Genomic DNA, 56,747 nt, shown 5'->3' with positions numbered 1-56,747 from the left:
GTGAGCGGGCGAAGGACGAAGGGCCGCCTGTGTACTTCCCTGAAGGGGCGCTTCCGAAGGCCCCCGAAGGACCGCCTCCGTACGCCCCCGGGGGGCCGCCCGCGAACACCGGCTCGGCCGGGCAGCGCGGCACCGGGTACTCGCCCATCGTGAGCGCCCGGCGCAGCCGGTACTCGTCCAAGGGCCCGGAGAACGCCATGCCCTGCCCGTGCGTGCAGCCCATCGCGCGCAGGGCGACCACCTGCTCGGGCAGGTCGACGCCGTCGGCCACGGAGAGCAGCCCCAGGTCGTTGGCGATGCGCAGCAGCCCTGAGGTGATCTTGTGCAACCGCGCGGACTCGACGACGCCCTCGATGAGGCTGCGGTCCAGTTTCAGTACGTCCACGGGGAGCCGACGCAGGGCCGTGATCGCCGCGTAACCACTGCCGAAGCCGTCGAGCGCGATGCGTACGCCGAGTCGGCGCAGGCCCGTCAGACGGCGCTCCAGCTCGTCCAGGGACACCCGGGGGTCGCTGTCGGCGAGCTCGATGACGAGCGCGCCGGAGGGCAGGCCGTGCCGGGTCAGGAGCGCCTCGATGGAGCCGAGCGGCATGGACCGGTCCAGCAGGCGGCGCGCGCTCATCCGCACCGCGACAGGCACCGCGTGGCCGGTGCGGCCGCGCTCGGCGGCCTGCTCGACGGCCTCTTCGAGCATCCAGCGGCCGAGCTCGGTGGCGCGGTCGCCGTCCTGGCCCTCGCCGCCCTCGGACACCCGCAGGAACTCGGCGGGCGTGAAGAGGATGCCCTGCGCCGAGCGCCAGCGGGCCTGTGCCGCGACCGACGTGATCCGGCCGTCGTCGAGGCAGACAACGGGCTGGTGGAGCAGCGCGAACTCGCCGTCGTGCAGGGCTGCGCGCAGCCGCGTGGCGAGCTCCGCCTTGCGGACGACGTCGGCCTGCATCTGGGGGGCGTACAGCTCGACGCGGCCCTTGCCCGCGGCCTTGGCGCGGTACATCGCGAGGTCGGCGTTGCGCAGCAACTCCCCGGCGCCGATGCCCGGTTCGGCGAAGGACACGCCGATGGACGCCGCGACGCGTACGTCGTTGCCGTCGATGGCGTAAGGCTGGGACAGGGTGATTCTCAGCCGGTCGGCGAGCTCGAAGATGTGCTGTTCTCTCGCGGCTTGGTCTCTGGTCCCGTCGCCGACGATGAGGGCCGCGAACTCATCGCCGCCGAGCCGGGAGGCGGTGTCGCCCGAACGCACCGCCTCCTGAAGTCTGCGCGCGGCCTGGATGAGCAGTTCGTCACCGGCCTGGTGTCCGATGGTGTCGTTGACGGCCTTGAAGCCGTCGAGGTCGATGAAGAGCACGGCCGTGCCGCGGTCGGTCACTCGGCGGCCGGTCAGCGCCTGGCCCACGCGCCGGGTGAACAGGGCGCGGTTGGGCAGGTCGGTGAGCGGGTCGTGCTCGGCGTTGTGCTGCAACTGCGCCTGGAGGCGGACCCGTTCGGTGACATCCCTGCTGTTGAAGATCAGGCCGCCCTGGTGGCGGTTGACGGTGGACTCCACGTTCAGCCAGTCGCCGTCACCGGACTTGAAGCGGCACTCGATGCGAGTGGTCGGCTCCTCGACGGGGTTGGCCGCGAGGAACCTGCGGACCTCGTGGACGACCCGGCCGAGGTCTTCCGGGTGCATCAGCGAGGCCAGTTCGGAGCCGACGAGCTCTTCGGCGTCGCGGCCGTAGACCCCTGCGGCGGCCGGGCTGACGTACCGGAGGATGCCGTTCGGCGCCGCGATCATGATGACGTCGCTGGAGCCCTGCACCAGGGACCGGAAGTGGTTCTCCTTCTGGGCCAGCTCCTGGGTGAGCGTGATGTTGTCCAGGAGCATGATTCCCTGGCGCACCACGAGCGCGAGCACGACGGTGCCCGCGGTGAAGAGCACGACGCGGTCGACGCTGCGGCCGCTCAGTACGTTGTAGAGGATCCCCAACGTGCAGACGGCGGCGGCCAGATACGGCGTGAGGGCGGCCAGCGATCCGGCGATCGGACGGGTCGCGGCGGCCCGCTGCTGCTCCTCGGGCACGCTGTCGTACTGCACGCGTGCGTGGGCCTGGCCGTACGCCCCGCGCGCGTGCCAGGGGGCGGCCCAGGGGGCGTACGCGAGGAGGAGCGAGCCCGCGAACCAGCCGGCGTCCAGCATCTGGCCCGAGCGGTAGCTGGCGTGCAGCAGCGGCGAGGTGAACAGCGCGTCGCACATGACGGTCAGGGCCAGCGCGCCGATCGCGGTGTTCACCGCGGTGCGGTTGGCCGACGACCGTCTGAAGTGCAGCGCGAGGACCATGCTGACCAGCGCGATGTCGAGGAGCGGATAGGCGAGCGAGAGCGCGGCGTGCGCGACGCTCTGACCCTCGAACTGCGCGGTGTGCGCGAGGGCCAGGCTCCAGGAGAGCGTGAGGAGCGAGCCCCCGATCAGCCAGGAGTCGAGGGCGAGGCAGACCCAACCCGCCTTCGTCACCGGGCGCTTGGCGAGCACGAGCAGACCGATGATGGCGGGCGGGGCGAAGCACAGGAAGAAGAGATCGGCGAGGCCGGGGCTCGGCACGGGGCGTTCGAGGACGACCTCGTACCAACCCCATACCGCGTTGCCGATCGCTGCCATCGCGGAGGAGAGCGCGAACAGCAGCCATGCGGGTCGAAACCGGCTGCGGCGTGTGCGGGAGTAGCGGAAACAGGAGATCGCGGCGGCCGCGGCGGCGACGCTCAGCCCGAAGTCGCCCATGATCAGGGCGAGTCGGTCCGATCCCCAGCCGAGCGCCGAGCCTGTGGCGTACGCACCACAGATCAGCAGCAGCACCAGCTGGGAGACGAGGCCTCGGCCACCGGGCAGGGGACGCCTGGTCAGCGGCGCCCCGGGCGGCAGCGGTGCCGTCGCCAGGCCCCCTTCGAGGACGGCGGTGGAGGACGGGCGGGCGCTCACCGGGCCGCCCTGCTCCGCGCCGCCCCCGTGTCCGTCCGGCCCCCGCGCCGGCCTGGCCGGCACTGGCGCTGATGCGTCCGGCGCCGACCGCTCGTGCGGCTCCCGCCGTGCCTGCGTCTGCGGGCCGGTGCGCGTGAGAGTCGCCGGCGGCGGTCCCGCCGCGTCGGATCGTTCGCCCATAGGCCGTGCATCGCCCGTCGCCCCCCTCGCAGTCTGATGTCTCATCCCCTGCGCCGAACGGGTCCACGGCGCATCCCCTGTCGGGACGATACACCAGTCTCGTCACTCAGGGACATAGCTTCTCTACGCTGCGTGACTGTCCGACGAGAAGCGGACACGGGGCGCACGCATGCGAGTGCGGAGCGTGCACAAAGCGACTCCGGTTGATCAACTGCCCGTGGTCAGCACGACGTTGTCCAGTGGCCGTCCGGCGACGTACTCGGTCAGCTGCGCCGCCAGCAGGCGCTTGGCGCGGGGCAGGAACGCGGACGATGATCCGCCCACGTGCGGACTGATGAGCACTCCGGGAGCGTGCCACAGCGGGTGACCTGCGGGCAGCGGTTCCGGATCGGTCACGTCCAGGGCGGCGGTGATGCGCCCCGACTCCAGTTCGGCGACGAGCGCCTTGGTGTCGACGACGGGGCCGCGGGCGACGTTCACGAGCAGCGCGCCGTCCTTCATGCGGGCCAGGAAGTCCGCTCCCACCAGGCCGCGCGTGGTCTCGGTGAGCGGCGTGGAGAGGATGACGACGTCCGCGTCGGGCAGCAGGGAGGGCAGCTCGGCGAGCGGGTGCACGGGACCGCGCTCCGTGGCACGGCCGGAGCGCGCGACGCGCGCCACCCGCGCGCATTCGAAAGGGGTGAGCCTGTCCTCGATGGCGGAACCGATCGATCCGTAACCGATGATGAGCACGGACTTGTCGGCGAGCGCCGGGTAGAAACCGGACCGCCACTCCTCCTGCCGCTGCCCCTCCACGAAGCGCGGGATGCCCCGCAGGGACGCGAGGACCAGGGCGAGCGCGAGCTCGGCGGTGCTGGTCTCGTGCACCCCGCGCGCGTTGCACAACTGCACACCGGGCGCCAGGAACTTGAGCCCGGGTTCCACGTGGTCGATGCCCGCGGTCAGTGTCTGTACGACGCGCACGGACGTCATCGCGGACAGGGGGCGTACGGCGATCTCCGTGCTCTTCATGTAGGGCACCACGTAGAAGGCGCAGTCGGCGGGGTCCGCGGGGAAGTCCGGGCCACCGTCCCAGAAGCGGTAGTCGAGCCCCGCTTCCGACGCGTCGGGGAGCCCTTGGATGTCATGCGCTTCGAACGGAAGCCATACGTCTGTCGTCATGGCCAGGAGGCTAGTGCGGACCAGCGGCACACCGCCGTCGGGGAGGCAGCGCTCGGGGCCGCGGCGGCAGCGGTTAGTTTGGATGATCTCCGGACGAGGAGTGGGGAGGGCACGGCCAGGTGGACCGCAGGACGATCGGCGCGGGGGCGCTCGAAGTGGGCGCCGTCGGACTCGGGTGCATGCCGATGAGCTGGGCTTACACCGGCTCGCGGCAGCGGGGCGACGCGTCCTTGCGCACCGTGCACGCCGCGTTGGACGCCGCCGGTGGCGACGGTCGGACGCTGCTGGACACGGCGGACATGTACGGGCCCTTCACCAATGAGCTGTTGATCGGCAGGGTGCTGAAGGAGCGGCGTGCCGAGGCGTTCGTCTCGACGAAGTGCGGACTGCTCGTGGGCGAGCAGCACATCGTCGCCAACGGCCGCCCCGGCTATGTGAAGCGGGCCTGCGACGCGTCGCTGCGGCGGCTGCAGACGGAGACCATCGACCTGTACCAGCTGCACCGCGCCGACCCCGAGGTGCCCATCGAGGAGACCTGGGGCGCGATGGCCGAGCTCGTGGCCGCCGGGAAGGTGCGGGCGCTGGGGCTGTGCGCGGTGGGGGCGCGCGCTCATCGGCGTACCGTGCCGGGGCGGCCCGTGGCGGGGCTGCACGACCTGACGATCCGGCAGTTGGAGCGGGTGCAGCAGGTCTTTCCGGTGAGCGCGGTGGAGGCCGAGCTGTCGGTGTGGTCGCCCGAGGCGCTGGACTCGCTGCTTCCGTGGTGTGTGGCGCGCGGGGTCGGCCTCCTCGCGGCGATGCCGTTGGGGAATGGTTTCCTCACCGGCACGCTGACGCCCGGGCAGGGCTTCGAGCCGGACGACCTGCGGGCCCGGCACCCTCGCTTCACCGCCGAGATGATGGCAGCCAACCAGCCGCTGGTGGTGGGGCTGCGCCGGGTGGCGGAGCGGCACGGGGCGACTCCGGCGCAGGTCGCGCTGGCGTGGGTGCTGGCGCAGGGGCGGTATGTGGTGCCGATTCCCGGGGCGAAGCGGGAGCGCTGGGCGGTGGAGAACGCCGGGGCGGCGGCGGTGCGGCTGACGGCGCAGGACCTGGCGGAGATCGCGGCACTGCCGGCGGCGCTGGGGTCGTGGGACTGAGCGGGGCCTGGGACTGAGTGGGGCCGGGGACTTAGCGAGGCCGGGAGCTGAGCGGGGCCGGGGGTGAGCGGGGCCGGGGGTGAGCGGGGCTGGGGGGGTGAGCGGGGCCGGGGCCGAGGGGGCTGCTTCCCGCGAGCTGCGGGGCGCGATCTCGTGGCGGAGGATTGGGAACCTGCGGGGCGCGAGCGGTGTATGAACTGTAGAAGCGCTGCGTCGAAGGGATCCTGATCGTGCAACGACCTGCTGTTACGGCCGTGTTGACCGCTGCCGCCCTTGTCTTCGCGGCCGGATGTTCGTCCGGGGGCGGGGACGAACCGGACAACGGCAAGAGCCCGACGAAGCCCGAGAAGTCGACCCAGTCCCCCACCGGGAAGCCGGGCGCCGATGCCCCACCGGAGAAGGGTTCCGCAAAGGTCACGCGCACGCTCACGACGGACCTGAAGTCCCCGTGGGGCCTCGCCGCCCTGCCCGACGGCGACCTCCTGGTCTCCTCGCGCGACGAGGGGACGATCACCCGGGTGGACGGCCGGACGGGCGAGAAGACGGAGCTCGGCTCGGTCCCCGGCGTCTCCCCCGGCGGCGAGGGCGGCCTGATGGGCCTCGCGCTCTCCCCTTCGTACGCATCGGACCACATGGTGTACGCGTACTTCACGACGGAGTCCGACAACCGCATCGCCCGCATGCTCTACGACGAGAAGAAGCCCTCCGGCGAGCAACTGGGCGCGCCCGACACGGTCTTCAAGGGCATCCCCAAGGGCGTGATCCACAACGGCGGCCGGATCGCCTTCGGCCCGGACAAGATGCTGTACGCGGGCACGGGCGAGACGGGCGACACGGGCCTCGCGCAGGACAAGGAGTCCCTGGGCGGCAAGATCCTCCGCCTCACCCCCGACGGCGAGCCGGCCCCCGACAACCCCTTCGGCGACTCCCCCGTGTATTCGTACGGCCACCGCAATGTCCAGGGCCTCGCCTGGGACGAGGAGAAGCGGCTGTGGGCCTCGGAGTTCGGCCAGAACACCTGGGACGAGCTGAACGAGATCAAGGCCGGCGACAACTACGGCTGGCCGGAGGTCGAAGGCAAGGGCGACGGCGACGAGGGTTTCCACGCCCCGGTCGCCGTGTGGAAGACCTCCGAGGCATCACCGAGTGGCGTCGCCCATGCCAAGGGCTCGGTGTGGATGGCGGCCCTCGGCGGCAAACGGTTGTGGCGCATCCCGGTGCGCGGCGTGGACGGCGAGCCGAAGCCGCAGGACTTCCTGACCGACGAGCACGGCCGCCTGCGCACGGTGCTCGCCGCGGGCGGCGACAAGCTCTGGCTGGTCACGAGCGAGACGGATTCGCGGGGGACGCCGGAGAAGGGCGACGACAAGATCCTGGAGGTGGAGGTGAAGTAACTCAGCGGCCGGACGCGGTGGAGGGCTGTGCGCCATCGGAAGGCGGGGCGTCGCCGGAGGGCTGGGCACCACCGGAGAGCCGGGTGTCGCCGGGAGGCCGTGCGTCGCCGGAAGCGGGGACCGCCGAAAGGCGGGGCGTCGCCAGAGAGCCGCGCGTCAGCGGGGCCGGGCTTCGCCGGAAGGCCGGGCATCACCGGAAGGCCGGGGGTCGCCGGAAGGCCGGGTGTCACCGGAACGCCGCGTGAGCTGCCGGAGGGCTATGCCTCGCCGGAAGATCGGGCGCCCTCGGAGGGCTCCGCGTCGCCGGTGTCGTCGGGGCTCGATGTCTCGTCGGTGCGCGGGGACGGGACAGGTGGGCGTACGACCACCTTGCCCGACGTCAGATCGATCGGCCCCCGGCCGGGATCGCCGTCGGCGAGGTCGACGCGGGTCATCTCCAGGCGCTTCTGCTCGTCGTCGGTGTGCTTGCGCCCCGGCGAGAACAGGGCCTCGATCGCGTTGAACACTCCGCCTCCCAAGAGCCGAGATCCTGCCGTCAAGCGTAAGCGAGGTCGCCGGAAACCGGCCGGGGTCGCAAGAGCGCAGGTCAACCGGCCACCGGCTGGTCTCCCGCGGGGAACAGCCGCAGGCGGTGGGCGAGGGCAGCGGCCTCGCCACGGCCGGTGACGGACAGCTTGGCGAGGATGTTGGAGACGTGGACGCTCGCCGTCTTCGGGGAGATGAAGAGTTCCTCGGCGATCTGGCGGTTGCTGCGGCCCACCGCGACCAGCCTCAGGACGTCCCGCTCCCGGCTGGTCAGGCCGAGCGCCTCCGCCGGGTCGGCGGGGGCGGCGGGTGCGGGCGCGGCCTCGGTGGGGTTCAGGGTGAGGCGGGCCCGCTGGGCGAGTCCGGTGATGGAGTCGGCGAGCGGCCGGGCGCCGAGCCGCTGTGCCACCTCGCCTGCCTGGCGCAGCAGTTGGGCGGCGCGGTCGCGGTCGGTGGTGTCCGGGGCGAGCAGGGACTCGGCCAGGCGCAAGCGGGCCTGGGCGAGGTCGAAGGGGCGGTCGAGGGGTTCGAGGGCGGCGACCACGGCGGACCACTCGGCGGGGCCGTCGCGGCCTTCGGAGCGCAGGAGTTCGGCGCGCGTCCACTCGTCGTAGGCGCGCCAGAGAGGGATGGGGGTGGCGAGGGCCTTGGCGGCCTTGCGGATCTGTTCGACGGCGGCGGGGCGTCCGGGCTCGGCGACGGGCAGGCCGCGGGCGTCGGCCTCCATCGTGGCGGCGGCGAGCACCAGCGGCCAGCCGTACTTGTAGGTGCCGACGGGGAGGCCGGTGGCGAGGCCGCGTTCGAGCTCGGCGCGGCCGTCCAGGACGCGGCCCTCCCCGGCGGCGATGCCGAGGGCGATGCGGAAGAGCAGAAGGAGGTACTGAGGTTGTGGATCATGGGTGCCGAGGTGCTGGTGGGCGACCTGCATCTGGCGGGTGGCGGCGGCGAGGTCGCCGCGGAAGAGTGCCATGCGCGCGGTGCGTTCGGCGGCCGAGACCCGGGGCTTCGAGCTGGTCACGCAGCGCTGGGTGTGGGCGACGGCTTCGGCCGCCTCGTCCCAGCGGCCCAGGGAGATCAGCGACTCGGCGGCGTTGGCCCAGACCCAGCCCTCGGTGTCCACCAGGCCGTACTTCCGGCAGAACTCGATGCCCTCCATCGCGACCCGCACGGCCTCGGCGGAGCGGCCGACGCCCTCCAGGGAGGAGGGGAGGTTGATGTGGGCCCGGCTCAGGTTCGAGACCAGGGCTTCTCGGACGACGCGATCCCTGACCTCGTACATCTCGGCGAGGCCCTCCTCGGGGGCGCCCGCTTCGATGAGGAGGGCGCCGCGGGTGAGGCGGGCGTTGAGCTCGATGGTGTCGGCCTTGACCATGCGGGCGTACTCGACGGCGCGTTCGGCGGCGGCCAGGGTCTCCGCGCCCGGGTCGTGCAGCATCCCCCAGGACGCGGCGTGCACGAGGACGTCCGCGTGCACCTCGGAGGGCGGCAGACCGCGCATCAGCTCCTGGGCCTTGGCGATCTCCTCCCAGCCGTCGCCGCGGCCGAGGAAGGAGACGAGACGGGAGCGGGCCACCCAGAACCAGGCGGAGCGGAGGGGGTCGTTCTCGCCGTCGAGGAGGCGCAGGGCGCGCTTGGTGATCTTCAGTGCGCGGTCGCGTTCGCCGCAGAGCCGTCCGGCGACGGTGGCCTCGGCCATCAGGTCGAGATAGCGCAGCGGCGCGGTGGCGGGGTCGCAGCCGCAAGCGGGGTAGCCCTCGACGTAGTCGGCGGGGCGGAGCTGTTCGCGGACGGCCTCGGGGGCGGCGTCCCAGAGCTCCATGGCCCGTTCCAGCAGCCTCAGTTGCTCGGCGTAGGCGTGCCGGCGGCGGGCCTCGACGGAGGCGCCGAGGACGGCGGGCAGGGCCTTGGCGGCGTCGTGCGCGTAGTACCAGTAGGTGGCGAGGCGGGTGGCGCGCTGGTCGGCGGCGACGAGCGAGGGGTCGGCCTCCAGGGCCTCGGCGAAGCGGCGGTTGATGCGGGAGCGCTCGCCGGGCAGCAGGTCGTCGCTGACCGCCTCGCGGACCAGGGAGTGCCGGAAGCGGTAGCCGTCGCCGTCCGGCGAGGCGAGCAGGATGTTGGCGCCGACGGCCGCCCGCAGCGCTTCGATCAGGTCGTCCTCGGAGAGCCCCGCCGCCGCGGCGAGCAGTTCGTACTCGACGGTGGAGCCGCCCTCGGCGACGATCCGCGCGACCCGCTGGGTGTCCTCGGGCAGTTCCTCGACGCGGACCAGGAGCAGATCGCGCAGGGAGTCCGTCAGGCCCGCGCAGCTGCCGCCGTGGGAGGCGACGGCGAGCTCCTCGACGAAGAAGGCGTTGCCGTCGGAGCGGTCGAATATGTCGTCCACCAGGGACGGTTCGGGCTCGGCCGCGAGTATCCCGGCCATCTGGCGGGCGACCTCGTGCTTGCTGAAGCGGCCGAGTTCGATGCGGCGCACGGTGCGCAGCCGGTCCAGCTCGGCGAGCAGGGGGCGCAGCGGGTGGCGGCGGTGGATGTCGTCGGCGCGGTAGGTGGCGAGGAGGACGAGGCGGCCGCCGCGCAGCGTGCGGAAGAGATAGGCGAGGAGGTTGCGGGTCGAGGCGTCGGCCCAGTGCAGGTCCTCCAGGGCGACGACGACCGTGCGGTCGCGGGAGAGGCGCTCCAGGAGGCGGGCGGTGAGTTCGAAGAGACGGGCCATGCCCTGCTCGTCGGACCTGCCCGCGGTGCCGTGGCCGTGCGGGGCGGGGGCCGCCAGCTCGGGAAGGAGCCGACCGAGCTCCTCCTCCTGGCCCTCCGCCGCGGCGGCAAGCTCGTCGGGCAGCTGCCGGCGCAGCGCGCGCAGAGCGGTGGCGAACGGGGCGAACGGCAGGCCGTCGGCGCCGATCTCGACGCAGCCGCCGACCGCGACGACGGCGCCCTGCCGCTGCGCGGCCTCGGTGAACTCCTCGACGAGGCGCGTCTTGCCGACACCCGCCTCGCCGCCGAGCAGCAACGCCTGCGGCTCGCCCGGACCGGGGCCCTCTGCCTCGGCGAGGCCGAGAGGGGTTCCCGTGGCACGGGCGAGCGCTTCGTTCAGTACGCCCAGTTCGTCGGCTCGGCCGACGAACACCGGGCTGACGGACCTGGTCTCCACAGCCGCGAGCATCGCACAGTGCGCGGGCCGCGCGGCACCCGATATCCGCGGAGCGGTCACCGGCGCCAGCCCCTTCACCTCAGGCGGCCCGTGTGAAGCGGGTCTTCCCGAAGGTCTTTCCAAGGGTCTTGCCGATGACCTTCCCGAGGGGCTTGCTCACCTGCCCCTCGGCTTCGTGGCCGGCCGAGCGGCGGGCGGCGGCGCGGACCGTGCGGGCCTCGCGGAGCAGTCGGCCGTCGGCGGCCTCCCGGCCCAGGTCGGCGGCGCGGAGCTGGTGCATCTCGTACTCGAACATCTCGTACCCCTTGGGTTGTTGTGGTTCTCGGTGGTTCCCATCGCTCTCTGCGATGTCTCCACTCTCGTCTCCCAGGGGGGTCGTCCACATCGGGCGAGTGCCGCATCTGAAGGGGGGTGGGGGCCTTAGGTGCGACGAAGGGCGGGGCAGGGGCCTTAGCCCCTGCCCCGCCCTTGCCTTAGGCGTGTGAACGGGTCGGCTCAGGACGGCGCCGAGGGCAGCGTGATCAGCAGGTTCGAGTACTTGGCGACGGCAAGGATCAGTCCGATCACACCGAGCGCGACACCCGCCCAGGCCACGGACTTGATCCAGGTCGCCTGCTCCTGGCCGGGGGCGCCGAACAGGGGCTTGACCAGAACCAGGAAGCCGCTGACCAGGGCCGCGAGGGCGAAGACGCCCGCGACCAGCGCAGTGGCCTTCCAGGCATCGCCGTACACGGCCTGGATCGTCGTGGCGAGACTGGCAGAGCCCTGCTGGCTCTCCATGTTCCCGACGAGGGTCTCTTTGGCCGACGCGATCGTGCCGAGCCACCCCCCGGAAAGCCCGATCACGCCGAGCGCGACGGAGACGACGGCCGCGGCGCCCTGGCCGACTCCGGTGGACTTGGCGGGCGCGGCGGGCGCGGCGTCGAGCTCCGCGTCGCCCTCGCCCTCGACGTCGGCTTCGGCTTCGGCTTCGGCTTCGGCTTCGTTTGAAGCCTCGGTCTCGGCCTCCGCGGCCGCACCGGACGTGGCGTCCTTGGCAAGGTCCGCGCCCTTGTCCGTCCCGGTACCGACGGCGTCCTCGGGGCCGCCCTCCTCGGTCGCTTCCTCGGTCTCGGCCGCGCCCTTGGCCCCGGCCGCGTCATCAGTCTTAGTACCCATGGCTCCGCACCGTACGGACGGAGTCTGAGAGCCGTCTTAACGCGCGTCGCGTGCGTCCCGCGCCGCCCGCCACTCCGGGGCGAGGACGGCCCAGACCTCCATGTCGTGCCGCGTCCCCTGCCAGGGGAAACTCTCCCGCAGCACGGCGTCCCTGGTGAATCCGAGCCGCTTGGCCGCCGCCTTGCTGCGCTCGTTCAGAGAGGAGACAACCCACTCCACGCGGTGCATGCCGCGCTGGTCCACGGCCCAGTCGACGAGGATGCGCGAGGCCTTGTTCACCAGGCCGCGCCCGGCGGCCGACGGCTCCAGCCAGACGCCGAGCTCGCATCCTTCGACCCTGGTGTCGAAGATCCGGAAGAGGACGCCGCCGACGAGCTTGTCGTCCAGCCAGATGCCGTAGAAGCGCCCGGTGTCGGACGCCTGCTTGTCGGCGTACGTCTGGAGGTGCGCCCGTGCGGAGTCCAGGTCCGTCACGGTCGCGGTGAAGGGCACCCACGGCCCCGCGTACTCCCGCGCCCGCTCGACGTGCTCCAGGAACTCCTGCGCCTGCCACGGCTCCAATGGCCGCAGCTCAGCGCCCTCGCCCAGCGATATCGCGAACATCCTGCTCCTTCAGCCCGCCTGGGACGTCTTCATGTACGTCCCGCTGTCCCGGGATCTTCGCACGGTCGCCGCGCGCGTTCGAACGACATTCGGGCGGCTCGATGCTGATGCGCGGCAGGAGGCGGTCCAGGCGGCGCGGCAGCCACCAGTTGGCGCCGCCCAGCATGTGCATGAGCGCCGGTACGAGCAGGGTGCGCAGGACGAACGCGTCGAGCGCGACGGCCGCCGCGAGCGCGATGCCGAACATCGCGATGACCCGGTCGCCGCTGAGGACGAAGGCGAGGAAGACCGAAATCATGATCACGGCCGCGGAGTTGATCACGCGGCTCGTCTCGGCGAGGCCGACGCGGACGGCCCGCCGGTTGTCGCCGGTCTCCAGCCACTCCTCGTACATCCGGCTGACCAGAAAGACCTGGTAGTCCATGGAGAGCCCGAAGAGGACCGAGACCATGATCACCGGCAGGAAGGGCTCGATCGGCCCCGCCCTGCCGAGCCCGAGCAGCTCGCTCCCCCAGCCCCACTGGAAGATCGCGACGACGATCCCGAAGGCGGAGGCGACGGCGGCGACGTTCATCGCGGCGGCCTTGAGCGGTATGCCGATCGAGCGGAAGGCCAGGAGCAGCAGGACGCAGCCGAGCCCGATGACCACGCCCACGAAGAGCGGCAGCTTGCCGACGATGATCTCCGCAAAGTCGTCGTAGCTCGCGGTGACGCCGCCGACCTGGACGTCCAGGGAGCTGTCCGCCTCGGCCTTCGGCAGGACGTCGCCGCGCAGCCGGTCGACGAGTTCGCTGGTCGCCTCGGACTGCGGGGCCGAGTCGGGGACGACCGTGAGGAAGGCGGTGCGGCCGCTCTCGTCGTACGTCACCGGGCTCACGGAGGCGACGCCCTCGGTCGACTTCAGCGTGCCGGCGAGGTCGTCGAGGGCGGTGTGGTCGCCCGCGCCGTAGACCTCGCTGACCAGGGTGAGGGGGCCGTTGACGCCCGGCCCGAAGCCGTCGCCCAGGAGGTCGTACGCCTGCCGCGTCGTGCTGGACGCCGGGTTGTTGCCCTGGTCGGAGGTGCCCAGGTGCAGGGCGAAGGTGGGCAGCGCGAGCACGGCCATGACGAGGACCGCGATGCCGCCGAGCAGCTTGGGGTGGCGCTCCACGAAGGCGGCCCAGCGGGCGGCGAGCCCGGTCGGCACCTCCGGTTCGGGCCCGTGCTCGGCGAGCCTTCGGCGCTCGCGGCGGCCGAGCGCGCGCGACCCGATCCAGGAGAGCAGCGCGGGCAGCAGGGTCACGGACGCGGCGACGGTGAAGGCGACGGTCAGCGAGGCGGCGATGGCGACGCCGCCCAGGAAACTGAGCCGCAGGATGAGCATCCCGAGCAGGGCGATGCAGACGGTGGCGCCCGCGAAGACGACGGCGCGCCCGGTGGTGGCGACGGCGCGCTCGGCGGCGACGGCCACGGACAGGCCGCGTTTGAGGCCCCTTCTGTGCCGGGTCACGATGAACAGGGCGTAATCGATGCCGACGCCGAGGCCGATCAGGGTGCCGAGCATCGGCGCGAAGTCGGCGACGGTCATCACGTGGCCGAGCAGCACGATGCCCGCGTACGCGGTGCCGACCGACACCAGCGCGGTGGCGATGGGCAGGGCGGACGCGGCGAGCGAGCCGAAGGCGAGGAAGAGCACGACGGCGGCGACGGCGACCCCGACGATCTCGGCGACCTCGGCGCTCTTGGACTCGGTGAGGCCGATGGCGGTGCCGCCGAGCTCGACCTGGAGGTCGGTGGACTCGGCGGCCTTGGCGGTGTCGACCACGGCCTGTGCGTCCGCCTCGGCGATGTCGTCGGCCTGCTCGTGGAAGGTGACGGTGGCGTAGGCCGTGCGGCCGTCCGCGCTGACCTGGCCCGCGCCCTTGGCGTCGTACGGACTGGTCACGGAGGCGACGGCCGGCATCTCGGCGATCTTGTCGAGGGCGTCGGTCATCGTCTGTTCGACGTCGGCCGCGCGGACGGAGGTGCCGGACCCGGTGTGCCAGACGACGGTGTCGCTGTCACCGCCGAGGCCATGGAAGCCCTCGTTCAGGAGCTGGGTCGCGCGACCGGACTCGGTGCCGGGGACCTCGTAGTCGTTCGAGTACGCGGATCCCGCGACGGCGGCCGCGGTGGTGGCGCCGCCGAGCGCGACGAGCCAGAGCAGGACGGCGAGGAGGCGGTGCCTGACGCACCACCGTGCGAGTGCTGCCACGGGCTGGCTCCCTGGATGGTTCGTGGATCTTTACCGGGAACAGCCGTGATGCGACGAACAGCCCGCAAAGAACGCATGAGTGGCGACTTAAGGGGTGACTTGAGCGCCGCAGACACCTTGACAGCCCTTGGAGATCCTTAGTCCCTTTCGTGGCCTTACTCACAAGGGCACAAGGAGTGTGCCGGGGCCGCACAAGTGGTGCGCGGAGGACCTTGGGGAACCTCCGCGCACCCGCGCGCGCCGGGCGTCAGCCCGAGACGCTCGCGCGCCCGTTCTCGATGTGGCCCATGAGCCGACGACGGAAGGCGGCGTCCCGGTCGGCGGTGACCTCGACGTCGTACCAGCCGTGCTCGTCGGCGGTGTACCAGGCGACGGTGCGGCTGCTGCCGCCCTTGACGCGGACAGTCCGGGTCCGCCGCCCGATGTCCGCTTCATCCACATATCCGAGCGGCTTGACCGTGAAGACGAGCTCGCCGCGGCCGCGGTTGGCCAGTGTGAGGTGGATCTCACGACGGGTGATCGCGGAGGAGAGCCGCGCGCCGCCGCCCTGTCCGCCGTTGCCACCCCTTCCACCCTGTCCGCCCTTGCCGTCCGCGCCCTCCTTGGCGCCCGCGAACTCGCGCCGGAAGCCGTTCGGCCCCGTGACGGTGAAGGCGTACGTGTCCCCCGGCACCGGCACGGTCCAGGAGCCCTTGCGCGTGACGTCCTGGTGCTGCGGGACCGTGAACTCGCCGGCGTACGGATAGAGCGCGAAGTGCGCGCTGGAGCTGCCACCGTTGCGCAGCCGCACCGTGAGCGCGCCGTCCTCGCCGGGCCGCACGTCCGCGTCGGGCTGGTACGGCAGCGGACGGGCGCGGCGGGTGCCGGGCTCCTGGACCGGCATGGTCTGGTTCAGGGGCGGCTGCGGGGACCAGCGGCCGCTGAACTCCGGGATGGCGCCCGGCCGTTCGACGTCGGGCTGCCGGTGACCGCGGTGGAAGTCGAAGGCGCCGGTGAGGTCGCCGGTGACCTTGCGGCGCCAGGCGCTGATGTTGGGCTCCCGCACGCCGGTCCACTTCTCCAGGAAGCGCACCACGGAGGTGTGGTCGAAGACTTCGGAGCAGACGTAGCCGCCGACGGTCCACGGCGAGACGACGAGCATCGGCACGCGCGCGCCGAGCCCGGTCGGCTTCCCCTCCCAGCGCTCCGCCTTCTCCTCCTCCGAGTCGCCGCCGGGCACGGGCGGCGGCACGTGGTCGAAGAAGCCGTCGTTCTCGTCGTAGTTGATGAAGACGGCGGTGCGCCGCCACACCTCGGGGTGCGAGGCGAGCGCGTCGAGGACCTTGTAGACGATGGTCGCGCTGTGGATGGGCGAGGAGACGCTGGGGTGCTCGGAGTCCAGGGCGGAGGGGACCAGGTAGGACACCTTCGAGAGCTTGCCGGCGGCGACGTCGGCGGCGAACGTCTCGGCGAGCTTCCCGGTCGGCACGCGCCGCAGACCGCGCTCGAAGAGGGAGCGCTCGCGCCTGGTCAGCGTGGCGACGCCCGCGTCCAGGGCGGCGAGCAGCTTCGTGCGCTCGGCTTCGTCCCTGGCGTCGCGCACCTTGGCGTAGAAGGCCTCCATGAAGGTGAGGCCGGTCTTGGCGAGGACCTTCTTGGCAATGGCCTTGAAGGTGGTGAAGAACTCGATCTGGTTGTCGGTGAAGTTCTCCCACTCCGTGTACGTCTGCCAGCTCACGCCCGCCTTCTCCAGGCGCTCGGCGTACGTGCCCCAGTCGTAGCCGGGGTGCGTGCCCTCGTCGTAGGCGTCGTTGCCGACGGCCCGCTTGCCGTTCGCCTCGTACCCCGTCCTGCCGCTCCACAGGTGGTTGCGGTTGGGGCTGGTGGAGGTGTGGATGGAGGAGTGGTAGGCGTCGCAGACGGTGAACGTGTCGGCGAGTTCGTAGTGCAGCGGGATGTCCTCGCGCGTGTAGTACGCCATGGTGGCCGCCGTCTTGGCGGTGATCCAGCCGTCCATCCAGCCGTCGTGCCAGGCCTTGGCGCCGCCGCTCCAGGAGTGGTCGAGCGCGCCGATGTACTGGAGGTCCTTCTTCTGCGCCTCTGCGGCCTGCCGGACCGGGAAGGGCAGGACGGTGCGCAGGGCGGCGGGCTGCTCGAACACCGACTTCCCGCCGGGCAGTCGGATGGCGTTGCGGTCGCCGAAGCCGCGCACGCCCCGCAGGGAACCGAAGTAGTGGTCGAAGGAGCGGTTCTCCTGCATCAGGATCACGACGTGCTCGATCGAGTCGAGGCCGCCGTACTTCGGCTGCCCCTTCGCCAGCGCCTCCTGCAGCGAGGGCGGCAGGAAGGAACCGACGGCGGCGGCGCCGATGGCGCCGCCGCCGATCGCCATCAGGCGTCTGCGCGAAATCTCCTGAGTCACGTACGACCTCCCAGTGCTCCTGGCCGACATCCAATGGTTCTCTGATGATCCATTGACCTGTTCGGCGGGGACGCTAGTGACGTCCGGTTTCGCTGTGAAGACCGTGGAACGAAGTCGCGGTGAACGTCCAAAAGGTGCCGGTCTCCGAAGTGTTGACGGGGGCGCCCGCGGAAGAGCCCCCGCGGGGCCCGCCGCCACCCGTGCCCGGAGCGCGACCAGTTCTCGGCCGATCCCCGCCCAGCCCTTGCGCTTTCATTGACCGGGGTGACCGCCGACGGCACAGTGATCCCCCGTCAACTCCTGTTGCTTGGGGGGAACTTGAACAGTGCAGGGCACTTCATCGGACCGGACGCGGCGCCGGACAGATACCGGCTCCTGAACTCCATCGGGCGGGGCGGCGAGGCAGTCCTCTACCGCGCGGAGCTCCAGCTCGACGGGGCGCCGGAGACCGTCGTCGTCAAGATCCTCGACTCCTCGGACGCACCGCTGACGCCGGACCAGTTCGAGCGCCTGAGCGCCAAGTGGAACGAGCAGGCGGAGCTCCTTCGCTTCGTGGGCCGCCCCGGGGTCGTCGGGGTGCGCGAGCACTTCGAGGGGCCGCCGATCCACCCGCCGGGCCAGGCGGCCGCCACACCGGGACGGCGCGCTCTCGTCCTCGTCATGAACCACGTCGACGGGCTCTCCCTGCGCGACTGGCGCGACGAACGCACGCTCACCACGCACCGGGAGCGGCGCGAGGTGGGCAACGCCCTGGAGCAGCTCGCCGACGTCCTCGACTGGCTGCACTCCGGCCACGCCACACCGTCCGGACGGCCCGTCGTCCACGGAGACCTCTCGCCCGGCAACGTCATGGTGGACGCGCACGGCCAGGCCACGCTCGTGGACTTCGGCCTGAGCAAGCTGTCCGCCGACCACAGCACGTCGGACATCTGGTTCACGCCCGGCTACGCGGCCCCCGAGGTCTTCGAGGGCAGACGCACCCCGAACACCGACCGGTACGCCTTCGGGGCGATCGCCTACTACCTCCTGAGCAGGCAGCAGCCGCCGAGCACGCCGGAGCAACTGCGGGCCGCGCTCGGGGCGTTGCCGCAGGTGTCGTCCCTCTCGCAGGACCGCAGGCAGCGGGTGCTCGCGGCCTGCGCGACGGAGCCCGGGCAGCGGCCGGAGAGCCTGCGGGCGTGGGTGAGGGACATCCGGGATGTGGTGGTGTCGACGACGGGCCCGGAGCCGGTGCCGCCAGGACTTCCCGTGCCCCCGCCCCTGGCCCCGCCCGCAACGCCGCCCGTGACGCCGACGCCGCCGAAGCCCGCGGTGGAGCCGACGCCGGACGTCACGACGTGGAGCGCGCCCCTGAAGCCCCCGCCCGCGGCGCCACCGACGCCCGCCCCGGCTCCTGCCCCGACTCCATGCCCAGCCCCAGCCCATGCCCCTGCCTCGACTCCGCCGAAGGCGACGCCCACCCCGGCGCCGGCTCCGCCCGAAGCCCGGGGGCCCGAGCCCGAGGACGCCGTCCCCAAGCGCTTCGTCCCGGAAGGGCCCCGTGTGACGCCGCTGTTCACGCCCCCGAGAAGGCGCCGCCGCGTCCTGGTCCCCGCCCTCGTGGTGATCATCGCGGCCCTGCTCGGCGTGGTCGGCGTCCAGGCCCTCACGGGCGACGACTCCGCGGAGGCCAAGAAGCCCGAGGTGACGGCGGAGCCGACCGAGACGGAGCCGACACCCTCCGAGAGCGAGGAGGACCCGTCCGCCGACGAAGAGGACCCGTCCGCCGAGGAGAGCGCGAGTGAATCGGCTGACCCGGGCGACGTGGCGGCCGCGGACACGGCGTCCCTGACCGGGTTCAGCTCGGTCGACGGCGACGACACCATCGAGGTCAAGGCGGCGCCGGTCGACAGCATCGAGTACGACGACGCCCTGGTCGCGGACAGCGGCTGCGGTGGCTACGTCGAGTACAACCTCGACCGGGCGTGGTCGAAGCTGGACCTGGTCGCGGGCGTCGACGACAACTCGGCCCAGTACTCCGCACGTCTGGACATCAAGGTCGACGGCAAGGCGCTCCACGGCGGCAAGGTCAGCCTCGGTGAGCCGAAGAAGCTGTCCCTGGACGTCAAGAACGGCCTGCGCCTGTCCATCAGTTACAACGACCCGGCCGACGACTGCAGCATGGGCACCCTCGTCCTCGGCGACCCCACCCTCAAGAAATAGGCCCGGCCCCGAGAACAGCGGCCCGAAACGCGACGGGGCGCCGCTCCCTCAGGAACGGCGCCCACATCCACGTACAGCCGGGGGCTAGCCCTCGCTGACGCCCAGCTTCTGGAGGATCAGCTCCTTGACGCGGGCCGCGTCCGCCTGGCCGCGCGTGGCCTTCATGACCGCGCCGACCAGCGCGCCCGCCGCCGCGACCTTTCCGCCGCGGATCTTGTCCGCGACGCCGGGGTTGCCGGCGATGGCCTCGTCGACGGCGGCCGTCAGCGCGCCCTCGTCCGAGACGACCTTCAGGCCGCGCTTCTCGACGACCTCGTCCGGCGTGCCCTCGCCCTTCAGGACGCCCTCGATGACCTGGCGGGCCAGCTTGTCGTTGAGGTCACCGGCGGACACGAGCGCGGTCACCCGGGCGACGTGCTCCGGGGTGATCGGGAGCGAACCGAGCTCCACGCCCTGCTCGTTGGCGTTCCTCGCCAGCTCACCCATCCACCACTTGCGGGCCGAAGCGGCGTCCGCGCCGGCGTTGATGGTGGCGACGATCGGGCCGATGGCGTCGGCGTTGAGGATCGACTGCATGTCGTGCTCGGAGATGCCCCACTCCTCGCGGAGGCGGTTGCGGCGCACCCGCGGCAGCTCCGGGAGTCCGGCGCGCAGCTCCTCGACCCACTCGCGGGACGGCGCGACCGGCACCAGGTCCGGCTCCGGGAAGTAGCGGTAATCCTCCGCCTCTTCCTTCACACGGCCCGAGGTCGTGGAGCCGTCGTCCTCGTGGAAGTGACGGGTCTCCTGGATGATCGTGCCGCCCGAGGACAGCACGGCCGCGTGACGCTGGATCTCGAAACGCGCCGCGCGCTCCACGGAGCGCAGGGAGTTGACGTTCTTCGTCTCGCTGCGCGTGCCGAACTTCTCCTGGCCCTTGGGGCGCAGCGAGAGGTTCACGTCGCAGCGCATCTGGCCCTGCTCCATACGGGCCTCGGAGACGCCCAGCGCCTTGATGAGCTCGCGCAGCTCGGCGACGTACGCCTTGGCGACCTCGGGGGCCCGCTCGCCCGCGCCCTCGATCGGCTTGGTGACGATCTCGATGAGCGGGATGCCCGCGCGGTTGTAGTCGAGCAGGGAGTGGGACGCGCCGTGGATACGGCCCGTGGCACCGCCGACGTGCGTCGACTTGCCGGTGTCCTCCTCCATGTGGGCGCGCTCGATCTCCACGCGGAAGACCTCGCCGTCCTCCAGCTGGACGTCCAGATAGCCGTTGAAGGCGATCGGCTCGTCGTACTGCGAGGTCTGGAAGTTCTTCGGCATGTCCGGATAGAAGTAGTTCTTCCGGGCGAAGCGGCACCACTCGGCGATCTCGCAGTTGAGCGCGAGGCCGATCTTGATGGCCGACTCGACGCCGATCTCGTTCACGACCGGCAGCGCGCCGGGCAGGCCGAGGCAGGTCGGGCAGGTCTGGCTGTTCGCGTCCTGCTTCAGCGCGGTCGAGCAGCCGCAGAACATCTTGGTCTTGGTGCCGAGCTCGACATGGACCTCGAGGCCCATGACGGGGTCGTACGTCGCGAGGGCTTCCTCGTACGACACCAGGTCAGTAGTGGCAGTCACGGTGAAACTTTCCCTCTCAGCCCAGCAGGACGTCGTCGTCGCCGAGGCGCTTGAGCTCACGGAAGAGCAGCGCGACGCCGGTGGCGATGGCGGCAGCGGAGACGACGGCGTCCACGAGGCGGAGCGTGTCGTGCTCGTGGCGGGCCTTCTTGGCCTGCTTGAGCACGGAGATCGCGCCGAACGCGGTGGTGCCGATCGACAGATACGTACCGGTCTTGGACTTCTTGAAGCCCTTGGCCTTGTTCAGTGCGCTCACAGCGACGGTGCCTCCTCCAGCAGCGGGTGCCCCCACTTTTCCACGAAGGCGGCCTCGACGGCCGCGCCCACCTTGTAGAGGCGCTCGTCCTTCATGGCGGGGGCGATGATCTGCAGTCCGACGGGCAGGCCGTCCTCCGGCGCGAGGCCGCAGGGCAGCGACATGGCGGCGTTGCCCGCCAGGTTGGTCGGGATGGTGCACAGGTCGGCCAGGTACATGGCCATGGGGTCGTCGGCGCGCTCGCCGATCGGGAAGGCGGTGGTCGGCGTCGTCGGCGAGACGATGACGTCGACCTGCTCGAAGGCCTTCTCGAAGTCCTGCGTGATGAGCGTGCGGACCTTCTGGGCGGAGCCGTAGTACGCGTCGTAGTAGCCGGAGCTGAGCGCGTACGTGCCGAGCATGATGCGGCGCTTGACCTCGTCGCCGAAGCCGGCCTCGCGGGTGAGCGCGGTGACGTCCTCGGCGGACTTCGTGCCGTCGTCGCCGACGCGCAGGCCGTAGCGCATGGCGTCGAAGCGGGCGAGGTTCGAGGAGCACTCGGACGGCGCGATCAGGTAGTACGCCGACAGGCCCAGGTCGAAGGACGGGCAGTCCAGCTCGACGATCGTGGCGCCGAGCGACTTGAGCAGCTCGACGGACTCGTTGAAGCGCTGGACGACACCGGCCTGGTAGCCCTCGCCCGCGAACTGCTTCACGACGCCGACGCGCATGCCCTCGACGCTGCCGTTGCGCGCGGCCTCGACGACCGGCGGGACCGGGGCGTCGATGGACGTCGAGTCGAACTCGTCGTGGCCCGCGATGGCCTCGTGCAGCAGGGCCGCGTCGAGGACGGTGCGGGCGCAGGGGCCGCCCTGGTCCAGGGAGGAGGAGAAGGCGACCATGCCGTAGCGGGAGACGCCGCCGTACGTCGGCTTGACGCCGACCGTGCCGGTGACGGCCGCGGGCTGACGGATGGAGCCGCCGGTGTCGGTGCCGAGGGTGAGGGGGGCCTCGTACGCGGCGAGGGCCGCGGCGGAGCCGCCGCCGGAGCCGCCGGGGATGCGGGTGAGGTCCCAGGGGTTGCCTGTCGGCCCGTACGCGCTGTTCTCGGTGGAGGACCCCATGGCGAACTCGTCCATGTTGGTCTTGCCGAGGATGACGAGGTCGGCGGCCTTCAGCCGCTTGGTGACGGTCGCGTCGTACGGCGGGATCCAGCCCTCGAGGATCTTGGAGCCGACCGTGGTCGGGATGCCCTCGGTGGTGAAGATGTCCTTGAGCGCGACGGGGACGCCGGCCAGCGGGCCGAGCTTCTCCCCCTTGGCGCGCTTCTCGTCGACGGCGCGGGCCTGCGCGAGGGCGCCCTCGCGGTCGACGTACAGGAAGGCGTGGACCTTCTCGTCGACGGCCTCGATGCGGGCCAGGTGGGCCTCGGTGACCTCGACGGCGGTGAACTCGCCGGAGGCGATCCCCGACGCGATCTCGGCGGCGGTGAGCTTGGTGATGTCCGTCATGTTCTTTAGTCCTCCCCCAGGATCTGCGGCACCTTGAAACGCTGCTGCTCCTGGGCCGGGGCGCCCGAGAGCGCCTGCTCGGGGGTGAGCGACGGACGGACCTCGTCCGCGCGCATGACGTTCGTCAGCGGCAGCGGGTGCGAGGTCGGCGGTACGTCTTGGTCGGCGACCTCCGAGACGCGGGCGACCGCGCCGATGATGTCGTCGAGCTGTCCGGCGAAGTGGTCGAGCTCCTCGGCCTTCAGCTCCAGACGTGCAAGGCGGGCGAGGTGGGCGACCTCCTCGCGCGTGATGCCAGGCATGCGGCGATCCTCAGGGGTGAGTGTGTGGGTTGTGACCCCAATCCTATGGGGCGGTGCGGTGTGCCCGTTAAACGGTTTCCCCACCACCGCTCCTCAGGGGCCTCACCACCGCCCCGTGACGGCCTCGGGCCGCCCGCCGCACCACGTGTCCCGCTACTGCACCACGTGTCCCGGAGAGCGCCCCACGTCGGAGCCGTCGGCGGCTTCCGCCTCCGCCGCGACGTCCGCAGGGCGGCGCCAGCCGCGGGAGCCGCGCGCCCGCAGCCACGCGGTCGTCTCCTCGGCGGGCATCGCGGCGGCGACCAGCCAGCCCTGCACCGCGTCGCAGCCGAGGTCCCGCAGCCGCTCCCACGTCTCGTCGTCCTCGACGCCCTCGGCGACGACGAGCAGCCCGAGCGAGTGCGCGAGGTCGACGGTACAGCGGACGATCTCCGCGTCCTCGTTGTCGACGGCGAGGCGGGCCACGAAGGAGCGGTCGATCTTCAGCTCGCTGACCGGGAGGCGGCGCAGGTGGACCAGCGAGGAGTAGCCGGTGCCGAAGTCGTCGAGCGACATCTTGACGCCGTGTCCGGTGAGCCCGGCCAGGGTGTCCGCGGCACGCTGCGGGTCCTCCAGGAGGACGTGCTCGGTTATCTCCAACTGAAGCGCGCCCGCGGGGACTCCGTGCCGGGCGAGGCGCGCCGCGACCGCTCCGGCGAAGCCGGGCGTGTGGACGTCACGCGGTGAGACATTGACGGCGACGGGGACCTTCAGGCCCTGCGCCTGCCACTTGGCGACCTGGCCGAGGGCGGTCTCCAGGACGTACTCCGTCAGGTGCGGCATGAGGCCGGACGACTCGGCGATGGCGATGAACTCGTCGGGCGGCACCTTCCCGCGCTCGGGGTGCACCCAGCGCACCAGCGCCTCCAGGCCCGCGACCTTGCCGTCGAAGCGGACCTTGGGCTGGTAGTGGAGCTCGACGTCGCCCGCGTCGAGCGCCCGCCGCAGGTCCCCCAACAGGCCGAGCCGGTCAGGGGTGTTGGAGTCGCGCTTGGACTCGTACACCTCGACGCCCGTGCGGTCCCGCTTGGCCTGGTACATCGCGACGTCCGCCCGCCGCAGCAGGCCTTCCGCGTCGAGCGCGTGGTCGGGGAAGACGGCGAGGCCCGCGCTGGCCTCCAGGACGAGGGTCAGACCGTCCAGGTCGAGCGGGGAGCCGAGCGCGGCGACCAGCTGGCGGGCCACCCGAGTGGCCGACGTGGTGGAGTCGGCGATGGGGAGGAGCACGGCGAACTCGTCGCCGCCCAGGCGCGCGGCCTCCGCACCGCGCGGCAGCGCGAGCCGCAGCCGGTCCGCTATCTGGAGCAGCAGCCGGTCGCCCGCGAGGTGGCCGAGGGTGTCGTTGACCGACCGGAAGCGGTCCATGTCGATCAGCATCAGGGCGGACCGTGCCCCGATGCGCTCGGCGTCGTCGAGGGCCGTCCAGGTCCGCTCCAGGAGCCACTGCCGGTTGGGCAGTCCGGTGAGCGGGTCGCGCAGCTGCTCCTCCGCCCTGGCGCGGGCGATCCACAGCGTGGAGTCGAGCGCGACCAGCGGGATCGCGAAGAGCGGCAGCAGGATCGGCAGGGAGATCGCGACCACGCAGATCAGCGGGGCGATGCCGAGCAGCGCGATGCCGAGGAGGCCCTGTCTGACCAGGGCGGTGCGGGTGACCGTCGGCAGGGCTCCGGTGCGGGGCGCATGGACGTACCAGAGCAGGATGCGGGTGACGGCGAGGTAGGCGACGGCGACCAGGGCCACTTCGGGCGCGGTGTACAGATCCCAGGTCTCGGGCAGCCAGGGCGACTCGGCGCTCGGGGCGGTGCCGAAGGCGGCCAGGGTGAGCGCGCCCGCGCCGATGCCGAGGATGTCGACCGCGCCGTGCAGCACTCCCTGGCGCCAGCGGTGTCTGCGGGCGACGCCGACCAGGACGACGGTGGTGAGGCTGACCATGCCGGCGGGCACCCAGCCGTAGAGCAGGAGGACGGCGACGGTCAACGCGCCGCCTGAGCCCGTGCCGCCCCACCAGCGGTCGCGGCCGAGGGCGACCAGATGGCCGACGATGAGGCCGGTGAGGACCGCGAGGGACCAGCCGGCCGCGCCGGCGGGGAACAGCGCGTGTCTGCCCGTGAAGGCCTGGAAGAAGCCCGTGCCGAGCAGGACCGCGGCCGCCGCGACGACCGCGAAGGGCAGCAGCGGCCAGGGGGCGCGGTTGTCGTGCGGGACGGTGCCGCCCGCGCCCGCCAGTGCGGCGGTGTTGTCGGCGCCGGCTCCCGCGGGGGCGCTCCAGGCGCGCTCGCGGGGTTCGACGGCGGTGCTCAGCGCGGCGGATCCGGAGGCCTGTGCGGGTCCGCCCGCCGGGCCGGGGTCGGTGGTCGTCGCTGCCCGGCGGCCGCGCAGCCAGACGCTCGGCGCACGCCACAGGCGCGCGCGCAGCCGTGAGTCCGGGGCGACGCTCTCGGTCGGTTCCATTCCCGTCCCTCTCACAGCCGGCGGTGCCCACGCCATACGGACTCGGCCCGGAGTCGGCCGTGTCCGAACAACCGTCCCCGAACTCTTCACGAGCCAGGGGACGCCGTACTCCCGAACTCGCGCCGAGTAGGGGATGCCCCCTTTCCAAGCTCTTGATGAGCAGGAGATACCCCGTTCGCAGCGGGGCACGGCAGGCGCACACCTCAACAGTAGGCCGCAGAAGGCTTCCACGGGCAGCGGTCGACTACGGTTGCCCGAATGCGACCCGGCCACCCGTATGCATCTGGTATGCGCTGAACGGGTGGCCTTCAACCGCTACTCCTCGGTCGGAAGCGCGACTTCCTTCGCCGCGTCCGGTCCTTGTTCGAGCAGCACAGCGAACCCTTCCTCGTTGAGAACCGGAACCTTCAGCTGCATGGCCTTGTCGTACTTCGATCCGGGGTTGTCGCCCACGACGACGAATGCCGTCTTCTTGGAAACGGAACCCGTCACTTTGGCTCCCCGGCTCTGCAGGGCCTCTTTCGCGCCATCCCGGGTGTGGTGCTCAAGGGTTCCGGTGACCACGACGGTGAGGCCTTCGAGGGGGCGCGGGCCCTCGTCCTCGCCGCTCGCCTCCTCCTCCATCCGCACCCCGGCAGCCCGCCACTTGCGCAGGATCTCCCGGTGCCACTCCTCGGCGAACCACTGTTTGAGGGAGGCCGCGATGGTGGGGCCGACACCCTCCACGACGGCCAGCTCCTCCTCGGTGGCCTGATCGATGCGGTCGATGGAGCGGAACTCGCGGGCCAGCGCCTCGGCGGCCACCGGGCCGACGTGCCGGATCGAGAGGCCCGTGAGGACGCGGGCGAGCGGGCGCTCCTTGGCCGCGGCGATGTTCTCCAGCATGGCGAGGGAGTTCTTCTTCGCCTCGCCCTTCTGGTTGGCGAAGAAGGTGACCACCTTCTCCTCGCCGGTCTTGGGGTCGCGCTTGGGCAGGCCGGAGTCCTGGTCGAGGACGTACGACTTGATGGGGAGCAGTTCCTCGATCTTCAGGTCGAAGATGTCGCCCTCGTCGAGGATCGGCGGCTGTGCGGGCTCCAGGGGCTTGGTGAGCGCGGCCGCGGCGACGTACCCGAAGTTCTCGATGTCCAGGCTCTTGCGGCCCGCGAGGTAGAAGAGACGTTCACGCAACTGGGCGGGGCAGGACTGGGCGTTGGGGCAGCGGAGGTCGATGTCGCCCTCCTTCATGGGCCGCAGCGCGGTGCCGCACTCGGGGCACTCGGCGGGCATCACGAACTCCCGCTCGCTGCCGTCCCGCAGGTCCACGACGGGGCCGAGGATCTCCGGGATGACGTCACCCGCCTTGCGGATCACGACCGTGTCGCCGATGAAGACGCCCTTCTTCTTCACCACGTCCTGGTTGTGCAGGGTCGCGAACTCGACCTCGGAGCCCGCGACGGTGACGGGCTCCACCTGGGCGTACGGAGTGACGCGGCCCGTGCGGCCCACGCCCACGCGGATGTTGATCAGCTTGGTGTTGACCTCTTCGGGCGGGTACTTCCACGCGATCGCCCAGCGCGGGGCGCGCGAGGTGGAGCCGAGGCGGCCCTGCAGCGGGATCTCGTCGAGCTTGACGACGACGCCGTCGATCTCGTGCTCCACGGAGTGTCGGTTCTCTCCGAAGTACGCGATGAAGTCCCGCACGCCCTGGAGGTCGTCGACGACCTTGTTGTGCTGGGCGGTGGGCAGGCCCCACTCGTGCAGCAGCTCATAGGCGTGGCTGAGGCAGTCGATGTCGAAGCCCTCACGGGCGCCGATGCCGTGCACGACCATGTGGAGCGGGCGGGTCGCGGTGATGCGCGGGTCCTTCTGGCGCAGCGAACCCGCCGCGGCGTTGCGGGGGTTGGCGAAGGGCTTGTCGCCCGCCTCCACCAGGCGGGCGTTGAGCTCCTCGAACTTCTCCATCGGGAAGAAGACCTCGCCGCGGATCTCGACGAGAGCGGGGATGCGGTCGCCCTTGAGGCGGTCGGGGATGTCCGTGATCGTGCGGACGTTCGGCGTGATGTCCTCGCCGGTGCGGCCGTCGCCGCGGGTGGCGGCGCGGGTCAGCTTCCCGTCCTCGTACGTGAGGTTGACCGCGAGGCCGTCGACCTTCAGTTCGCACAGGAAGTGGTAGCCCGGGGAGCCGACGTCCTTGGCGACGCGGTCGGCCCAGGCCGCCAGCTCCTCGTCGTCGAAGGCGTTGTCGAGGGAGAGCATGCGCTCGCGGTGCTCGACCGCGGTGAACTCCGTCTCGTACGAACCGGCGACCTTCTGAGTGGGCGAATCCGGGGTGCGCAGCTCCGGATGCTTCTCCTCCAGGGCTTCGAGGGAACGCAGGAGCTTGTCGAACTCGGCGTCGCTGACGACCGGTTGGTCCTTCACGTAGTACCGGAAGCGGTGCTCCTCGATCTGTTCGGCCAGCTGGGCATGGTGATCCCGTGCCTCGGCGGGCACATTGCCTTGCTGTTCGACAGCCACCGTTTCGTCCTCCCGTTACGTCATACCCAATTACTCAGGGTTGTCTGCGAGCGATCTCGCCGCCCGGACGCAGTGGGCGAGCACCTCGCGCGCATACGCGGGAGACGCTCCCGCGAGTCCGCACGACGGAGTGAGAACGACCGACTCCGCGAGTGATCCCGGATTCAGTCCCAGCCTGCGCCACAGCGACCTGACACCCATGACGCTACCGGCAGGGTCTGACAATCGGCCGTCCACGCCGGGCACGACACCGGCGAAGAGCTTCGTGCCCCCCTCGACCGCTTCACCGATCGCCTCGTCGTCACGCTCGGTGAGGAGCGAGAAGTCGAACGAGATCGCGTCGGCGCCGGCGCGGCGCAGCAGCGCGAACGGCACGTCGGGCGCGCAGGAGTGCACGGCCGTGGGTCCGTCGTGGACGCCGAGGACGTCCCGCAGCGTGCTCTCCACGAGCTGGCGGTCCACGGCGCGGTGCGTGCGGTACTCGCTGGCCGTCTTGATCTGTCCGCGCAGCACGGCGATGAGCGAGGGCTCGTCGAGCTGCAGGACCACCTGGGCGCCGGGCACCCTGCGGCGTACGTCCGCGAGATGCGTACGCAGCCCTTCGGCGAGCGATCCCGCGAGGTCGCGACAGGCGCCGGGGTCGGAGAGGGCGGCCTCGCCGTTCCTGAGCTCCAGGGCGGCCGCGAGCGTCCAGGGGCCGACGGCCTGGACCTTGAGCGGACCCTCGTACCCCTGGGTGAACTCCTCAAGAGCGTCGAGGTCTTCGCCGAGCCAGGCCTTCGCGCGCCTGGTGTCGCGCCCTGGGCGGTCGCCGATGCGCCAGCCGCTGGGCTCCACGCGCGCGTAGAGGTCGACGAGCAGCCCAGCGGTGCGGCCGATCATGTCGGCGCCGGGTCCGCGCGCGGGAAGTTCGGCGAGGTACGGGATGCCCTGCTCGGGCCCCTCGAAGCTGCCGGTGACGGTCTTGGCGGCCTCGCGGGCGTCGCCGCCCGGCATGGACCCGACGCCGGTCGCCGGGCCCCAACGGAAGTCGCTCATCGTCCCGGCCGCACCGTCAGGTCGTTGACCTCCGCGTCGCGCGGCAGGTCCAGGGCCATGACGATCGTCGTGGCGACGGACTCGGGGTCGATCCAGCGGGAGGGGTCGTACTCCTTGCCCTCCTGCTGGTGGACCTTGACCTGCATGGCGCTCGCCGTGCGGCCCGGGTAGACGGAGGTGACGCGGACGCCGCCCGCGTGCTCCTCGTGGCGCAGCGAGTCGGCGAGGGCCTTCAGGCCGTGCTTGGAGGCGGCGTACGCGGACCATTCGGGGCTCGCCTTGAGACCGGCGCCGGAGTTGACGAAGACCACGTGCCCCTGGGCGAGCCGCAGTTGGGGCAGGAAGTGGCGGGTCAGCTCGGCGGGGGCGATCAGGTTGACGTTGAGCTGGTGGCGCCAGGTCTTGGGGGTGAGCTCGCCGACCGGGCCGAGGTCGACGACGCCCGCGATGTGGAGGAGGGAGTCCACGCGCGGGGGCAGCGACTGGTGGCCGAAGGCCCAGGACAGCTTGTCGGGGTCGGAGAGGTCGCCGACGAGCGTGCTCGCGCCGGGGAACTGGGCGGCGAGCTCCTTGGCGCGGCCCGCGTCGCGCGCGTGCAGGACGAGGTCGTCGCCGCGTGCGTGGAGGCGGCGGGCGACGGCCGCGCCGATGCCGGAGCCCGCCCCGGTGATCACATGTGTTGCCATACCCGCCATGCTCGCATCACTGGGTGCCCTGCGATTCCTCCAGGTACGCCAGGGCGCCCACCGGCTCCTCGGCGAAGAAGACGAGGTCGGTCAGGGGGACGGGCAGGAAGCCCTCGTCCTCCATGCGGCGGAACTGCTGCTTGAGGCCGTCGTAGAACCCCTCGGAGTTCAGCAGGACCACCGGCTTGGTGTGCTTGCCGTGCTTCTTCAGTTCCAGGATCTCGGTGGCCTCGTCGAGCGTGCCGGTGCCGCCGACCATGATCACGACGGCGTCGGCCTTCTCCAGGAGCAGCGCCTTGCGCTCGGCGAGGTCGCGGGCGATCACCATTTCGTCGGGCGCGGTGACCTGCCTGGCCCTGTCCGCCAGGAAGTCGACGGAGACGCCGACGAGCCGGCCGCCCGCCTCCTCGACGCCGTCCGCCACGACCTTCATCAGGCCGCTCTCGGAGCCGCCCCACACCAGGGTGTGGCCGCCCTTGCCGAGCAGCTCGGCGAACTCGCGGGCGGGGCGGGTGTAGCGGTCGTCGAGGTCGGCGGCGGAGAGGAAGACGCAGATGTTCATGCGCCCACGGTACGTTCCGCCTCCGACACCGGCGCCTGCCGCCTGATGCGGATCTTGGACTGGCCGTGCGGCCTGTCCTCCCAGTCGTCCATGAAGACCGCGGACAGGCCGTGCTTCTCGGCGAGTCGGAGGAGGGTCTCGGAGCGGTAGTAGAAGTCCTCGCGCAGGACGTGGTGTTCCTTGCCCTCGGTCCTGTCGAAGGTGAAGTCGAAGAAGCCCTCGGGGGTCAGGACGCGGCCGACGTGCGCGAAGCACTCCTCGATGACGTGCAGCGGCGAGTGCGAGAACACGCTGTGCGCGTGCACCACGTCGAAGTGCGCGTCGGGCAGGAAGTCGAAGGTGAGGTCGTCGGCGATGGTCAGGTAGGGCAGCTTCTCGCGCAGGCCGTGGCGTACGAGGGTGTGCTTGGCGGCGATGAGGATGTCGGGCGAGATGTCGATGCCGTAGTAGTGCCCGGTGTCGAGGTGGTCGATGAACAGGCGTCCCGCGCGCAGGTTCCCGCAGCCGATCTCCAGCATCCTGTGGTGCGGCTGGAGGCCGTGGCCGACCAGGTAGTCGAACTGCATCCTGCCGATCCAGGTCCAGCGGTCCACGGAGGGCCCGCCGCCGACCGCGGCCTCGGCGCTGCGGGCCGCGTCGGACGCCATCACGGCCCGGTAGTAGGCGACGTGGTCGCGGTGCCTCAGGCGCAGCACGGCATCGCGCAGGGCGCGGCGTGCGTACGCGGGGACGCGGCCGGGGTGCCGCAGGGCGTAACGGACCTTGTGGAGAAGGGCCTTGCGGTTTCTGGCCATGCTCTTGTCGGCGCTTTTGGGCATGCCCTCGTCGGGGCTTGTGGTCGTGCCCTTGTCGGGGCTTGTGGTCGTGCCCTTGTCGGGGCTTTTGGGCATGCTCTCGTCCGGGCCGTCGGCTGCCATGGAGCACTCCATCACGGTGGGTCACTGGCGATTACGGAGCGTGATTGTGCCATGGCTGCCGCGGGAAGAAGACGGCCCTTCACGACGCTGAAGAGAGCGGTCGCAGGGACCAGTTGTCGCCGATCCAGAAGGGCACGGCCATGGCCGAAGGACACCGGATCACCGTCGAGCAGGGCACGGACCACGTACGCGTGGTGCGTGACGGGCAGGTCGTGGCGGACAGTCGCCGCCCCCTGGTGCTGCGCGAGACGGGATATCCCCCGCGCTATTACCTCCCTCCGGAGGACGTGCGCACCGATCTGCTGACGCCGTCGCGGACCCGCACGTACTGCCCGTTCAAGGGGACGGCCTCCTACTGGTCGCTGCCGGACGCCGCCGACCTGGTCTGGGCGTACCCGGAACCGAAGCCGGACGTGGCCGCGATCAAGGACCACTTCTGCTTCTACGACGCGGACATCTCTACGACGCGGACGTGAACGTCCTGCGGTAGGCGACCGGCGAGACGCCGAGGACGGAACGCATGTGCTGGCGCAGGGAGTTGCCGGTGCCGAACCCCGCGCGGTGGGCCACCACGTCCACCGGCAGGTCGCTGGACTCCAGGAGCTGCCGGGCCAGTTCGATGCGCTGAGCCGTCAGCCAGCGCCCGGGAGGCATGCCCACCTCCTCCTGGAAGCGCCGCGTGAAGGTGCGCAGGCTCATGCGCGCGTGGGCGGCGAGATCGCCCAGGGACAGCGGCTCCTGGAGCCGTTCGAGGGCCCACGCGCGCGTGGCGGCCGTCGTGGCGAGGGTGGGCTCGGGGACGGGCCGCTCGATGAACTGCGCCTGGCCGCCGTCACGCCAGGGCGGCACCACACAGAAGCGGGCGACGCGGTGGGCGACGGCGGTGCCGTGGTCGCGGCGCAGCAGATGCAGGCAGAGGTCGATGCCCGCGCCGACACCGGCCGCCGTCAGGATGTCGCCGTCGTCCACGAAGAGGACGTCCTCGTCGACCGCGACCCGGGGGAAGGTCCGCCGGAAGTGGGCGGCCTCCTTCCAGTGCGTGGTCGCGGGGCGCCCGTCGAGCAGCCCCGCGGCGGCCAGGACGTACGAACCGGTGCACAGGGACACCCAGCGCGTGCCCGGCCTCACCCGGCCGAGGGCGGCGGCGAGATCGTCGGGCAGGACGCCGTCCAGCGTGCCGCCGCAGAGGCGGTTCGTCGGCGGGATCACCACCGTGTCCGCCTCCGCGAGCGCCTCGGGGCCGTGCTCCACGGCCACCTCGAACCCGGCGTCGGTCCGCACCGGGCGCCCGTCCACCGTGCAGACGACGACGTCGTAGAGCGGGCGCCCCTCGGCGTCCTCCGCTGCGCCGAAGATCCGCGGCGGGATGCCCATCTCGAAGGCGTACGCGCCGTCCAGCGCGAGGACCGCCACACGGTGCCGCCCGCCGCCGGAAGTCATGACCGAATCCATGGCCGAGTCCATGGCCGAATCCTGTCACATCATGGCCAAACTGCCAGCACCGTGATCGTCCATGCCGACGCACTCTGGGTCCTCAAGCCGTTCCGAAAGAGGAAGACCATGAAGATGCGCGCCGTCAGCCCCCGTACCTGGGGTGCCCCCGAAGTCCTCGTCCCCGTGGAGGTGGACCGCCCCGAGCCCGGCCTCACCGAGATCCTGGTCCGGGTGCACGCGGCGGGCGTCAACCCCGTCGACTGGAAGACCCGCGCCGAGGGCGCCTTCGGCACCTGGGGGGACACACCGATCCTCGGCTACGACGTCTCGGGCGTCGTCGAGGAGGTGGGCCCCGGAGTGACCCTCTACCGGCCCGGCGACGAGGTGTTCGGCATGCCCCGCTTCCCCGAGCAGGCGGGCGGCTACGCCGAGTACGTCGCCGCGCCCGCCCGACGCTTCGCACCCAAGCCGACAGGCATCGACCACGTCGAGGCCGCCGCGCTGCCGCTGGCGGCGCTCACCGCCTGGCAGGGGCTGATCGAGACGGCGGGGCTGCGCGCCGGGCAGCGGGTGCTGATCCACGCGGCGGCCGGCGGCGTGGGACACCTCGCCGTACAGATCGCCAAGGCGCACGGGGCGTACGTCATCGGAACCGCCCGCGAGGAGAAGCACGACTTCCTGCGCGGCCTGGGCGCGGACGAAGTCGTCGACTACGCGCGCGTGGACTTCACCGAGGCGGTGCGCGACGTGGACGTCGTCCTGGACGGGGTGGGCGGCGCGTACGGCTCGCGGTCCCTGGAGGTGCTGCGCCCCGGCGGCCACCTGGTCACGCTGCCCGACCCGGGCGGCCTGCCGGACCCGGCGCGCGCCGCGGAGCTGGGCATCCACGCCGGCTGGACGGTCGTCGAGCCGGACCGCCTCGGCCTCCTGGAGATCGCGCGCCTGGTCGACGAGGGCAAGCTGCGGGCCGAGATCGACACGGTGCTGCCCCTGGAGCAGGCCGCCGAGGCGCACGCGCAGGGCGAACGGGGCCGCACGCAGGGCAAGATCGTGCTCCGGGTCGGCTAGCGCCCCGAAGGCGCGGGGCCGTGCCCCGCAGATGTGGCACCGGCCCCCCGGCGGAGCGCTCAGGCCACCGCCGTCGCCCGCTCCGTCGTCGCGATCGTCGCCGAGCCGACCACGCGTGTGCCGTCGTAGAGCACGATGGCCTGGCCGGGGGCGACGCCGCGCACGGGCTCGGTGAACGAGACGTTCAGGGTGCCGTCGACGAGCTCGGCGGTCACCTCCGTCTCGCCGCCGTGGGCCCGCAGCTGCGCGGTGTACGTGCCGGGCCCGGTGGGGGCCGCTCCGCACCAGCGGGGCTTGATGGCCGTGAGGCCCGTCACGTCCAGGGCGGCGGCCGGGCCGACCGTCACGGTGTTGTTCACCGGGGAGATGTCCAGGACGTACCTCGGCTTGCCGTCGGGGGCCGGGGTGCCGATCCGCAGGCCCTTGCGCTGGCCGATGGTGTAGCCGTACGCCCCTTCGTGCGTGCCGAGCTTGTTGCCCTCGGCGTCCACGATGTCGCCCTCCGCCTTGCCGAGGCGGGAGGCGAGGAAGCCCTGGGTGTCGCCGTCGGCGATGAAGCAGATGTCGTGGCTGTCGGGCTTCTTGGCGACGGCGAGCCCGCGGCGCCCGGCCTCGGCGCGGATCTCCTCCTTGGTGGTGACCGTGTCGCCCAGGGGGAACATCGCGTGGGCGAGCTGCTTCTCGTCCAGGACACCGAGGACGTAGCTCTGGTCCTTGGCCATGTCCGAGGCGCGGTGCAGCTCGCGGGAGCCGTCCTCGTGGACGATCACCTGGGCGTAGTGCCCTGTGACGACCGCGTCGAAGCCGAGGGCGAGGGCCTTGTCGAGGAGCGCGGCGAACTTGATCTTCTCGTTGCAGCGCAGGCAGGGGTTCGGGGTGCGCCCCGCCTCGTACTCGGCGATGAAGTCCTCGACCACGTCCTCGCGGAACCGCTCGGCGAGGTCCCACACGTAGAACGGGATGCCGATGACGTCCGCGGCGCGGCGGGCGTCGCGCGAGTCCTCGATGGTGCAACAGCCGCGCGCGCCCGTGCGGAACGACTGCGGGTTCGCCGAGAGCGCGAGATGCACTCCCGTCACGTCGTGCCCGGCCTCGGCGGCACGGGCGGCGGCGACGGCGGAGTCCACGCCGCCGGACATGGCGGCGAGGACGCGGAGGGGGCGCTGGGCACGCTGCGGGGTCTCGGTCAAAGTCATAGCCCTAACAGGGTACGGGGCCGCGGGAACCGGACGCCCGTGAGTAAGCGTTGACGATCGCATGGGGGAAACCACCGAATCCGAGGGCACGGCCGACAGGGCCGCCGAGCCGAAGCGTCGGCGCGGCATCGACCGGCGGACGCTGCTGATCGGCGGCGCCGCGGCGGCCGTCGGCACCGCCGTGCTCGCCAGGGACGAGCTCGGGCGGCTTTGGTGGCGGCTTCCCGGTGTGGTGAAGAAGCGCAAGGAGGGCGAGGTCGACACCCCGGGCGCCCAGTGGATCGCCGCGTCCGACTACAACTGGCGGCGCGCGGACCGCCCCGACGACTACGCCATCGACCGCGTCGTCATCCACGTCGTCCAGGGCGGCTATCAGACCGCGCTGCGCGTCTTCAAGGACCCCGGCCACGGCGCCGCCGCGCACTACGTGGTCCGCAAGGACGGACACATCGCCCAGATGATCCGCGAGCTGGACGTGGCGTTCCACGCGGGCAACAGGAGCTACAACGAACGCAGCATCGGCATCGAGCACGAGGGCTTCGTCGACCAGAAGTCGTCGTTCACCGACGCGATGTACGCGGCGTCGGCGCGGCTCACCGCCGGCATCTGCAGGCGGTACGACATCCCCGTGGACCGCGAGCACATCGTCGGGCACGTGGAGGTACCGGGCACGGACCACACGGACCCGGGGCCGCACTGGGACTGGGACCGGTATCTGCGCCTGGTGCGGGCGGCACGGGAGCGGCCCGAGCCGACCGCGAAGCCCGGACAGAAGGCCTAGCGGAGGCGCCGGGCAGAAGGCCTGGCGGAGGCGAAGGGCAGAAGGCCTGGCGGAGGCGAAGGGCAGAAGGCCTGGCGGAGGCGCCGGACAGAAGGCCTGGCGGAGGCGAAGGCCCGGCGGAACCGGAGAAGAAGGCCTAGCTCAGCCCCGCCGACCGCGCCCGCTCCACCGCCGGGCCGATCGCCGCGGCCACCGCGTCGACGTCCGCCTTCGTCGACGTGTGGCCGAGCGAGAAGCGCAGCGTGCCGCGGGCCAGGTCGGGATCAGTTCCGGTGGCGAGCAGGACGTGGCTCGGCTGGGCGACGCCCGCGGTGCAGGCCGATCCCGTGGAGCACTCGATGCCCTGGGCGTCGAGCAGCAGCAGGAGGGAGTCGCCCTCGCAGCCGGGGAAGGTGAAGTGCGCGTTGGCGGGCAGCCGGCCCTCCGGGGACGGGTCGCCGCCGAGGATCGCCTCGGGGACCGCCGAGCGCACGGCGGCCACCAGGTCGTCGCGGAGCGCGCCGATCTCGGCGGCGAACTGCTCGCGGTGCGCGGCGGCGTACTCCCCCGCGACGGCGAAGGCCGCGATGGCGGGCACGTCGAGCGTCCCGGAGCGCACGTGCCGCTCCTGACCGCCGCCGTGCAGCACGGGCACGGGGCTGTACTCGCGGCCGAGCAGCAGCGCGCCGATGCCGTAGGGGCCGCCGATCTTGTGGCCGGAGACGGTCATCGCGGCGAGGCCCGAGGCGCCGAAGTCGACGGGGATCTGGCCGTAGGCCTGCACGGCGTCGGCGTGCAGCGGGACGCCGAACTCCTGGGCGACGTCGGCCAGTTCACGGACCGGCATGATCGTGCCGATTTCGTTGTTGGCCCACATGACGGTGGCCAGGGCGACGTCGTCGGGGTTGCGCTCGATCGCCTCGCGCAGCGCGTCGGGGCGCACGCGGCCGTAGCTGTCGACGGGCAGGTATTCGACGGTGGCGCCCTCGTGTTCGCCGAGCCAGTGCACGGCGTCGAGGACGGCGTGGTGCTCGACGGGACTGGCGAGGACGCGAGTACGGGCCGGTTCGGCGTCGCGGCGGGCCCAATACAGGCCCTTCACGGCGAGGTTGTCGGCCTCGGTGCCGCCGGAGGTGAAGACCACCTCGCTGGGGCGTGCGCCGAGCGACTCGGCGAGCGTCTCGCGGGCCTCCTCGACGGTGCGTCGCGCTCGGCGCCCCGCCGCGTGCAGCGAGGAGGCGTTGCCGGTGACGGCGATCTTGGCGGTCATCGCCGCAATCGCCTCCGGGAGCATCGGAGTGGTCGCTGCGTGGTCGAGGTAGGCCATGGTGCGCACGATTCTACGAGCCGTGCGGCGGCCCACGCCCCGGTGGTATCAGCCTGCGAGACCCCAGGACGTGGTATCAGCCCGCGAGGCCCCAGGAGACGGTGCCGTCCATCGAGACGAGGACGGCGAGTACGACGAGGTCGGCCACGCCGAGCCCGAGCCCGAGGAGCGCACGGCCCCTTCGGCCGGTGCCGCGCCGCAGGGCGAGACCCGCGAGGACGATCGCGACGGGCCCGAGGAAGAGATTGAGGACGAGCAGTCCGAGCAGCCCGAGGACGAAGGAGGCGACGGCCATGCCGTCGGCGTCCCGCCGGACCGCGGGCGTGGTTGCGGTGAGTTCCATGGTGCGACTCCTGGCAGGTGGAGGTGCAGGTGGAGGCGGCGTACGGAGCCGGGTCCGGTCAGCGGTGCCGGGCCCGGCGCTCGCGGACGGCGAAGACGACGAGCCAGGCGCCGATCGCGGCCGCGGCGACGAGGGTGACGGACAGCGGGGCGTGGGCCACGGAGCCCATGGCGACGCCGAGCAGGAGGAGGGCGGCGACGAGGAAGAGCATGAGATCCCTCTCGGTTGCGGTGATCTCTCGGTTGCGGCGGTCTCTCAATTCAGTGAACGACTGTGGTAACAACTGTTCACTGACCGCAGAGTCTACTCCCCTTCCGGCTTCCCAATCCCGGAGAACAGTTGTTAACTGCATGGCATGAGTCACACCCTCGGCGTCCGGCAGGCCCAGAAGCAGAAGACCCGGCAGGCCCTCCTCGACGCGGCGCTCCAGCTGCTTGAGGAGCAGAGCCTCAGCAGCCTGGGCCTGCGCGAGGTCACCCGCGCCGTGGGCGTCGCCCCCACCGCCTTCTACCGACACTTTCGCTGCACGTCCGACCTGGGCGTCGCCCTGGTCGAGGAGGCGCTCGGCAGCCTGCACACCACACTCGCCGCACTGCTCTCGACGGTCGGCGACGGCGAGGAGCGCATCGCGGCCGCCGTCGACCTGATCGCCGCCTATGTGCGGGAGCACCCCGCGCACGTCCGCTTCATCGCCCGCGAGCAGCACGGCGGCGTCAAGGCGGTGCGCGCCGCGATCGGCGGCCAACTCGCCCTGTTCGCCCAAGAGGTGAAGGGACAGTTCGCCCGCGAGCCGGAGGCGGCGGGCTGGGCCGAGGACGATCTGCTGATGCTCGCGCGGATGTACGTCGACCACATGGTGATGACCGCGTCGGCGCTCCTGGCGGCCGGACCCGAGGAGGCCGAGCGGGTGGCGGACACCGCGCGCAGGCAGCTGCGCCTGATCAGCGTCGGCCGCCATCACTGGCTGGACGGGGGCTGACACCCGTCACCCCGGCCACCCTCCTCGACTCTGCCGTAAGGGGCAACTACCCTCTACAGTCATGACCGATGCCCGTGGCACCTGGCCCCTCGACCACTCCTTCCCCAGCTCGTCGGGGACCGTCCGATGGGCCGCCCTCGGCCCCGCCGACGCCCCGCCCGTCGTCCTGGTCCACGGCACGCCCTTCTCGTCGTACGTCTGGCGCGGCGCCGCCCGCGCCCTGGCCCGCGAACACCGCGTGTACGTATGGGACCTGGCCGGATACGGCGCCTCGGAGATGCGGCAGGGGCAGGACGTCTCGCTCGCCGCGCAGGGCCGTGTGCTCACCGAGCTGCTCGACCACTGGGGCCTGGTGGACCCCGCCGTCGTCGCCCATGACTTCGGCGGCTGCGTCGCCCTGCGCGCGCACCTGCTGCACGGCGCCCGCTACGGCCGCCTCGCCCTCGTCGACCCGGTGGCCCTCGCCCCCTGGGGCTCCCCCGCCTACCGGCTGCTCGGCGCGCACGCCGAGGTCTTCGGGCAGCTGCCGCCGGCCCTGCACGAGGCGCTCGTACGCGAGTACGTGAGCTCCGCGAGCCACCGCGGACTGCACCCCGCGGTGCTCGACCGGCTCGTGGCGCCCTGGTGCACCGAGGAGGGCAGGCCCGCCTTCTACCGGCAGATCGAGCAGAACGACCAGCGCTTCACCGACGAGATCCAGGGCAGGTACGGCGAGTTGGAGCTGCCCGTGCTGATCTGCTGGGGCACCGACGACACCTGGATCCCGGTGGCGCGCGGCCACGAACTGCACAAGGCGATCCCCGGCTCCGAGCTGCGTCTGATCGAGGGCGCGGGACACCTCGTCCAGGAGGACGCGCCCGCCGAACTCACCGGCGAGCTCAGCCGGTTCCTGCGGCGGGACCCGCTCCGTACAGCTCCGTGACCGACGCGGCGGCCCGCGCGAGCTCCGCGCGCACCTCGGGCGGCGAGAGCACCTCGACATCGGCGCCGAACGGCAGCAGCGTGCGGGTCTCGCCGACGACGCCGAACCCGAGGCGGACGGTGATCCGCTCGCTCTCCCCGTCGTCCTCGAAGGGGCCGGCAAGGTGCTGCCCCTGGAGCCGCAGGAACAGCTGGAAGCGGCGGCGCGCCACGCGTGCCGTCACTTCGATGCCGACCGGACGGTCTTCGACCTGACGCTTCAACACGCCCCAGACATCGGCCAGTTCGACTCCGGCTCGGCGCTTGACGGGGGTGTCCGTGACGGTCGCCGAGCGCACCCGGTCGGCGCGGAAGAGCTGGGGAGCGCCGCGCCGGTCCGCGACCAGGTACCAGACGCCCGCCTTCGACACGAGGCCGTAGGGGTCCACGGTGTAGGTGCTCGGCGCCGCGTCGCCGCCGTGCCGGTAGCTCAGGCGCAGCCGCCGGTCGGAGAAGACGGCGTCCTGCAGGGCGTCGAGGTCCACGGCGGCCGGAGCCGCCTCGCGCGCCCCCGGCATCCAGCGCGCCGAGTCGACGAGCACGCGGCGGCTCATCAACTCGGCGGCGGGGCGGTGCGGTTCGGGCAGCGCGGCCATGACCTTGCGCAGCGCGGAGCCGAGCGCGTCGTCCAGGCCGAGGGCGGCGTGCGCGCCCTGTGCGGCGAGGATGAACAGGGCCCGCGACTCGTCCGCGGTCAGCCCCGTCACGTCGGTGCGGAACCCGGCGAGCAGCTCGATGCCGCCGTGCCTGCCGCGCTCGGCGTAGACCGGGACACCGGAGGCGGACAGGGCCTCGACGTCCCGGTAGATCGTGCGGACGGACACCTCGAGCCGCTCGGCGAGCTCGTGCGCGGGGACGCGTCCACGGGTCTGGAGCAGCAGCAGGATCGAGAGCAGCCGGTCGGATTTCACCCGCCCAGGATCCCCCACCTCCCATCCGCCCAGGAGCCGCGCCCCGGCGCGCGCCCCGCGGCGGGACCGTCAGCCCAGGCGCGCCCGCGCCAACTGCCGCGACTGCGCCACCAGGCGGTCCTCGCTGTCCCAGACCTCCGCGTCCTCCTCCAGGAAGCCGCCCGCGAGGTTCCGCGTGGTGATCGCGACGCGCAGCGGGCCAGGGGCCGGGCGCCTGCGGACGTGGACCGTCAGCTCCACGGTCGGCACCCAGCCGGTGAGGCCCATCTCGAAGGCGGTCGGCGGCAGCGCGTCGACGGCGAGCAGCAGCGACAGCGGGTCCGCGTCGCGGCCGTCGGCCAGGCCGAACCAGGCCCGCATCTCGCCCTTGCCGGACGGCTGCCCGAGCGCCCAGCCCAGGGTCGCGGGGTCGAGCTTGAGGAAGAGGCGGTCGGCGATGGCCGAACTGCCGGGCACGGGGCGGTGGTCGGGGGCGTCCTGCGCGCCGAAGCACTGGTCGAGCGGTGGGATCGCGGGCGGCACCGCGGTGGTGCGGACGTCCTCGGGGAGCGCGTCGAGGTCTCCGTACGAGGCGAGCACGCGGATCCGCTCGACCTCGCGGCCCTCCTCGTCGTACTGGAAGAGCGAGGCCTGCCCGGTGGACAGGGAGCGGCCGCCGCGCACCACGTCGGTGCGGATCACGGCGGGTCCAGGGCTCGACGCGGTGAGGTAGTGCGCGGAGATCGTGAACGGGTCGCCGTGCGGCAGGGCGTCGGCCAGCGCGCGGCCGATGACGGCGAGGAGATAGCCGCCGTTGACGGCGCTGATGATCGTCCACCCCGCGGAGAGCTCGGTGTCGTAGACGCCGGGCTCACGCCGGACGACCGCGGTGTCGCGGTCGAACTCGCTGTCGCCGATGCGGGCGGGTATCGATGCGGGTATCGATGCTTGCGATGCTGCCGTTGCCATGCCAGCAACGTACAACAGGAAACTACTGAGCGGTAGCTTTTCCTGTCGCCCCGGTCCCCCTACGGCGTCTCCTCCGCCTCCGCCTCCACCGCGGTGGACCGCCGGTTCCAGGCCCGCGGCGCCCGCCAGTGGTAGCGCATCGCGAGCAGGCGCAGCACGAACGCCGTCACGATCGCGAGGCCGGTGGTGAACGCCGTCAGCTGCTCGTAGCGGATGCACAGGGCGACCATCGTGGCGCCCACGATGGCGGGCACCGCGTACAGGTCGCGGTCCCAGCGCACCAGCGAGGGCACTTCGTTGGCGACGATGTCGCGGAGCACACCGCCGCCCACCGCGGTGGCGAGGCCGAGGGCCACCGACTGCGTGAGGCCGAGGCCGTAGTCGTACGCCTTGGTCGTGCCCGTGACGCAGAACAGGCCGAGGCCCGCCGCGTCGAAGACGTTCACCGCGAGCTGGGTGCGCTCCACCTCCGGGTGCAGGAAGAAGACCAGCGCGGCCGCGAACAGCGGGGTGATGAAGTAGCCGAGGTCGGTGAAGGCCGCCGGCGGGACCGCCCCGATGACCAGATCGCGGAAGAGTCCGCCGCCCAGCGCGGTGACCTCGGCGAGGACGGCGATGCCGAAGACGTCGAAGTTCTTGCGCACGGCGAGCAGCGCGCCGGAGATCGCGAAGACGAAGATCCCCACGATGTCGAGCGCGTGCTGGACGGAGGGCGTGAACAGATCCTGGAGCACGCGCCATTCTTACCCGCGCGCGGCACGGGCCCTGCGTTGCCGCCACCCGGAGTTGAGACTTTCGCGCCGAGAAGGGCCACCAAGCAGGCCTCACCCCGGGAAAAGTCCCAATAAGCACTTCAATGAGAAAGTCGAAGGAAGGGAATGGCACAGACACCGAAGGAGTGCGGGACATGAAGTTCGTGCTTGAGGTCGACATGGGTGAGGCGGCCTTCGAGGGGAAGGCCGCCGAGGAGCTGGGGCGGATCCTGCGGTACTGGGGCGGGAACCTGGGGCACTACGCCCTGGAGCCCGGCGACGGCGAGGCGGTGTACGACTCGGCGTACCGCGAGGTCGGCGCCTGGCGGATCACCGCGCGGGAAGCGCCGGCTTCCCCTTCGTGAAGAGCCAGGTGTCGAAGAGTTCGTCGAGCTGTTCGCCGGAGACCTTCTCGGCGAGCCGCACGAAGTCGGCGGTGTTCGCGTTGCCGTACCGGTGCTGCTTCACCCAGGCCCTCAGGAGCTCGAAGAAGTCCTTGTCGCCGATGCGCTCCCGCAGCACCTGAAGGGTCATCGCGCCGCGCTGGTAGACGGCCGAGGCGAACATCGTGTCGCGCTGCGGGTCACCGACGGTGATCTGCCAGAAGGCGGAGTCGGCCGGGCGGGCGTCGTAGGCGGCGCGGAAGGCGTCGTGCGCCGTGGTGCGGCCCTTGTGCTCGCCCCACAGCCAGGGCCCGTACGTCGCGAAGCCCTCGTTGAGCCAGATGTCCTTCCAGGACGCGGGCGACACGGAGTCACCGAACCACTGATGGGAGATCTCGTGCACGATCGTGTTCTCCGAGCGCACGGCCGAGTAGACCGGCTTGGTCTGGGTCTCCAGGGAGAAACCGGCCTGCGGCATGTCGTCGACGATCGCGCCGGTCTCCTCGAAGGGGTACGGGCCGAAGACCTTCGACCAGTGGTCGGTGACCTCGGCCGTGATGCCGTACACGTCGACGTCGCTCGTCGGCAGCGTCGGATCCATGGCGACGTAGATGGGCGTCCCGCCCGGGGTCCTGCCGGTCCGCACGTCGAACTTCCCGATCGTGGCGGTCGCGAGGTAGGTCGCCATCGGCTTGGTCGAGCGCCAGTGCGCGACGGTCCGGCCGCCCTTGTCGTACGTCCCGACGAGGCGGCCGTTGGAGACCGAGGTCAGCCCCTTGGGTGCCGTGATGCGGATGTCGAAGGGGGCCTTGTCGGAGGGGTGGTCGCTGGACGGGAACCAGGTGGAGGCGGCGTTCGGCTCGCAGGCGACGAAGACGCCGTCGGGGGTCTTCATCCAGCCGTAGTCGGAGCCGAAGACGATGGGGCCGCTGAGCGGCTCGGGCACGCCGCCGTAGGTGACGGTCACCGTGAAGTTCTTGTTCTTGCGCAGGGCCTCGCGCGGCGTGATGCGGATCTCGTCGCCCGCGCGCGTGAACCGGGCCCGTCTGCCGTTCACTTCGATCCCGGTGACCGTCAGCTTCTGCAGGTCGAGGTCGAAGGACGACAGGTTCTGGGTGGCGCGCGCGGTGATCGTGGTGCGGCCGTCCAGGCGGTCGGTGTCCGGGTCGTAGGCGATGTCGAGACCGTAGTGGCGTACGTCGTAGCCGCCGTTGCCGAGCTGCGGGAAGTACGGGTCGCCGACGCCGTCGGAGCCGGGACGGGGTCCCGGGGCCGCGGCGATCAGACAGAAGGAGAGCGCCGCGGTCGCGAGCGCCCCCAGACGTGCCGAACGGGAGAGTGCCATGAGTCTTCCCCTCGAACGCGTTCCGGTGTGACGGACACGCAGACTCTGCACTCTCCCGCTAGGGCATGTACATGACCCCGGACGCGTACTTTGCCCGGGTCAACTTGCCTTATTCGTCAGTCGACTTCTGACCCTTGCCCTTCGTCACGTCCGACGCGGGCTCCGGCTTCGCGCCGGCCTCCACGGCCTCCGCCTCCGCCGCCGTCTCGTCCGCCTTCGTCGCCACCGACACCACCTCGATCGCCTCCTTGGCCACCGAGAGCAGCTTGGTGTCCTCGGGCGCCTGGTCCTCGGCGTTCTCCGGGTGGTGGCACGCCACCTGGTGCCCGGTGGCCAGCGCGACGAGCGGCGGCTCCTTCGTCTTGCAGATCTCCGTCGCCTTCCAGCAGCGCGTGTGGAAGCGGCAGCCGGAGGGCGGGTCGATCGGCGAGGGGACGTCGCCGCGGAGCAGGATGCGCTCGCTCTTGGTGCCGCGCCGCTTGGGGTCGGGCACGGGCACGGCGGACAGCAGCGCCTTGGTGTACGGGTGCATCGGCGTGGAGTAGAGGTCCTTGCGGTCCGCCAGCTCCACGATCTTGCCGAGGTACATCACCGCGATGCGGTCCGAGACGTGCCGGATGACCGACAGGTCGTGCGCGATGATCACGTACGTGAGACCGAGCTCGTCCTGCAGGTCGTCCAGGAGGTTGACCACCTGGGCCTGGATGGACACGTCGAGCGCGGAGACCGGCTCGTCCGCCACGACCAGCTTGGGCCGCAGGGCCAACGCCCGTGCGATGCCGATGCGTTGGCGCTGGCCGCCGGAGAACTCGTGCGGATAGCGGTTGTAGTGCTCGGGGTTGAGCCCGACGCGCTCCAGCATCTCCTGCACGGTCTTCTTCACGCCGCCCTCGGGCTTGACGCCCTGGAGCTTGAAGGGCGCGCCGACGATCGTGCCGATGGTGTGCCGGGGATTCAGCGACGAGTACGGGTCCTGGAAGATCATCTGGACATCGCGGCGGAGCGGACGCATCCCGCCGGTGTTCAGGTGCGTGATGTCCGTGCCCTCGAACTCCACGCGGCCGCCGGTCGGTTCGAGCAGTCGCGTGATGAGCCGGCCCATCGTCGACTTGCCGCAGCCGGACTCGCCGACCACACCGAGGGTCTCGCCGGGGCGCACGTCGAAGCTCAGTCCGTCGACCGCCTGGACCGCGGCGACCTGGCGCTGGAGCAGCCCCTTCTTGATGGGGAAGTGCTTCACCAGGCCGTCGACCTTGAGCAGCGGCTCGGGTGAGCTCTTCGTCTGCGCCGGGATCGTCATCTCGCGGCCCTTCACGTCATCGTTCACAGCTTCGGCGCAATCTCTTCGGTCCAGATCCGGGTGCGCTCCTCCTGCGACATGTGGCAGGCGGAGAAGTGACCGGAGGCCACCTCACGCAGTTCGGGGCGCTCGCGACGGGTGATCTGATCCTTGGGGATGTCCGCGTAGGGGCAGCGCGGGTTGAAGGCGCAGCCGCTCGGCAGGTTGATCAGGCTGGGCGGGGAGCCCTTGACCGGGATGAGCCGGTCGGTCTCCTCGCGGTCGATGCGCGGCATCGAGCCCAACAGGCCCCAGGTGTAGGGGTGCTGGGGCTCGTAGAAGACCTTCTCCGCGGTGCCGCGCTCGACGCACCGGCCGCCGTACATGACCAGGAGCTCGTCCGCCATCTCGGCGACCACGCCCAGGTCGTGCGTGATCATGATGACGGCGGAGCCGAACTCCTTCTGCAGATCCCGGATCAGGTCGAGGATCTGCGCCTGGACGGTCACGTCCAGGGCGGTGGTCGGCTCGTCCGCGATGAGCAGTTCGGGGTTGTTCACCAGGGCCATCGCGATCATCGCGCGCTGGCGCATGCCGCCGGAGAACTCGTGCGGGTAGGAGTCCACCCGCTTGTCCGGCTGCGGGATCCCGACCCGGTCGAGCATCTCGATCGCGCGCTTGCGCGCGGTCTTCTTGTCGACGTCGTTGTGGACCCGGTACGCCTCGACGATCTGCTTGCCGATGGAGTAGTACGGGTGCAGCGCGGAGAGCGGATCCTGGAAGATCATCGCCATCTCGCGGCCGCGCAGCTTGCGGACCTCGTCGGGGGCGCTGCTCAGCAGCTCCTTGCCGTCCAGCCAGATCTCGCCGGAGATCTGCGCCCGCCGGGAGCCGTACTGGCCCGCGGTGTGCAGGCCGAGGATGCCGAGCGAGGTCACCGACTTGCCGGATCCCGACTCGCCGACGATGCCGAGGGTCTTGCCCTTCTCCAGCGTGAAGTTGAGCCCGTCGACGGACTTGACCAGGCCGTCGTCGGTCGGGAAGTGCACCTTGAGGTCGCGCACCTCGAGGAAGGCGGAGGGAGCGGGCGAGTTCGCGGCGACGGGTTCGCCCACCGCGGCTCCGCTCTTGGACAGTTCGGTCATCCCAGCCTCACTCGCGGGTCGATGACGGCGTACAGAAGGTCGACGACGAGGTTGGCGATGGCGATCGCAAGCGCCGCGAACAAGGTGACACCAAGAATGACGGGCAGGTCCTTGCTGCTGATGGCCTTGACCGCCTCGAGGCCGAGCCCCGGCAGGTTGAACGTGGACTCGGTGAGCACCGCGCCGCCCATCAGGACGCCGAGGTCGAGTCCGAAGACGGTCAGGATCGGCGTCATCGCGGAGCGCAGCGCGTGCTTGCGGATGACGACGCCCTCACCGAGGCCCTTGGCGCGCGCGGTGCGGATGTAGTCCTCGCCGAGGACCTCCAGCATCGTGGCGCGGGTCAGCCGGGCGTACATGGCGGCGTTGAGGAACGCCAGGACGATCCACGGCAGGATCAGCGTCTCGAACCAGATGTTGATCGGATCCTCGGTACTGAGACTGTCGGCGATCTTCACCCAGCCGAGGCTGTGCACGAAGATGCCCATCGCGATCATGCCGGTGAAGAAGACGGGCAGCGAGACACCGGCGAGCGCGGTGGTCATGGCGGCGCGGTCCCAGATCGTGCCCCGGCGCAGGGCAGAGATCACGCCGGTGATGACACCGCCGGCGAGCCACAGCACACAGGCTCCGGCGGCGAGCGCGAAGGTGACGGGCAGGGCGTCCTTGAGGGTCTCCCAGACCGGCGCCTCGGTACGGAACGAGTAGCCGAAGCAGGGGGCCGGGCAGTGGGTGACGTCGGAGCCGTTGACGTAGTCACGGCCCATCGGGATGCCCTTGATGAAGTCCCAGAACTGGACGAGCAGCGGGTCGTTCAGTCCCAGCTTGACGCGGATGCCCTCGAGCTGCTCGGCACCCGATGCCTTGCCGGCGAAGAGGACGGCGATGTCCTGTCCCGCCCACTTGGGCAGCATGAAGAAGATGGTGAAGGTCGCGAGCAGTACGACCAGCACCATGATGATGACGGCGATCAGGCGCCGGATGAGATAAGCAAGCACTGTGCGCGGCCCGGCGGTGGCCGGGGCCCCCTTGTGAGGGGTCCCGGCCATCGCCCGGGGCCATCACCTGCCCTTCGGACTGGCGGGATTCGGCGGCGGTGGGACGGTCAACTACGGTTCAGGCGTTGGTCGGTCACTTGACGACGCCGAGCGAGACGTAGTCGTACCGGCCGTTGTAGGCGTCGGACATGTAGGCGTTGGTCAGCCGCGATCCGCGCCAGGTGATGTTCTTCTCGTAGAGGAAGGGCATCCAGTCGGCCTGGTCGAGGATCCGCTTGTCGAGCTCCTTGTAGATCTCGCCGGCCTTGGTCGCGTCGGTCTCGGCGATCGCCTTGTCGAAGAGCGCGTCGACCTTCTTGTCCTTGATCTGCGACTCGTTGTAGTTGCCGTTGTCGATCAGGAAACGGCTGTCGAACAGCGGCTGAGCGTAGCCCTGGCCGGACGGGAAGTCCGGGCCCCAGCCGCTCATCTGCATGCTGTAGCCGCGCTTCTTCACGACGGAGGGCGAACCGGTGATGCTGGCGGAGTCGGCGCCGTCCAGGGACTCGACGCTGACGTCGATGCCGACCTTCTCCAGCTGGGCCTGCAGCGCCTCGGCGGCGTCGACCTCACCCGGGTTGTTGTTGCGGGCGGTCAGCTTGGCCTTGAAGCCGTTCGGCTTGCCGCACTGCTTGAGCTCGTCCTTGGCCTTGGCGACGTCCGGCTTGCCCTTGCGCTTCAGCACGCCGTACGGGTCGTAGTCGCTGTGACCCGGGATCGCCTCCGGGAAGGTGGAGTTGGCGATGTCGCCGGCCGCGACCTTGCCGCCACGGGTGCGCTGGAGGCTCTCGAAGTCCGTGCCGTAGAAGACGGCCTTGCGGCAGTGGACGTTGTCGAAGGGCTCGGCCGTGTGGATCAGGGCGACGTAGCGCACGAAGGACGTGTGCATGTTGTCGACGTTGTCCTTGTGGTCCGAGACGGCGGTGACGCGACCGGACTGGGTCATGCCCGTGCCGTTGAGGTCGACGTCGTAGTCGCCCTCCATCAGCTTCTTGTCGTTCTCCTCCAGGTTGGCGGAGATCGTCACGTCGATCTTGTCGGGCAGCGCCGCGCGGATCGGGTCCGAGGCCTTCTTCCAGGCCGTGTTGCGGACCAGCACGATCTTCTTGCCGGACTTGTACGACTCGAACTTGTACGGGCCCGAGGAGAACGGCCGCGCGGTGTACTTCGCCTTGGTGTCCTTGGACTCCTTGACCGGCGAACCGGACGGCATCGCGAGGAACTGCTCGAAGTCACCGTTGCGCTTGGGCAGTTTGAAGATGATGGTCTGGTCGTCGGGCGTCTCGATGGCGTCCAGGCCGCCCTTGTCCTTGTACGGACCCTTGTACTTCTTGTCGGGGTCCAGCGCCTGGCGGATGTAGCCCGGACCACCGGTGATGGTGTCCGTCGCCCAGGAGCGCTCGATGCCGTACTTGACGTCCTTGGAGGTCAGCTTGGAGCCGTCCTCCCACGTGAGGCCGTCACGCAGCTTGTACGTGTAGGTCTTGCCGTCGTCCGAGATCTTCGCCGTGGAGGTGGCGAGGTCGGGGACCAGCTTGGTGCCGTCCTTGCCCGGGGCGGGGTTGTAGGAGATCAGCTGGCGCGTGTAGAAGCGCATGAAGTCCCACGACATGCCGTAGTAGGCACGCTGGGGGTCGGCCGAGTCGAGGTCCTGCTTGCCGACCATCTTCAGCGTCCCCCCCTTCTTCTTGGACGCGTTGGCGATCTTGTTGAGCGCCGCGTTGTAGCCGGCACCCTTCGAGTCGTCGCCATCACCGTCACCGCCGCCGCACGCCGTGGTGGTCACCAGCGCCGCGACGACGAGGGCCGCACCAGCGGTGAGCCGACGTTTCGAGGAAACTGTGGGCATTTTCTCGTAACCTCCGAGTTTCGCGGTCCCTGGCCTTGAGCTGCCGGAGAACCATCGGTATAGCCACCTGACATGCGGCAGGGGCAAGCCAGTTGAGGCCTTCTAGCGCGTCCCCTTCGGGTCGAGCGCGTCACGCAGCCCGTCGCCGAAGAGGTTGAAGGCCAGGACGGTGATGAAGATCGTCACGCCCGGGAAGACCATGAACATCGGGTCGTGCTCGTACGTTTCGAGCGCGTCGCGCAGCATGCCGCCCCAGGACGCCGTCGGCGGCTTCACACCGGCACCGAGGAAGCTGAGGGCCGCCTCCGTGAGGATGTTGGTCGGGATCATCAGCGTCGCGTAGACGGTGATCGGGGCGACCAGGTTGGGCAGCAGCTCGCGGAACAGGATGTGACGCTTGCCGCCGCCGAGGCTGCGGGCCGCTTCCACGTACTCCCGCTCACGGAGCGAAAGCGTCTGGCCTCTGACGATCCGCCCGACGTACGGCCACCCGAAGAAGCCGATGACCATGACGAGGATCGCGACGCGGACGCTGCTGCCGGTCAGACCCAGCAGGTCGTCCGGGAGCACGGAGACCAGGGAGATGATGAAGAGCAGCTGCGGGAAGGAGAGCAGCACGTCCATCACGCGGCTGATCAGCGCGTCGACCCAGCCGCCGAAGTAGCCGGCGATGATCCCGAAGAGGGTGCCGAGCGCGACGGCGACGATGGCCGCGAGGAACGCCACGAGGAGCGAGATCCGCGCGCCGTAGACGATGCGGCTGAAGACGTCGCGGCCCTTGTTGGGCTCGACCCCGAAGAGGAAGTCGCTGCTCATGCCGCCGAACGCGCCCTTGGGCAGGTTGGTCAGCTCGTCCAGCTCGTCCTGGTGGAAGTCGTTGGGCGGATGGCCCAACAGGCTCACGATCAGGGGGGCGAAGACCGCGACAAGGACCAGGAACAGCACCGTGAAGCCGCCGAACAAGGCGACCTTGTCCCGCTTCAGGCGGTTCCAGGCGATCTGCTTGAGGGACCGACCCTCGACCTTCTTCACCCCTGCATCAACTGCGGGAGCGACGTCCTCGGTCGGGTCCACATCCGCAGGTGTGTCATGCAATGGTGCCGTCATCGTGGCAGGGACCCCTCTCAACCGGTGGTGACCGGCCCGCACTTGCCGCTGTAGCGACGTGATCAGTCCGTCGTACACAGGGGCGAAGGCCCCTGGAGCGGGAGTCTTCATCCACGTCGCGATCTGTTACCAGGCTTGAGGGGGAAAGGATGCGCAACCGTGATGCTGATCGGGGTGTTCCGTTATCCGGACGCGGGTGAACGAGGGGCGAACACGGGGCAGTTGGGGCGCAAGAAGTCACGGGAGCCCATAGGGCCCCACCCGCACCACAACGGACATCACGTCCGTCGACGCTGCTCAGTGCCGTGCCGAGCGACGAATTTCGGTCAGTACTGCGCGGGGTAGCCGTACCCGCCGGCGGGGGCCGGGGCCGCCTGGGCCTCGCGGTCGTAGAACGGCCGGGCGTTGGCGCGGAGCCACATCGCGACCGGGTCGTAGTCGTCGGACATCGCGACGGTCGAGACGGGCAGGCCGTCCGGGACCGCGGCGATGGACTGCTGCATCATCGCGCGCACCGCGTCGACCGAGGGCGGCGACGTGTCGTACACATCGAGGCCGATGGCCAGATACGGCGCCCCGAGCGCGGGCTGCACCCAGGCGCGGCGCAGCGAGCGCACCGCGGGGGTGCGGTGCGCGTTCTGCGTCAACAGGGCGTAGAACTGGGGGATTTCGATGATCGGGTCGGAGAGCCTGAGGGGCCCCGCGGGCAGCAGGTCCAGGCCCATGGCGATGCGGCGCAGATCGAGCCAGGGGATGCCGACGCCGCCGCCCGGGGCGTGCGGGTTGAGCCAGAGGCCGTAGTGGTCGGGGTAGAGGGTGCGGGCGACGTCGATGCCGCGCACCACCTCGTAGCTGCGGTTCCAGCCGCTGGCGGAGAGCTCCTGGGCGGAGGTCACGCAGGGGGCGTAGCCGAGGCCCTCGACCTCCATGTTGCCGTACTGGGCGTCGGGCGATCCGGACTGGCCGTGCCAGAGCAGCATCCACACCTGGTCACCGGCGAGCGCGCGCAGCAGCGCCTCGTACGCGTCGTAACGCCCCGGCGTCACCTGGCGCAGCATCTGCTCGACCTGTCCCCCAGGTCTCGACTGCGCTCGACCAGGGGAGACCCCATCGCCCGCGGCCGTGCCCGACGCACTCACCCGTAACCGCCCCTTCACGACGAACTCGATGACCCAAGGAATGCAACCAGCTTAAGCGGCGATCCTGGCACGGACTTGGCGTACGGCGCCTCAGGCCCCGCGGACGTAGAACGGCCGTACCCGCGCGCGCAGCCAGTCGCCCACCGGATCCTGCGCCACGTCGAGCAGGACGAGGTTCACCGGCCACGGGGCGGGGACCTGGCCCAGAGCGCGGCCGAGGGCCTCCATGGGGAGGTCGCGGGCGTTGCCCTCCCAGGTGGACAGTTCGACACCGACGAAGAGGGTCGGGTCGTCCGTCTCGACGGTCGCCAGGCAGCGGCGCGCGGTGAGCACGACGCCCGCCGCCTCGAACTCCCGACCGGCGGCGGCCAGGAAGTCCACCGGGTCCTCCTGCCAGTCCGGCTCGTAGAGGCGCACGCGGCCGCCGGTGGTGGGCCCGTCCAGTTCGGTGCGCCCGGCGCGGGCGAGCTCGGCGACGGCGGGCGGCGGCAGCGGAACGCCGACGGTGCCGTCCGGGTTCAGGGCGATGCCCAGCTGCGGCGGCAGGCCGCGGGCGAACTCCACGGCGGGCGCCACGGTGTGCCCCATGCGGTCCGCCGCTTCGCCGAGAGCCTGGCGGAACTGCTGCTCGGAGCTGAAGACGGGGACGTACGCCTGACCCTCGATCTCCAAGGTCGGCAGGTCCAGGGTGCCGCTGTCGGGGCCGCCGCCGTTCGGCAGCGGAATCCAGATCCGGCTGCGGCCGAGGACCTCCACGATCCGGGCGCCCGCCGACGCGGGGCCGCCGAGGGAGGCCGCGAGGACCTCCTCGAGTTCATTGCCCGGCCATCCGCCATACGGATGGGCGTGTGCCTGCCCCGGAAAGTCCATCTGTCCAACCCCTGCTCGCGACCGCTCTGCCTGCGGCTCGAACCCTAACGCCGGGCGGCGGGAGGCCGGGCGCGTGCACCCGAATGGACACGCTCCGCTTCCGTCTGGTTGCGAGCTGTAGTCGCCGCTTCGAGGGTGGCCCTAGTGCCGCTCCCCTCTGGCACGCCGCGCCTCCCGCCGAAAGGACCCTGCTCATGAGACCGCGCAGGACCGCCTCGCTCGCCGTCAGCGCGTCCCTCTGCGGGGCCCTGCTGCTCGGGGCGGCGGGCCCGGCCGCCGCCGCGCGCCCCGCCGAACCGGCCGTGCCCCGCACGGTGCAGGACCTGGAGTCGCTCCTGGAGGCGTGCCAGTACCTCCTCGACACCTCCTTCGGCGGCTGGATCAACCCCGACGGCCTGGCGAAGGTCAGCGCCGAGCTCGACACCCTGCTCGGCGCGCCCACTCCGGACACCGCGCAGCCCGGCACCTGGGCCGGAGCCGCTCGGACCGCCCTGAAGAAGGAGGTCGAGGGCCTGGTCGCGGCCGCCTCGGAGGGCGACTGGATCAAGGTCCTCGGCTCCCTGCAGACCGTGCCGAAGGCCGCGAACGACCTGCTGTTCGCGGTCGGCCTGACCCAGTGGATCGACTCGCTGCCGCCGGCCCCCGAGGCCCCGACGGCCCCACAACTCCCGCAATCCCCCCAGCAGTAGACCTCCAGAGACCCCAGAGCCCCCCCCCAGAGAACAACCAGAGAACACCAGAGAACACCAGAGAAGAGGACTTCCCATGCGACTCAGCAGGACCGTCACCGCCCTCGCCGTCTCCGTCTCCCTGACCGCGGGCGCCGTCGCCATGACCGCGGCCCCCGCCTTCGCCGCGGCATCCGTCTCGCGCACCGCAGAGGACCGCGCGCTCATGGTCGAGCAGGGCTTCGACGCCCTCTACGCCGCCATCGACGAGCTCGCCACGCGCAGCGCGGACGGCACGGCCGACGAGACCCACAGCGCCGCCGTGGACGCGGCCATGGACCGGGTGCTCTCGGCGGTCGGCGCCGTGCGCGCGGCCGACCCGGAGCCCAAGCCCAAGGGCGACGACCCGGTCGTCGCGGCCGAGGCCAAGCTGAAGGCGGAGGTGGACGGGCTGATGAAGGCGGCGCTCTCGGCCGACCTCGGCAAGCTCGTGCCCGCCCTGACCTCCGTGCCGAACCTCGCCGTCGACCTGCTCATCAAGGTCGGCCTCGGCAAGCTGGCCGAGGGCCTGCCGAAGCTGCCGAAGCTGCCGGAGGCGCCGAAGGTACCGGGCCTGCCCGAGGCCCCGGCCGTCCCGGCGATCCCCGGCCTGCCCCAGGCCCCGGCCGTCCCGGCGATCCCCGGCCTGCCGAAGATCCCCGGGCTGCCGTTCTGACGTAGCCGTACGGAGGAGACGTACGCGTATGCAGAGACGTACGCGTGACGTGCGCGTACGCGGACACGTACGCGGAAGGGGCCCGCGCCGACGGATGGCGCGGGCTCCTTCGCGCTACCGGCCCCCTCGCGCTACCGGCCCCTGTCGAAGGCGATCCCCCGCAGCACCTGCGCCGCCGCGCGGTCGAGCAGCACCGCCGAGCCGATGCCGCGTGGCAGCTCGCCGCGCTCGGCGGCGCCGACCAGGCGGCCGATCACTCTGCGGTGCCGCGCGAAGGCGTACCGGGACACGCCCCTGCCGCGCTCGCGCTGGCCCTGCAGCGCGGTGTCCGCGGGGACGTCGAGCAGGAGCAGGTGCAGGACCCTGCCGCGCCGGGCGGCCTCGCGGGCGAGCCAGCGGCGCACCCACGTCTGGGTGCCGCAGTCGTGCACGACGACGCTCACCCCGGAGCGCAGGGTGCGGCGCAGTCCGGCGTAGTGCGCGAGGCGGACCAGGGGTCTGTAGACCGCGTACGGCACAAGGCGGGGCATGCGGGCCGCCCAGCGGTCGCGGGTGTCCTGGGAGTCGATGCGCGGCCCCGTGACGGCCTGTCGCATCAGCGTCGACTTGCCCCCGCCGGGCAGCCCGGAGACGACGACCAGGTCGCCCTCGGCGAAGGTGAGGCGGTGCGGGCTGTGTCCCGCCCGCTGCCGCAGGTCGCGGACGACGGCCAGGGGAAGCGGACCGCAGCTCTCCGTGGCCGGGGCGGCGGCCTGCTCGGGCAGCGCCACCCCCGTGGTAGTGGCGTAGACACTGGTCCTGCTGTGCACCGTGATCGGCCTCCCCATAGCGGTCACGTACTGCCTCCCCAGCAAGTGTAAAGAGAAGGTAATGCGGCACAAGAGCATTCCGGGGCCGCCCGAACCGTGACCGGGCACGGGTCCCCCTGGACAGGGTCGCGTGCAATGATGTGCGCGCCAACTCCATACCGGCCGTTTGAATCCGCGCGGGAGAGTCCCCGGAGCCAGCACGCAGCGCGTGCCCGGGGCGCCGAAGGAGCAAGTCCCTCCCTTGAATCTCTCAGGCCCCGTACCGCGCGGGCGAGGCACATCTGAAAAGCGGGCCGCCCCGGCGGTCCCACCCAAGGTGCAAGCCGTGCGTCCCGGATCACGAGACGCTCGAGCGAACCTCTCAGGTTCCGATGACAGATGGGGAGGATCGACCTCGCCCGTCATGCCCTGGGAGTTCCCTTCATGAGCACTGCCCCCCGTCTGACCGCCCTCGATGCCGTGCATCGATCGCTCGGCGCGACCATGACCGACTTCGCGGGCTGGGACATGCCGCTGCGGTACGCCAGCGAGCGCGACGAGCACAACGCCGTGCGCACCAAGGCCGGCCTCTTCGACCTGTCGCACATGGGCGAGATCACCGTCACCGGCCCCGCGGCCGCGGACTTCCTGAACTTCGCACTGGTCGGCAACATCGGCTCCATCGGCGTCGGCCGCGCCCGCTACACCATGATCGTCGCCGAGGACGGCGGCATCCTGGACGACCTGATCGTCTACCGCCTCGGCGAGACCGAGGCCCCCGAGTACATGGTCGTCGCCAACGCCTCCAACGCGCAGGTCGTGCTCGACGCGCTCACCGCCCGCGCCGACAGCTTCGACGTCGAGGTCCGCGACGACCGCGACGCGTACGCGCTGCTCGCCGTCCAGGGCCCCGAGTCCCCCGGCATCCTGAAGTCCCTCACGGACGCCGACCTGGACGGCCTGAAGTACTACGCGGGCCTGCCCGGCACCGTCGCGGGCGTCCCCGCGCTGATCGCCCGCACCGGCTACACCGGCGAGGACGGCTTCGAGCTGTTCGTCTCCCCCGGTGACGCGGAGAAGCTGTGGAACGCGCTGATGGAGGCGGGCACGCCGGTCGGCATGGTGCCGGCCGGGCTCTCCTGCCGCGACACGCTGCGCCTGGAGGCGGGCATGCCGCTGTACGGGCACGAGCTGACCGCGGGGCTGACCCCGTTCGACGCGGGCCTCGGCCGGGTCGTGAAGTTCGAGAAGACCTCGCAGTCGGAGACGTTCGTGGGGCGCGCGGCGCTCGCGGCCGCCGCCGAGCGCGCCGAGACCGCTCCCCCGCGCAAGCTGGTCGGCCTGATCGCCGAGGGCCGTCGCGTCCCGCGCGCGGGCTTCTCGGTGGTCGCGGACGGCAAGGTGATCGGCGAGGTCACCTCCGGCGCCCCGTCGCCGACGCTCGGCAAGCCGATCGCGATGGCGTACGTCGACGCGGAGTACGCGACCCCCGGTACCGCGTCCTCATCGGGTGTCGGCGTGGACATCCGCGGCACCCACGAGCCCTACGAGGTCGTGGCGCTGCCGTTCTACAAGCGCCAGAAGTGACGGCGTCGCTTCCGGGCCGTCCGTCCCGGACGCCCCGGAAGTGACCCCCCGCACATCTTTCTCGTTCCGCAGCACCCACCCGCGTACAGGAGAATTCACGTCATGAGCAACCCCCAGCAGCTGCGTTACAGCAAGGAGCACGAGTGGCTCTCGGCCACCGAGGACGGCGTGGCGACGGTCGGCATCACGGAGCACGCGGCCAACGCGCTCGGTGACGTCGTCTTCGCCCAGCTCCCCGGGGTCGGCGACACGGTGACCGCGGGCGAGTCCTGCGGCGAGCTGGAGTCGACCAAGTCGGTCAGCGACCTCTACGCCCCGGTGAGCGGCGAGGTCGTCGCCGCCAACCAGGACGTCGTGGACGACCCGTCGCTGGTCAACTCCGCCCCGTTCGAGGGCGGTTGGCTGTTCAAGGTGCGCATCACGGACGAGCCGGACGAGCTGCTCTCCGCCGATGAGTACACCGCCTTCACCGCCGGCTGACCCATACCGATAGGGATCGTGTGATGTCGCTTCTGAACACCCCTCTCCACGAACTGGACCCGGACGTCGCCGCCGCCGTCGACGCCGAGCTCCACCGCCAGCAGTCCACCCTGGAAATGATCGCCTCGGAGAACTTCGCTCCGGTGGCCGTCATGGAGGCCCAGGGCACCGTCCTCACCAACAAGTACGCCGAGGGCTACCCCGGCCGCCGTTACTACGGCGGCTGCGAGCACGTGGACGTGACCGAGCAGATCGCGATCGACCGGGTCAAGGACCTGTTCGGCGCCGAGTACGCCAACGTCCAGCCGCACTCCGGCGCCTCCGCCAACCAGGCCGCCCTCTTCGCGATCGCCCAGCCCGGCGACACGATCCTCGGCCTGGACCTGGCGCACGGCGGCCACCTCACCCACGGCATGCGCCTGAACTTCTCCGGCAAGCAGTTCAACGTGGTCGCGTACCACGTGGACGAGGCCGGTCTGGTCGACATGGCCGAGGTCGAGCGCCTGGCCAAGGAGAACAGCCCGAAGGTGATCATCGCGGGCTGGTCCGCCTACCCGCGTCAGCTGGACTTCGCCGAGTTCCGCCGGATCGCCGACGAGGTCGGCGCGCACCTGTGGGTCGACATGGCGCACTTCGCCGGTCTGGTCGCCGCGGGTCTGCACCCCAACCCGGTGCCGTACGCGGACGTGGTCACCTCCACCACGCACAAGACGCTGGGCGGCCCGCGCGGCGGCATCA

Annotated in this window: 50 protein-coding genes and 1 riboswitch (2 of these 51 only partly in view); of the genes, 14 read left to right on the top strand and 36 right to left on the bottom strand. The window is 71.3% G+C overall.

The genetic code is table 11. The features are described 5' to 3' along the window. Both AB0B50_RS12440 and AB0B50_RS12435 read right to left on the bottom strand, forming a co-directional pair. A protein-coding gene (locus tag AB0B50_RS12440) for an EAL domain-containing protein (protein ID WP_362329122.1) crosses the window boundary here: on the bottom strand, window positions 1–2,956 show its 5' portion. It extends 29 nt beyond the left edge of the window; only the first 2,956 of its 2,985 coding nucleotides appear in the window; the start codon lies at window positions 2,954–2,956; its stop codon lies beyond the left edge, outside the window. Between the two features lie 387 nt (window positions 2,957–3,343). Then, window positions 3,344–4,297 (bottom strand): 2-hydroxyacid dehydrogenase, encoded by a 954-nt coding sequence (locus AB0B50_RS12435; RefSeq protein WP_362329120.1) that lies wholly within the window; start codon window positions 4,295–4,297, stop codon window positions 3,344–3,346. 119 nt (window positions 4,298–4,416) lie between these two features. On the opposite strand from AB0B50_RS12435, the gene AB0B50_RS12430 reads away from it, so the two are divergent. Beyond that, window positions 4,417–5,436 (top strand): aldo/keto reductase, encoded by a 1,020-nt coding sequence (locus tag AB0B50_RS12430; protein WP_362329118.1) that lies wholly within the window; start codon window positions 4,417–4,419, stop codon window positions 5,434–5,436. Window positions 5,437–5,693: 257 nt separating this feature from the next. Beyond that, complete coding sequence (locus AB0B50_RS12425; RefSeq protein ID WP_362329204.1) at window positions 5,694–6,830, top strand: PQQ-dependent sugar dehydrogenase; 1,137 nt, start codon at window positions 5,694–5,696, stop codon at window positions 6,828–6,830. A gap of 257 nt (window positions 6,831–7,087) precedes the next feature. Here AB0B50_RS12425 and AB0B50_RS12420 read toward each other — a convergent pair whose 3' ends face one another. The 7 genes from AB0B50_RS12420 to AB0B50_RS12390 form a co-directional block, all read right to left on the bottom strand. Beyond that, entirely contained in the window at window positions 7,088–7,336 is a 249-nt protein-coding gene (locus AB0B50_RS12420) for a DUF6191 domain-containing protein (RefSeq protein WP_362329116.1), read from the bottom strand. An 80-nt stretch (window positions 7,337–7,416) separates the two neighbouring features. Continuing rightward, window positions 7,417–10,515, bottom strand: a complete 3,099-nt coding sequence (locus AB0B50_RS12415) for an AAA family ATPase (RefSeq protein ID WP_362329202.1) — start codon at window positions 10,513–10,515, stop codon at window positions 7,417–7,419. Between the two features lie 67 nt (window positions 10,516–10,582). Next, window positions 10,583–10,798: a hypothetical protein gene (locus tag AB0B50_RS12410; protein ID WP_362329114.1), complete on the bottom strand. Its 216-nt coding sequence runs from the start codon at window positions 10,796–10,798 to the stop codon at window positions 10,583–10,585. A 200-nt stretch (window positions 10,799–10,998) separates the two neighbouring features. Then, window positions 10,999–11,661: a hypothetical protein gene (locus tag AB0B50_RS12405; RefSeq protein WP_362329112.1), complete on the bottom strand. Its 663-nt coding sequence runs from the start codon at window positions 11,659–11,661 to the stop codon at window positions 10,999–11,001. Window positions 11,662–11,697: 36 nt separating this feature from the next. Continuing rightward, window positions 11,698–12,264 carry a GNAT family protein gene (locus tag AB0B50_RS12400; RefSeq protein WP_362329110.1) on the bottom strand — a complete coding sequence of 189 codons (567 nt, stop codon included), beginning with the start codon at window positions 12,262–12,264 and terminating at the stop codon, window positions 11,698–11,700. After that, the gene (locus AB0B50_RS12395) at window positions 12,233–14,497 is read right to left on the bottom strand and encodes an MMPL family transporter (protein WP_362329108.1); all 2,265 of its coding nucleotides are present in this window, start codon (window positions 14,495–14,497) and stop codon (window positions 12,233–12,235) included. The genes AB0B50_RS12400 and AB0B50_RS12395 overlap by 32 nt, the downstream gene beginning before the upstream one ends. Before the next feature lie 247 nt (window positions 14,498–14,744). Next, window positions 14,745–16,898 (bottom strand): phosphocholine-specific phospholipase C, encoded by a 2,154-nt coding sequence (locus AB0B50_RS12390; RefSeq protein WP_362329106.1) that lies wholly within the window; start codon window positions 16,896–16,898, stop codon window positions 14,745–14,747. 318 nt (window positions 16,899–17,216) lie between these two features. On the opposite strand from AB0B50_RS12390, the gene AB0B50_RS12385 reads away from it, so the two are divergent. Continuing rightward, window positions 17,217–19,100: a protein kinase gene (locus tag AB0B50_RS12385; protein ID WP_362329104.1), complete on the top strand. Its 1,884-nt coding sequence runs from the start codon at window positions 17,217–17,219 to the stop codon at window positions 19,098–19,100. Window positions 19,101–19,184: 84 nt separating this feature from the next. Here AB0B50_RS12385 and gatB read toward each other — a convergent pair whose 3' ends face one another. The 10 genes from gatB to AB0B50_RS12335 all read right to left on the bottom strand — a co-directional run bounded on the left by gatB (window position 19,185) and on the right by AB0B50_RS12335 (window position 30,840). Further along, window positions 19,185–20,699, bottom strand: coding sequence for an Asp-tRNA(Asn)/Glu-tRNA(Gln) amidotransferase subunit GatB (gene gatB / locus AB0B50_RS12380; protein WP_362329102.1), 1,515 nt, complete (start codon window positions 20,697–20,699; stop codon window positions 19,185–19,187). A gap of 16 nt (window positions 20,700–20,715) precedes the next feature. Then, window positions 20,716–20,955, bottom strand: coding sequence for a hypothetical protein (locus AB0B50_RS12375; protein ID WP_362329100.1), 240 nt, complete (start codon window positions 20,953–20,955; stop codon window positions 20,716–20,718). Then, window positions 20,952–22,445 carry an Asp-tRNA(Asn)/Glu-tRNA(Gln) amidotransferase subunit GatA gene (gatA, locus tag AB0B50_RS12370; RefSeq protein ID WP_362329098.1) on the bottom strand — a complete coding sequence of 498 codons (1,494 nt, stop codon included), beginning with the start codon at window positions 22,443–22,445 and terminating at the stop codon, window positions 20,952–20,954. The genes AB0B50_RS12375 and gatA overlap by 4 nt, the downstream gene beginning before the upstream one ends. Before the next feature lie 5 nt (window positions 22,446–22,450). Further along, window positions 22,451–22,747, bottom strand: a complete 297-nt coding sequence (gene gatC / locus AB0B50_RS12365; protein ID WP_010984178.1) for an Asp-tRNA(Asn)/Glu-tRNA(Gln) amidotransferase subunit GatC — start codon at window positions 22,745–22,747, stop codon at window positions 22,451–22,453. A gap of 153 nt (window positions 22,748–22,900) precedes the next feature. Next, window positions 22,901–25,237, bottom strand: coding sequence for a bifunctional diguanylate cyclase/phosphodiesterase (locus tag AB0B50_RS12360; RefSeq protein ID WP_362329096.1), 2,337 nt, complete (start codon window positions 25,235–25,237; stop codon window positions 22,901–22,903). A 315-nt stretch (window positions 25,238–25,552) separates the two neighbouring features. Beyond that, window positions 25,553–27,736, bottom strand: a complete 2,184-nt coding sequence (ligA, locus tag AB0B50_RS12355; RefSeq protein WP_362329094.1) for an NAD-dependent DNA ligase LigA — start codon at window positions 27,734–27,736, stop codon at window positions 25,553–25,555. A gap of 30 nt (window positions 27,737–27,766) precedes the next feature. Beyond that, the gene (locus AB0B50_RS12350; protein ID WP_362329092.1) at window positions 27,767–28,774 is read right to left on the bottom strand and encodes a methionine synthase; all 1,008 of its coding nucleotides are present in this window, start codon (window positions 28,772–28,774) and stop codon (window positions 27,767–27,769) included. Further along, complete coding sequence (locus tag AB0B50_RS12345; RefSeq protein WP_362329091.1) at window positions 28,771–29,469, bottom strand: SDR family oxidoreductase; 699 nt, start codon at window positions 29,467–29,469, stop codon at window positions 28,771–28,773. The genes AB0B50_RS12350 and AB0B50_RS12345 overlap by 4 nt, the downstream gene beginning before the upstream one ends. A gap of 7 nt (window positions 29,470–29,476) precedes the next feature. Further along, the gene (locus AB0B50_RS12340) at window positions 29,477–30,022 is read right to left on the bottom strand and encodes a TIGR00730 family Rossman fold protein (protein WP_362329089.1); all 546 of its coding nucleotides are present in this window, start codon (window positions 30,020–30,022) and stop codon (window positions 29,477–29,479) included. Further along, on the bottom strand, window positions 30,019–30,840 hold the full coding sequence (locus AB0B50_RS12335) for a class I SAM-dependent methyltransferase (protein ID WP_362329200.1): 822 nt from the start codon (window positions 30,838–30,840) through the stop codon (window positions 30,019–30,021). The genes AB0B50_RS12340 and AB0B50_RS12335 overlap by 4 nt, the downstream gene beginning before the upstream one ends. Before the next feature lie 239 nt (window positions 30,841–31,079). Here AB0B50_RS12335 and AB0B50_RS12330 point away from each other — a divergent pair, with 239 nt between their 5' ends. Next, window positions 31,080–31,415, top strand: coding sequence for a DUF427 domain-containing protein (locus tag AB0B50_RS12330; protein ID WP_362329087.1), 336 nt, complete (start codon window positions 31,080–31,082; stop codon window positions 31,413–31,415). On the opposite strand, the gene AB0B50_RS12325 is transcribed toward AB0B50_RS12330, so the two are convergent. Then, window positions 31,399–32,379, bottom strand: a complete 981-nt coding sequence (locus AB0B50_RS12325; protein WP_362329085.1) for a helix-turn-helix domain-containing protein — start codon at window positions 32,377–32,379, stop codon at window positions 31,399–31,401. The two genes, AB0B50_RS12330 and AB0B50_RS12325, sit on opposite strands and share 17 nt — an antisense overlap. Window positions 32,380–32,505: 126 nt before the next feature. Between AB0B50_RS12325 and AB0B50_RS12320 the strand changes: the two genes are divergently transcribed. Further along, window positions 32,506–33,441 carry an NADP-dependent oxidoreductase gene (locus tag AB0B50_RS12320; protein WP_362329198.1) on the top strand — a complete coding sequence of 312 codons (936 nt, stop codon included), beginning with the start codon at window positions 32,506–32,508 and terminating at the stop codon, window positions 33,439–33,441. A 59-nt stretch (window positions 33,442–33,500) separates the two neighbouring features. On the opposite strand, the gene mnmA is transcribed toward AB0B50_RS12320, so the two are convergent. Then, entirely contained in the window at window positions 33,501–34,631 is a 1,131-nt protein-coding gene (gene mnmA, locus AB0B50_RS12315) for a tRNA 2-thiouridine(34) synthase MnmA (RefSeq protein WP_362329196.1), read from the bottom strand. Between the two features lie 67 nt (window positions 34,632–34,698). Here mnmA and AB0B50_RS12310 point away from each other — a divergent pair, with 67 nt between their 5' ends. Then, complete coding sequence (locus AB0B50_RS12310) at window positions 34,699–35,418, top strand: N-acetylmuramoyl-L-alanine amidase (protein ID WP_362329083.1); 720 nt, start codon at window positions 34,699–34,701, stop codon at window positions 35,416–35,418. A 136-nt stretch (window positions 35,419–35,554) separates the two neighbouring features. Here AB0B50_RS12310 and AB0B50_RS12305 read toward each other — a convergent pair whose 3' ends face one another. The 3 genes from AB0B50_RS12305 to AB0B50_RS12295 form a co-directional block, all read right to left on the bottom strand. Further along, window positions 35,555–36,724, bottom strand: coding sequence for a cysteine desulfurase family protein (locus tag AB0B50_RS12305; RefSeq protein ID WP_362329081.1), 1,170 nt, complete (start codon window positions 36,722–36,724; stop codon window positions 35,555–35,557). 76 nt (window positions 36,725–36,800) lie between these two features. Then, a complete protein-coding gene (locus AB0B50_RS12300; protein WP_362329079.1) occupies window positions 36,801–37,067 on the bottom strand; it encodes a DUF4190 domain-containing protein in 267 nt (88 codons plus the stop codon). Window positions 37,068–37,125: 58 nt separating this feature from the next. After that, entirely contained in the window at window positions 37,126–37,278 is a 153-nt protein-coding gene (locus AB0B50_RS12295) for a hypothetical protein (protein WP_362329077.1), read from the bottom strand. Between the two features lie 144 nt (window positions 37,279–37,422). On the opposite strand from AB0B50_RS12295, the gene AB0B50_RS12290 reads away from it, so the two are divergent. Beyond that, on the top strand, window positions 37,423–38,046 hold the full coding sequence (locus AB0B50_RS12290) for a TetR family transcriptional regulator (RefSeq protein ID WP_362329075.1): 624 nt from the start codon (window positions 37,423–37,425) through the stop codon (window positions 38,044–38,046). 61 nt (window positions 38,047–38,107) lie between these two features. After that, window positions 38,108–38,968, top strand: a complete 861-nt coding sequence (locus AB0B50_RS12285) for an alpha/beta hydrolase (protein ID WP_362329073.1) — start codon at window positions 38,108–38,110, stop codon at window positions 38,966–38,968. On the opposite strand, the gene AB0B50_RS12280 is transcribed toward AB0B50_RS12285, so the two are convergent. From AB0B50_RS12280 to AB0B50_RS12270, 3 genes are all read right to left on the bottom strand, one after another. Next, window positions 38,925–39,917, bottom strand: a complete 993-nt coding sequence (locus tag AB0B50_RS12280; RefSeq protein ID WP_362329071.1) for a YafY family protein — start codon at window positions 39,915–39,917, stop codon at window positions 38,925–38,927. The genes AB0B50_RS12285 and AB0B50_RS12280 overlap by 44 nt on opposite strands. Window positions 39,918–39,986: 69 nt before the next feature. Continuing rightward, entirely contained in the window at window positions 39,987–40,865 is an 879-nt protein-coding gene (locus AB0B50_RS12275) for a thioesterase family protein (protein WP_362329069.1), read from the bottom strand. Window positions 40,866–40,924: 59 nt separating this feature from the next. Next, entirely contained in the window at window positions 40,925–41,599 is a 675-nt protein-coding gene (locus tag AB0B50_RS12270) for a trimeric intracellular cation channel family protein (RefSeq protein ID WP_362329067.1), read from the bottom strand. A 173-nt stretch (window positions 41,600–41,772) separates the two neighbouring features. Here AB0B50_RS12270 and AB0B50_RS12265 point away from each other — a divergent pair, with 173 nt between their 5' ends. Continuing rightward, window positions 41,773–41,982 (top strand): hypothetical protein, encoded by a 210-nt coding sequence (locus tag AB0B50_RS12265; RefSeq protein ID WP_362329065.1) that lies wholly within the window; start codon window positions 41,773–41,775, stop codon window positions 41,980–41,982. Here the strand turns inward: AB0B50_RS12265 and AB0B50_RS12260 are convergent. From AB0B50_RS12260 to AB0B50_RS12225, 8 genes are all read right to left on the bottom strand, one after another. Continuing rightward, window positions 41,948–43,345, bottom strand: a complete 1,398-nt coding sequence (locus AB0B50_RS12260; RefSeq protein WP_362329063.1) for a M1 family metallopeptidase — start codon at window positions 43,343–43,345, stop codon at window positions 41,948–41,950. The two genes, AB0B50_RS12265 and AB0B50_RS12260, sit on opposite strands and share 35 nt — an antisense overlap. Window positions 43,346–43,454: 109 nt before the next feature. Continuing rightward, window positions 43,455–44,645 carry a dipeptide ABC transporter ATP-binding protein gene (locus AB0B50_RS12255; protein WP_362329194.1) on the bottom strand — a complete coding sequence of 397 codons (1,191 nt, stop codon included), beginning with the start codon at window positions 44,643–44,645 and terminating at the stop codon, window positions 43,455–43,457. 23 nt (window positions 44,646–44,668) lie between these two features. Beyond that, window positions 44,669–45,769: an ABC transporter ATP-binding protein gene (locus AB0B50_RS12250; RefSeq protein WP_362329061.1), complete on the bottom strand. Its 1,101-nt coding sequence runs from the start codon at window positions 45,767–45,769 to the stop codon at window positions 44,669–44,671. Next, window positions 45,766–46,767, bottom strand: a complete 1,002-nt coding sequence (locus AB0B50_RS12245) for an ABC transporter permease (RefSeq protein WP_362329192.1) — start codon at window positions 46,765–46,767, stop codon at window positions 45,766–45,768. Before AB0B50_RS12245 ends, AB0B50_RS12250 begins: the two co-directional genes overlap by 4 nt. Window positions 46,768–46,900: 133 nt before the next feature. Beyond that, entirely contained in the window at window positions 46,901–48,655 is a 1,755-nt protein-coding gene (locus AB0B50_RS12240) for an ABC transporter substrate-binding protein (RefSeq protein ID WP_362329059.1), read from the bottom strand. Window positions 48,656–48,757: 102 nt separating this feature from the next. Next, complete coding sequence (locus AB0B50_RS12235) at window positions 48,758–49,762, bottom strand: ABC transporter permease (RefSeq protein ID WP_362329057.1); 1,005 nt, start codon at window positions 49,760–49,762, stop codon at window positions 48,758–48,760. A 326-nt stretch (window positions 49,763–50,088) separates the two neighbouring features. Beyond that, complete coding sequence (locus AB0B50_RS12230) at window positions 50,089–50,820, bottom strand: enhanced serine sensitivity protein SseB C-terminal domain-containing protein (RefSeq protein ID WP_362329055.1); 732 nt, start codon at window positions 50,818–50,820, stop codon at window positions 50,089–50,091. A gap of 171 nt (window positions 50,821–50,991) precedes the next feature. Continuing rightward, window positions 50,992–51,771 carry an enhanced serine sensitivity protein SseB gene (locus AB0B50_RS12225; protein ID WP_362329053.1) on the bottom strand — a complete coding sequence of 260 codons (780 nt, stop codon included), beginning with the start codon at window positions 51,769–51,771 and terminating at the stop codon, window positions 50,992–50,994. Window positions 51,772–51,965: 194 nt separating this feature from the next. On the opposite strand from AB0B50_RS12225, the gene AB0B50_RS12220 reads away from it, so the two are divergent. Then, a complete protein-coding gene (locus tag AB0B50_RS12220; RefSeq protein WP_362329051.1) occupies window positions 51,966–52,460 on the top strand; it encodes a hypothetical protein in 495 nt (164 codons plus the stop codon). A 76-nt stretch (window positions 52,461–52,536) separates the two neighbouring features. Next, a complete protein-coding gene (locus tag AB0B50_RS12215; RefSeq protein ID WP_362329049.1) occupies window positions 52,537–53,154 on the top strand; it encodes a hypothetical protein in 618 nt (205 codons plus the stop codon). 131 nt (window positions 53,155–53,285) lie between these two features. Here AB0B50_RS12215 and AB0B50_RS12210 read toward each other — a convergent pair whose 3' ends face one another. Then, complete coding sequence (locus AB0B50_RS12210) at window positions 53,286–53,981, bottom strand: AAA family ATPase (RefSeq protein WP_362329190.1); 696 nt, start codon at window positions 53,979–53,981, stop codon at window positions 53,286–53,288. Window positions 53,982–54,130: 149 nt separating this feature from the next. Then, a riboswitch (glycine riboswitch) is annotated at window positions 54,131–54,238 on the top strand. A 148-nt stretch (window positions 54,239–54,386) separates the two neighbouring features. Here AB0B50_RS12210 and gcvT point away from each other — a divergent pair. The 3 genes from gcvT to glyA all read left to right on the top strand — a co-directional run. After that, window positions 54,387–55,529 carry a glycine cleavage system aminomethyltransferase GcvT gene (gcvT, locus tag AB0B50_RS12205; protein WP_362329047.1) on the top strand — a complete coding sequence of 381 codons (1,143 nt, stop codon included), beginning with the start codon at window positions 54,387–54,389 and terminating at the stop codon, window positions 55,527–55,529. A gap of 102 nt (window positions 55,530–55,631) precedes the next feature. Further along, on the top strand, window positions 55,632–56,009 hold the full coding sequence (gcvH, locus tag AB0B50_RS12200; RefSeq protein WP_362329045.1) for a glycine cleavage system protein GcvH: 378 nt from the start codon (window positions 55,632–55,634) through the stop codon (window positions 56,007–56,009). 23 nt (window positions 56,010–56,032) lie between these two features. Continuing rightward, a protein-coding gene (gene glyA / locus AB0B50_RS12195) for a serine hydroxymethyltransferase (RefSeq protein ID WP_362329043.1) crosses the window boundary here: on the top strand, window positions 56,033–56,747 show its 5' portion. 548 nt of this gene lie beyond the right edge of the window; 715 of the gene's 1,263 nt are visible here — the first part of the coding sequence; the start codon lies at window positions 56,033–56,035; the stop codon falls past the right edge of the window.

Source organism: Streptomyces sp. NPDC041068, assembly GCF_040647455.1.
Taxonomy (GTDB): domain Bacteria; phylum Actinomycetota; class Actinomycetes; order Streptomycetales; family Streptomycetaceae; genus Streptomyces.
This window is presented reverse-complemented; position numbering and strand designations above follow the sequence as displayed.

Coding starts and splice junctions, on each gene's coding strand:
- AB0B50_RS12435 (WP_362329120.1), bottom strand. CDS start 4,297: ATGACGACAGACGTATGGCTTCCGTTCGAAGCGCATGACATCCAAGGG.
- AB0B50_RS12415 (WP_362329202.1), bottom strand. CDS start 10,515: ATGCTCGCGGCTGTGGAGACCAGGTCCGTCAGCCCGGTGTTCGTCGGC.
- AB0B50_RS12410 (WP_362329114.1), bottom strand. CDS start 10,798: ATGTTCGAGTACGAGATGCACCAGCTCCGCGCCGCCGACCTGGGCCGG.
- AB0B50_RS12405 (WP_362329112.1), bottom strand. CDS start 11,661: ATGGGTACTAAGACTGATGACGCGGCCGGGGCCAAGGGCGCGGCCGAG.
- AB0B50_RS12400 (WP_362329110.1), bottom strand. CDS start 12,264: ATGTTCGCGATATCGCTGGGCGAGGGCGCTGAGCTGCGGCCATTGGAG.
- gatA (WP_362329098.1), bottom strand. CDS start 22,445: ATGACGGACATCACCAAGCTCACCGCCGCCGAGATCGCGTCGGGGATC.
- gatC (WP_010984178.1), bottom strand. CDS start 22,747: ATGCCTGGCATCACGCGCGAGGAGGTCGCCCACCTCGCCCGCCTTGCA.
- AB0B50_RS12360 (WP_362329096.1), bottom strand. CDS start 25,237: ATGGAACCGACCGAGAGCGTCGCCCCGGACTCACGGCTGCGCGCGCGC.
- AB0B50_RS12350 (WP_362329092.1), bottom strand. CDS start 28,774: ATGAGCGACTTCCGTTGGGGCCCGGCGACCGGCGTCGGGTCCATGCCG.
- AB0B50_RS12345 (WP_362329091.1), bottom strand. CDS start 29,469: ATGGCGGGTATGGCAACACATGTGATCACCGGGGCGGGCTCCGGCATC.
- AB0B50_RS12340 (WP_362329089.1), bottom strand. CDS start 30,022: ATGAACATCTGCGTCTTCCTCTCCGCCGCCGACCTCGACGACCGCTAC.
- AB0B50_RS12335 (WP_362329200.1), bottom strand. CDS start 30,840: ATGCCCAAAAGCGCCGACAAGAGCATGGCCAGAAACCGCAAGGCCCTT.
- AB0B50_RS12330 (WP_362329087.1), top strand. CDS start 31,080: ATGGCCGAAGGACACCGGATCACCGTCGAGCAGGGCACGGACCACGTA.
- AB0B50_RS12325 (WP_362329085.1), bottom strand. CDS start 32,379: ATGACTTCCGGCGGCGGGCGGCACCGTGTGGCGGTCCTCGCGCTGGAC.
- AB0B50_RS12320 (WP_362329198.1), top strand. CDS start 32,506: ATGCGCGCCGTCAGCCCCCGTACCTGGGGTGCCCCCGAAGTCCTCGTC.
- AB0B50_RS12310 (WP_362329083.1), top strand. CDS start 34,699: ATGGGGGAAACCACCGAATCCGAGGGCACGGCCGACAGGGCCGCCGAG.
- AB0B50_RS12305 (WP_362329081.1), bottom strand. CDS start 36,724: ATGGCCTACCTCGACCACGCAGCGACCACTCCGATGCTCCCGGAGGCG.
- AB0B50_RS12300 (WP_362329079.1), bottom strand. CDS start 37,067: ATGGAACTCACCGCAACCACGCCCGCGGTCCGGCGGGACGCCGACGGC.
- AB0B50_RS12295 (WP_362329077.1), bottom strand. CDS start 37,278: ATGCTCTTCCTCGTCGCCGCCCTCCTCCTGCTCGGCGTCGCCATGGGC.
- AB0B50_RS12290 (WP_362329075.1), top strand. CDS start 37,423: ATGAGTCACACCCTCGGCGTCCGGCAGGCCCAGAAGCAGAAGACCCGG.
- AB0B50_RS12285 (WP_362329073.1), top strand. CDS start 38,108: ATGACCGATGCCCGTGGCACCTGGCCCCTCGACCACTCCTTCCCCAGC.
- AB0B50_RS12275 (WP_362329069.1), bottom strand. CDS start 40,865: ATGGCAACGGCAGCATCGCAAGCATCGATACCCGCATCGATACCCGCC.
- AB0B50_RS12265 (WP_362329065.1), top strand. CDS start 41,773: ATGAAGTTCGTGCTTGAGGTCGACATGGGTGAGGCGGCCTTCGAGGGG.
- AB0B50_RS12260 (WP_362329063.1), bottom strand. CDS start 43,345: ATGGCACTCTCCCGTTCGGCACGTCTGGGGGCGCTCGCGACCGCGGCG.
- AB0B50_RS12255 (WP_362329194.1), bottom strand. CDS start 44,645: ATGACGATCCCGGCGCAGACGAAGAGCTCACCCGAGCCGCTGCTCAAG.
- AB0B50_RS12250 (WP_362329061.1), bottom strand. CDS start 45,769: ATGACCGAACTGTCCAAGAGCGGAGCCGCGGTGGGCGAACCCGTCGCC.
- AB0B50_RS12240 (WP_362329059.1), bottom strand. CDS start 48,655: ATGCCCACAGTTTCCTCGAAACGTCGGCTCACCGCTGGTGCGGCCCTC.
- AB0B50_RS12235 (WP_362329057.1), bottom strand. CDS start 49,762: ATGACGGCACCATTGCATGACACACCTGCGGATGTGGACCCGACCGAG.
- AB0B50_RS12230 (WP_362329055.1), bottom strand. CDS start 50,820: ATGCTGCGCCAGGTGACGCCGGGGCGTTACGACGCGTACGAGGCGCTG.
- AB0B50_RS12225 (WP_362329053.1), bottom strand. CDS start 51,771: ATGGACTTTCCGGGGCAGGCACACGCCCATCCGTATGGCGGATGGCCG.
- AB0B50_RS12220 (WP_362329051.1), top strand. CDS start 51,966: ATGAGACCGCGCAGGACCGCCTCGCTCGCCGTCAGCGCGTCCCTCTGC.
- AB0B50_RS12215 (WP_362329049.1), top strand. CDS start 52,537: ATGCGACTCAGCAGGACCGTCACCGCCCTCGCCGTCTCCGTCTCCCTG.
- AB0B50_RS12210 (WP_362329190.1), bottom strand. CDS start 53,981: ATGGGGAGGCCGATCACGGTGCACAGCAGGACCAGTGTCTACGCCACT.
- gcvT (WP_362329047.1), top strand. CDS start 54,387: ATGAGCACTGCCCCCCGTCTGACCGCCCTCGATGCCGTGCATCGATCG.
- gcvH (WP_362329045.1), top strand. CDS start 55,632: ATGAGCAACCCCCAGCAGCTGCGTTACAGCAAGGAGCACGAGTGGCTC.